Consider the following 57,671-nt stretch of genomic DNA (forward strand, 5'->3'; position numbering starts at 1 on the left):
ATCATAAGGTGCAGTCACGCTTTGCTCTCCTTCACTGAGTTCGCGAAAACCCAGGAAAGGTAAGCCAAACGGCGCAAAGCGTGACTGTCCTAAGATCATCTGCATCTCAGAGATCCGTTCTCTCCATGGACGTGGCCTCTTTCATGCCACCTCCTTTCTCAGGGTCTGCTTCAGATCATGCCGCCATTGGCACGGAGTACCTGGCCGTTCACCCAACCGCCTTGAGGGCTGGCGAGGAACGAAACGACCGAAGCGATGTCGTCCGGCTGACCCAGGCGCCCCAGCGGTATCGTCCCGACGATCCTCTGGACCAGTTCATCGGACTTGCCGGTCATGAACAATTCGGTCTCCACCGGGCCGGGCGCGACCGCGTTGACTGTGATGCCGCGGCGGCCGAGTTCCTTCGAGGCAACGTGCGTCATAGCCTCGACGGCGGCCTTGCTGGCCGCATAGACGCCGTAGGTGGGCCCGTACGCGCCGACGACGCTGGATGAGAAGTTGATGATACGTCCGCCGTCCCTGAGCCGGCCGGCCGCTTCGCGCATGGCACGGAACACGCCGGTCAGGTTGATCGCAATCTGTTGCTCGAAGCTCGCGTCGTCGGTATCGGCAAGCGGCGCCAGCTTCAGGATGCCCGCGTTGTTGACGAGGATGTCGACGCCGCCGAAAGCCCTTTCCGCGGCGTCGAACAGATTGGCCGCGGCCTGCCCGCCGGCCATATCGGCCTGCACGGCGACCGCCTTGCCGCCGCTCGTCTCGATCTCCGCAACCACGGCGGCCGCAGCGTCATGGCTGCTGGAATAATTCACCACGACCGCGATGCCGTCCTGTGCAAGTTGCAACGCGATGGCCCGGCCGATTCCCTTGGATGCTCCGGTGACGATCGCGGCGCGTTGTCCTTTGATGGTCATGTCATAGTCTCCTGGTTGACGAGCAGGAGATATTGCCGACACCAAAGAAGAACAATCGGGTGGAGATTGACATGAGAATTCGGCTGTGGTGAACAAAGCCATGGACCGGCTTGACCGCATGCAGCTCTTTATCCGGATTGTCGAGCGGCGCAGTTTCGCTGCTGCGGCCTCAGACCTCGGCCTTGCCCGGTCTACCGCCACAGAAGCAATCAAGCAGCTGGAAGACGACCTCGGCGTTCGGCTTCTCGAGCGAACGACCCGGCATGTCGCGCCGACGCTGGACGGCGCGGCCTTCTACCGGCGCTGCGTTGCGATCCTTGCGGAGCTGGACGAGGCGGAAAGCGCCTTCCGCGACATGCAGCCCCGAGGTCTGCTCCGGGTCGACGCGCATCCCCTGCTGACACGCACGTTCCTGCTGCCGCAGCTCAACGACTTCCTTGATCGCTACCCTCTGCTGGACCTGCAGATCGGTCAGGGCGACCGCCTGGTTGATCTTGTCAGGGAGGGTGTCGATTGCGTCATTCGCGCCGGAGAGATTGCCGACAGCGGCCTGATCATGCGACGGCTGGGGATGATCACCGAAATCACCTGCGCCAGTCCGGGATATGTGGAGAGGCACGGAATTCCCCGATCGCCCGATGCCATGGACGGGCATCGCGCCGTCGGGTTCATCTCTTCGCGTACGAGCCAGATCATGCCGCTCGAATTCACGGTGGGAAGCAATGTTCGCCACGTGACCCTGCCGTGCCGGCTGACCGTCAACAACTCGGACACCATGACCGATCTCGCCCGCCTCGGTTTCGGCCTGATCCAGGCCCCGCGCTACCGCCTGCAGCGGGACCTGGACGAAGGAACTCTCGTCGAGGTGCTTGCCGAGTTCCCTCCCCCGCCGACACCGCTTTCGGCGCTCTACCCCCAGAACCGCCAGCTTTCGCCACGGGTGCGGGTCTTTATCGACTGGGTCGTCAATCTGTTTTCCGAAGCCGATTTGTGACTGTTGTGGAATGCCTGTTCAACTGAAGCAGATGCTCCCGGTGTTAGCGCCGAAGATGCGAGTGTTTTTTTACGAGCGCATCGCCCTGGGCACAAACCGCGATCTGGTGGACGTGACCACCAGAATTTCGCGGCTTATGGCTAAAATGCCTTCAGATTTGTTCATCGGGTATTTCCCCGTGGTCCTTCAAGATAGCGACCACTGCAAAAGCTCGTTAATCCGATGACTCTCCAATTTCGTTTTGGCCTGGCCCCGATCGTCCCGCATATCAGGATGGCAGCGCTCCGCGCCCTTGTCTTCGCAACTGGAGCGACCGCGGTCGTTTGGCTATTGGGCGTACTTATTCCCGAAGGCCTATTTTGGCTGGAATTGACGGTCGTGGCGTTCATATCCGCGGCCGTTACATTTCCGTTCCAGTTGGCGTTTTGTCTTCGCAGCGAAGCGCTTCGTGATACCCAGAAAGAACTTCAACACGTGCTCCACCATGATCCCGTCACGGGCACAACGCGCGCCGACGAATTTGCGAATTCAGTCGCGCATGCGATAGACCGCAGGCGCGTAAGCACGGCGGAAAACTCGGATGGCGTCATGCTCGTTCTCAGGGTCGATAATTTCGATGAGATCGGCCGCCGCTATGGTCCGCAATGGGCCGATACGTTGCTTCAATCTATTGTTCGGATCGTATATTCTTCCGTGCGCTATGGGGACCTCGTCGCCCGCCTTGCCTCCGACGAACTCGGCATCTATCTGCCCGGCACGACAACGGAAAATGCCCGCAACATCTGCGAACGCATCCGCGCGCACCTGAAGGAGACAACGTTCACCGCCGGGCAAGAGCGCCACATATCGGTGACGGTGCGGCTTGGCGGTACCAGGGTCGGAGATCAAGCAGACTTTCAGGCGCTCCGCGAGGCTGCCAACCGCGCCGCCCTCGCGGAGGAGGAAGCCGGCTCGCCCCTATTCCGGGAGCAGTTCTCGTGAACGGGAGGTTTTCCGGTCCGCCGCGGTGGCCGTAACGCCGGCGGGGCTCAACGTGCCGCAACGCCAGACGCTATAGACCGGTTGCGTGTCCCAGTCGTAATAGAAGGCCGCTTTCAGCCTTCCCTTCTCCATCAACTCCGCGAAGCTGCGGCGCACAGCACGGACCGCCGCTTCCCGCTCGCGATCGTCGATCGGGCAGGTAGATGCGGTGTTGGCAATGCCCCATTCGGTCACCCAGCATGGCTTGCCTTCCCCTTCGGGCCGGCAGAAGCCAAGCAGCGTGGTGACGTAACGTGCAAGCGCAGCGTCATCCTTACGTCCCGGATAAACATGAATCCCGTAGGCGTCGACCAGCCTGTCGATTCCGCGTTTCTGCAGGAGTGAAATGAACTCGCTGGGGTCGAGCCGCTCCATCCCGCGGTGATCGGCCTCGCTGGTGCCGACATCGGAAAGACCGGCTGAAATGAGCAGTGCGTCGTGGTTATGCGCCGTCGCCTGCAACTCCTCCCGCGTGATGCGGACAGCGGCGACATAAGCCTCCAGCCCGCGCTCGAAGGCCGAACGGTCTGCGACTTCCGATGCGTTGCGCGGTGTCCGTCGCCCCGGCTTTTCGTAGACGATGAGGTCGCCATTGTAGGCGCTGTAGTTGATCTCGTTTCCGGGCTCGACGGCATCGATGCGAATACCCATGTCGTCAATCCGGCGAAGCGCCGAGCGCAGTTGCGCCCGGTAAAGACCCAGATCGAGATCCGAAAGCCGCTGAACATCCCAGATACGCCCGAACCCGGCTCGGGGAGCTGCCGCGGCAGGATAATAATCCTTGTTGCCGAGCTGGATTTCCAAAAGGATTTTCAGCCCAAGCCGCTCGGCGATCTCGATCGCATCGATGCTCTTGTCCACCGGCCGCGACAGCGAAAGCCGGACATGGGTGATGCCGCTTGCCGCGATGTCCTTCAGGACGCGCTCCTGATCGGCGCGGGAAAGCCAGGCAAGGTTGACCCGGTTGATGCCGATGCGATCCGACAGCGCATCGTCCGCTGCCGCCGGCGGCACCGGGCCAAAGGCCGAGAGCAGCGTGAGCAGGCAAAGGACAAACGCACGCACCTGCGCCCTCTCCCTCATCCGCTCAAAGTCCGATCTGCCCCAGGGCATTTCGGAAATTGGCCTCGCAGGCGGAATAGCGGTCGATAACCGCTTGCGTGTCGATCTTGCCGAGGAAATTGGCGAGATAGGCACGCTTGTCGGCCTCACGGTTCCAGGTCGCCGCTTCGATATAGGGGAAGCCGATGAATTCCAGCATTTCCCGCATGCGATCGTCAACCGCGATCATCAGGGCGGGCGTGCCGGCCTGCATGCCGATGATGCAGCCATGGAAGCGGCGACCGAAGCAGAGGTCGCGCGCCGACATCGCCCCGCGCCACTGGTTCGTATCGAAATAGACCAACAGTTCGTATTTCCGCTGCCATTTTTCCGAATGCTTGTATTCCGTGCCGCCGGTGATGCGCGCACTCGATCGATCATAGACGATGTCGTTGTCACTGCCGGTCAGGCCGAGATTGTAGGCAACCAGTTCGTCCTGTACCACATAGCTTGCGACGCTGTCGGGCTTGAGCAGCGCATGGGCGTCAACGATCGTATCGGCGACGCTGCCGAGATAACCACCGAAGGCGATCTTCTGGGCTTCCGCCAGCGCCGGGTTGGCGAGTGCGGTCAGCGAGCGCTTCATGTCGTTCGGCGAGAAGTAGAGCGACGGGCAACCCGTCGGCTTGACGAACTTCATCCCCTGTTCCCGCAGGAATTCGGCAGTGAAATAACCGCGCGTCAGGAAGAAACTTTCCTTGTTCCGCAACACCTCCAGGAACTTCTGCGTCCCGGCCGGTAGCTGATCCTTGAGGCCTTCCTTGCGCTGGATGCCGATGCCCATCACCACGACCGGCATGTTCAGCTTCGCGAAAATTTCGGCTTCGAGATCGGCAGAATAACCGGGGCGCAGAAGGTTTGCAGAGGCGAAGACGCACAGATCGAACTCGCGGTTCACCGCTTCGTAGACCTCGTTCGAATCGCGGTTGTTGGCAAGATGCCAGAACGGCAGATAGGTGACGTCGTGGCCACGCAGGCTCTCGGCCGCGCCTTCGCCGATCAGGTAGTTGCCGGTATTGGCGATCCTCCTGACCTGCGAGATCAGGTCCTTCCTGGTCCTGGTCTCGTCGAAATAGGGTCGATGGATGACCCTCGTGCCGGAGACGTCCGCAATCGTCCGCTGCAGATAGGAGGGGATGCCCGTGAGCAATATACGCATGACTGGTCCTCTGAACCGAAGGTGTGATGTTGCGGGTTGCTAGAGACCGATGCCGATTTCGCGAAGCGTGGTACGGAAGGCCCGTTCGCGATCCGAATACCGGTCGACGAGTTCGGTGGTGTTGAGCTTGGCCAGATGGTCGGCCACGAACTCGGCTCGGTTCTCCGCCTTTTCGACATCGGTGGTATCGACGGCCGGCAGACCGGTGAAGCCCAGCATTTCACGCATACGGTCGTCCACCGCCACCATAAGGCTCGGCACGGCCGCCTGCATGGCGATGATCGAGCCGTGGAAACGACGGCCGAAATTGAAGTCCATGGACGAGGCCCAGCCGCGCCACTGGTTGTTGTCGAAGAAGGTACGGACTTCGAACCGTTGCTTCTCCCGCTCGGTGCCCGGATAAGCGAGGTCGCCGATCATCCGGCCCGATGCGGAATCGTAGACACGGCCCTCTTCGTTCGGCTCCACCTTCATGTCGAAATGGAGGAATTCATCCTGCACCACGTAGGGCGGCACGGTGCCTTCAGGCGCAAGCGCATTCGCATCGAGAATTGCATCCTGGTTGCCGCCGAGGTAACCAGAAAAGATCGTCTTCGCCTTGCCGATTTGGACGCTCGACAATTTCTTCATCGATCGGCGCATGTTGTCTGGCATGAAGTAGACCGATGGGCAGCCTGTCGGACGCACGAAGGAGAAACCCTGGTCCTTCAGGAAGCCGGCGGACTCGTAGCCGCGTGTCAGGAAATAGTGCTCGCGCTCCTTCAGGACGGCCAAAAGCCGTTTCGTTCCCTCCGGAAGATTGTTCTCAAGATCTTTACGGTTTTGCAGACCGATGCCGAGCATGACAATCGGCATGTTGAGCCGGCTCAGGACATCCGCCTCGGCATCCGCGGAAAGCCCCTTGCGCAACAGGTTGGCGCAGGTGAAGACGCAGATGTCGAAATTGGCGTTGAATTCGTCGAAGCCGCCACCGTTTTTGGTCAGATTGTAGAGATGCCAGAAGGGAATCTGTTTGGCATGCGGCGCCAGCGCACGCAGGGCGCCCTCGCCGATGAGGTAGTTGCCGGTATTGCTGATATTGCGAAGCTCCTGCAGGAACTCCTCTTTTGTTTCCGGCTGCTTCTGCCGCTCCGCATAGGAGACCGACAGACCGTGGGCGCCATTGGCAAGACGCGTGTAGTGACCAGGAATACCCGTCACGAGAATTCGCGGACGCATTCGAATAGACCTTTCTATTTCAAAGGAGCGGCCCGGCCATCAGCCAGCTGCCGCAACCACGGGGTTTGCCGTCGCCTGCGCGCGAAAGACCGCGGCGCGGGACAGTGACGAATTTTTCACGGACCTGTCGCTCCAGGAGATGAAATCCGAGAAGGAGGTGGTCCACGACCGATGCGCGGCGGTCCTGATGCAGCCTTCCATGAGCGGCGCAAGCCTCTCGCGATTGCTTGCAACCTCCTTGATGATCCGCGCCAGGTCCCTCACCACCTGCGGATCGGAAGCCGCATTGATGAGGATACCGTCCTCACCGTCCGAAATGAGCTCCTCGACCGCGCCGACCGCGGTCGCGATCGGCACGCAGCCGAGCTGTTGCGCCTCGGTGATCATCAGCGGCGCGCCCTCCCAGCGTGATGGCATTAGAAGGACGTCAGCCCAGCCCAGCGCCTTGATCAGGTCCTTGCTCGCAAAGACCGGCGGGCGCACGTCGACGCCGAGGTCCTTTAGCCTCTCACTCCAGGAGGCCCTGGAATCGGCAAGGATTTCCCCCCCGATGGCCCGGGCGTCGAAGGCGATGTTCGAGGCCCGCAGTTCCGAAAGCGCTGCCGCCAACCGGTCGATACCCTTTTGCTGATCGAGCCGGCCCATATAGAGAAGTCGCAGGCGGTCATCCTTGCGCTCGATCCGTCTGACGGCCAGAACTTCCGCCAACGCCTTAGGCGGCACCGAGAAACTGGCTCCGTTCGCAACGGCGAAAATTTTCTCGTGCGGGATGCCGTAGCTGTGCAGATAGATCTTGAGCTGTTCGGAGCAAGTCAAGAAAGCATCATAGCAATGCTCGTGGGCGATCGCTGCAAAGGGCTGGCCGGCAGGCCGCTTGAAAGCCGTGTTGTCCACCACGTGCAGATAGCAGACCGTGCGGGTACCTTCGGCACGCAACCGCGCGATGAGGGGATGCACGGCCATCACGTGGTTGTTGATGACGAGGTCGAAGCCGGAAAGCTGTCCTTTGAGCGCTTCCCAATCGACCGAATGCTCCTCAGTGATGAAATCCTGTCCCAAAAAGGAACCGGACCCTCCCCAGGCTGGAATTCCCGCATCCCAGAAGTGGATGTAGTCGAAGCTGGAATCGAATTCGTCAATTACGTCCATCCGGGACGTGCCGAGCACGAAGAGATGGGTTTCGTAACCCACCGCCTTCAACTCGCGAGCGGCCGCATAGACGACCTTTTCAGCCCCTCCGAACGAGGCGTTCGGAACCAGCAGCGCCACGGTGCGCTTGCCGTCATTATGCCCGAGCGGCAGGACCGGCGATCCTCCGATCTCCTTGCGCAACGCCTTGTGGAGGTCGGTATAGGGCACGAGCCGCGCGGGGCGCCAGGTCCACCGCCTGCCCGCCGTCTCACGCAGAGTGCTCGAAGCAATTGCGTTGAGGCAATTGATCATCACCTGCTGCGGGGTAATGAGAGAGCGGCGCGGCAGGCTTCTCGGGAATGGGAAGCGTACTTTCAGAACGGCCGATGTCGGCCAGACCTGCTGGCTTGCGATCGAGGAGAACCAGTCCACGGCATTGTTCTGGACCACCTCCTGTACGAGACGGGTCGATATGAAAACGAGATCGGCGGAACCGATCTTTTGGGCGCCCGGCCCATGAACGACCGGTTCGATCTTGCGCTGGGCGGCATCGTTGGCGAGTTGTACGAAAACGACGTTGCTGACCTCGCTCATCCGTTCGAGATGGGCAAGCACGTTCGGCAGCATGCGCGAACGCCGCAGAACGTCAAGCGCCGCCCCGCTTCCAGCGACCATGAAGGGCGGGAAATGTTCATTGTCGGGTTCGCCGATATTACCCCAGAAAGCAGGGATGATGTCGTCGAGACGAAGCATCGTCGGCGGCTTGGTTGGATCGGTGAAGAAGGAGATTGCCGTGTCTTCCGTTCGCGCAAACAGATAGCGGGGGCACTCCTCATGCTCGAAATCCACCAGCATCGGGCGCTGGAACAACGGCCTGTGGCGCTTGCGCAGGAAGCTTACGGATGTGGCGCGGTCCCGGTTGGCCTCCTTGAAGCGGCTCTCCGCCCTCAGCCTGTATTCGAAGACGGTGTCGTGGCAGGGCGTGCCGACGAAACCGTGTTCGATGCAGGACAGCCAGAATTCCCAATCCTCGAAGCCGTTCTGCCTGTCGTCGTTGAAGCGGACGCCGTCCTGGAAAACCTCAATCGAGATCATCGATCCCGTATCGCAGATATTGTCGGTGATGCAGTGGACCAGCCTTGAGTAGCGGTTGCCGTAATGGGCGCGCCAGCTCACTGAAAACGTGTCGATATTCGTGTAGACCCATCCGCAGCCGCTGGAGACGAGCTGCCGGTAAAGCGTTGCGATGGTGCCGGGAAGCACGCGGTTGTCGGCATCAAGGAAATAGACGGCCTTCGCCTCGGGAAAGTGGTCAAGGACGAAGTCGATGGCGCGATTGCGTGCTCCGCCAGGGCCGGCGTTACGGCCGAATATGACATGGACAGACGGATGGGCCGCAGCATAGAGCAGCAGTTGATCGAACGTCTCATGCCGTGGATCACCGTCGACCGAAACGACGATGACAGTCCGGCAGCCGTTGAGATTCGAGGCAAGGACAGATTCGATCGCTTCAAGGGCAAGTGCCGCATGACCGTAGAGGGGCATGGCCACGGCGATCAGGTCCGTCGGCTCCCTGTTACCGGACATCGGTAGCCTCCGTAAACTGCTTGACCATCCTGAAGCCGGACACCTTGAGCCAGGAGAAATCGACGGAATCGGTGACGGCGCGGCTGAGGATCATCAGGTCCATCGGAGCACGTACCGGTTCGTCCAGTTGGATGTTGATGTTGACAACCTCAGTGGAACTGACTTCGCGCCATCCGCTGAAGAATGCCGACGGTCTGGCCGTGCCCTTTCGCGCAATTTCAGCCACCTCGGAACGCGCATTCGAATTTGCCGGCGCCAGCAGGAAGCTGACCGCCGCGGGCTTTCCGTCCGGATGATCGATGAAGGCGCTTGCCGAGAAGGATATCGTTCCAGGCTCGACGGCGCGACTGACAGCGCCGGCCGATATGCCGCTCGACAACGGATGGCAGACAACGGCATGCTCGTGCTCGAGGAAGCGCACTGTCTGGAAATCCGGAACGATGGGCGTGACCGAAACGTCTGCAATCTGGGCCAACGTACCGACCGCCAGGCGATAGTCGACCGTGTACTGGCCTTCGAGCATGTTGCTCGGCGCGATCATGTTGGGTGTCCTGGCGGGCTTGACCCCGGGCAAGCCCGAGAACACCTTGAACGCCAGCGGACGCAGGTCAAGATCCGGATGCGGAATTTCGGATCGCGCCGAGTAGCGCTCGCCGGCGATCGGATAGCCGAGCGAAAGTCCGATGGTCTCAGGTCCAGTCGCGGAGATCCGCAGCCGCAGCGTGCGCGCAGCCCCTCCGCAGGCCCGGGGCAGCGAGAAGAAATTCCAATTCGGCACGAGCTGCGCGTAGGGTACTGTCCACTCCGCGACCCCTTCGCCGCTTTCGAGATAGCTCAATGCGACGACAAGCTCGCCGCTGATCCGGGGCACCGAATGCAGGTGAAGGGCAAACCCTGCCACGCCAAGGCTGGATACCGGCAGCAATTGTTCGACAAAGGCGGCCGTGAGCAGCTGCTCGATCCCCTCGTCCTTGGGATCGGCATAGGGATCGTGGGAGAAGATTTCCGAAACCGGCTCCCAGTTTCTCGCCTGGAAGGCGTCCTCGAGCGACCGGTAGTTTTCCAGCAGCGTTTCGCGTTCCCGGCGCAGGATCGCGAGCTCCGAGGTGATCGAGGCGCTGTATCGGGCGAGCCGGCCGACGCTGCCTTCGCTCAGAGTTCTCAGAAGCGGGAAACTGTCCGAGGTATTGAGGGGATCAAGCCTATGTATGGGTAACGCGGGGACGGTCCCCAACTGCTCAAGCAGCGCCAGACGCTCCTGCAGATCCGTCTCGCCCTCTTCGGAAAAGGCGATGGCGATCAGCGGAAAGGCGTTCTGCAACGTCGCCGGAGGATGGCCATCAACATCGAGGTAGACGACCAGATGCTCAATGTCGCTCCCTTCGAAGCAGGACCGATCCCGGCCCGATGCCGCTACCAGCTTTCTCGTCGCCAATCGTTTCCCAATGCCGGAAGACGTCAATTCTTGCACGCGCGACCTCTGAAGGATTATCTCGGAACAGAAACCAAAGGCGCCGTATAATCCGACGTTTATTCCGACCGGTCGGCGCCATATAACCAAAGCCTAACAACTAACATTGCGGTGCACAATAATAAAAATAGACGAAATCAAATAAATGAACTTCATATATACTTCAAAAATCTAATTAATTATTATGATGTTGTTGTTGATCTGGTGCGAAGTGGTTTCCCGGTTAATTTCTCAAGAAGATCTTGTTGACGACCAAGGCAATCCGCCAATCGAAAACGCCCCTCGACTGTCCGGCGCGCGGCGGCACGCATCTCGAAATGCTGTTCTGGATTTTTCAGCGCGCCAAGAATGGCCTCGGCGAGCGCGTCCGTATCGAAGAACGGCACCAATAGGCCGTTCCGGCCGGAGCGTATGACTTCCCGGACGGGCGCCGTATCCGATCCGATAACAAGGGCGCCGCACGCCATCGCCTCCAACACCGACCAGGACAAAACGAATGGATAGGTCAGATAGAGGTGCGCGGCCGAAATCTGGTAAAGCTGTCGCAGAACCGAATGCGGCACGGCGCCGGGAAAGAGGATGTTTTCCTGTGGCATGTCCAGCGATTTGAGAAGGTGATCCTTCCATGCTCCGCCCCCTGGCGGCGGCACACCATAACTGACGCCATCTCCTCCGACGAAAACGAACAGAGCATCGGGGCGTTGGCGCACAACCTTGGCGGCAGCCTCCAAAACCTGTGGAAATCCGCGATACGGCTCAAGGTCCCGTGCGACAAAGGTGACAATGGGAGGACCACCGGCGCTCAGCACGCGCCCGTCCGGAAGCGTGGCCGAAGCCGTCGGGTCGGGTCGAAACCGCACCGTATCGATCCCCTCATGACACACCGAAATGCGCGCCCGGGCGTCGGCAGGATAGAGACTTCTCTGCCAGCGGGTGGGGCTGATGCCGGCTTCGACGGCCTCAAGTGACAAGAGCTGCGCGACGTTGCGCAGCCGCAGTCTCTTGCGCGTCTCCAGATCGGGCCGATCGCCGGGAGAGAACCCGATGTCCGCCCCTTCCGATCGGTAAAAGAACTCGCAATACGCCAATGCGGGCACCCGTGGCAGCACGTCCTTCAGGAACATCATGCTTCCCCAGCCGATATGACCGACGACGATATCGGGCACCAGCCCCTGCCGCACCATGGCGTCGAGCGTTTCGGCGACGCGATGGCCGATTCGCGCATGGTGATCCGGAACACCCATGTGTCGGGCCATATGCGGATCGGCGCGGGGACCCGATTCCGTTCGATGTCGAACGACGCGAACGGAAGGGATCTTCTGATCTATGGTCTCGGTGATGAGGCTGACCTCATTGCCCGCTTGTGCGAGTTGGGCGGCCAGCGCAGCGAACTGACCGAAACCCCGTCGATGAATAAACGCCACGTGCATCGCGTCTATTCTGCCATTGCCAGGCCCACGGCATTACTCACCGTTTAGACGCCGTACCGTGAAGCGCTGCCCCAGGCCAGTTCGAGCTGGTGCAATGTCTGGAATACAGTCTCCAGCATCCGTTGGTCCTGATCGCCTCGCTTTACCGCACGCTCGTAAGTCATCGCCGCATCTCGGAGATTTGCCCTGAGCTGGCGCCCCTTCTCTGTCAATTTGATGCGTGCCGACCGCTTGTCGCGCTGGGAAGCAACGCGATCAATGTAGTCACCGTCGCCTAGCTGCTTCAGATAATAGGAGACGTTGGAGCCGACATAATGCCCACGATCCAGAAGTTCGGCGACCGACAGCTCCGAATCGCCGATTGCCAACAGGATCATTGCCTGTGCCGGCCCGATATCGTCTACCCGAAGCCTGGTAAGCTCGGCCCGGATCAGGCCCGAGAACCGTCGGCTTGCCCGCTCCATGAGGCGAGCGAGCTCGAAATACGTAACCTGTTGGAGGTCCCCGAATTCGGCATCCTGCGGATGCCTGGGGTCTGTCTGTGCCACCTGACCCATCTGAACCGTTAGTTCGCCATTCAGCTCTACGGGTAATTTAGGCACAACTTCTTCTTTCATCCCACTCTCCGTTTCAGGAAAATACTTCAAAAATTGAAGTATTATTCAAATACCCCCAACCCTCCCAATCGCCATTAGCTTGCGCGGCGCCCCCGTTATGTGCCAGATTGGCAGAAGCAATACTATCCTTCGGTTTGGCTATAACGAATACGTCCTCCAACTGATTGATCTAACGTTAACTCGAGGCAAATTGCCATGCGCGATACTGTTCAAAATGAGACAAGAAGCAAGGGGCAAATGCGGAGAGGAACAAAGCAGGACAGCCCTGGATTGCTGATCGCGCAAGCCAAGCGTGTATTCCTATCAGGGTTGCTTTATGCAGTGGCATTGAGCGTGTGCCTCAACCTATTACAACTGACGATGCCACTGTTCATGCTGCAGGTTCATGACAGGGTGCTCAACAGCCAGAGCATGGACACGCTCACGATGCTGCTGATCCTAGCCATCGGCGCCCTTGTCGTGCTGGGTGTCCTGGAATTCATCCGAGCCCTCTCGTTCCAGGCCATCGGAGGCGCGCTCGTGCGCCGGCTGAACATGCCCGTGCTTGCCGCCGCCGTTCAGGCCTCGGTCGACCAGGGTCTCTCACGCGCGACCCAATCGCTTCGCGACATCGCGGAGCTTAGAAGCTTCCTCACCTCGTCGGCGGTCACGGCTCCCCTGGACGCCGTGTGGTCCCCGATTTTCCTTGGCGCCCTTTTCATTCTGCATCCGCTTTTCGGCCTCATCGGAGCCGTCGCGGCCGCATTGCTCCTGTGCGGCGGTCTGGTCACCTACATGTTGACGCACCAGCTCACCAAGGAAGCGAACCAAACGAATGTGGAGGCCGTATCGCGAATCGGCGCTTCGCTGCGGCATGCCGAAGCCATCGAGGCGATGGGCATGCTGCCCGCCCTGGCGAATCGCTGGCGCGGCCTTCAGCTGCAGGCCCTCGACGCCTTTGAAACGAGCGGAACCAGAAGCAAGGCGATGTCGTCCATCACCCGCAGCCTGCGGTATTGCATCCAGATCATCACCCTCGCGGCCGGGGCCTATCTTGTGCTTCAGCAGGAAATTACGCCCGGCGCCATGATGGCGTCGAGCATTCTCGTCGGGCGTCTCCTGATCCCCTTCGATTCGATCATCGAGAATTGGCGGCAATGGGTGTTGGCGATCGCCGGCTGGCGCCGCATCGAGGCCCTTCTGGGCGCGGACCTCGCGGTCCGTCAGTCGATGCCCACCCCGCACTCGTCGGGCGACCTCGTGGTCGATAAACTCCTCTATGCGGCTCCCGGGCTGGAAGTGCCGATCATCAAGGGCATTTCCTTCTCCCTCTCTCCGGGCGAAGTTCTGGGCGTGATCGGTCCCTCGGCAGCCGGCAAATCGACGCTGGCGCGCCTGCTGGTCGGTATCTTGCGCCCCACATCCGGCGGCGTCTTCCTCGACGGCAACAATACCTACCTTTGGGAGCGTGGCTCGTTCGGCGAGGTAGTGGGATATCTACCGCAGTCCGTTTCGCTTCTGGAAGGCACCATTCGGGAGAACATCGGCCGGATGGCCGACAGTGATCCCTACAAGGTGCTGGAGGCGGCGCGACTGGCCGACATCCACGAAATGATCGGGCGCCTGCCGCTCGGCTATGACACGCCCGTCGGCGACGGGCATCTTACCTTGTCTGGAGGACAGCGTCAGCGTATCGCCTTGGCCCGTTGCCTCTACAACCAGCCTCGCCTCATCGTGCTCGACGAGCCGAACGCAAATCTCGACGCGATCGGCGAGCGGGCCCTTATCCGCGCGATCGAGCGCGCCCGCGAAGGCGGCGCCATCGTCATCATCATCGCCCACAGGCCGGCCATCATGCAGGTCGCCGACAAGCTGCTCGTGCTCGAGAACGGCCGCATCACCCAATTCGGACCGCGCACATCCGTTGTCACCACCACGATTCCGGGCGAAATACACCGCGAGGTAGCCGCGATATGATTGAAAAGAACCCAGTTGCGGTCCGCCCCGATCTTTCCGAACGCCGCCTCCAGCGGTATCAGCCAATGTCGCCGGATGCCGGTTCGCCGGATCTGGAAGCCGATCCGTTTGACAACCGCTCGCCGCTCCGCCGCCTCGTCGTCGCGGGGCTCGCCACCGTCCTCGTGTCCTTCGGCGGATTTTTTGCCTGGGCCTTTTCGGTCGAGCTCAGCAGCGCCACAGTCGCCAACGGCACGGTCATCGTCGATTCGAAGCGGAAGACCATCAGCCATTTCGAGGGCGGCGTGATGAGCCGGCTGCTCGTTCAGGAAGGCGATAAGGTTTCCGCAGGCCAGCCTCTGATCGAATTGGAGGATACGAGAGCCCGCTCCAGCCTGCAGTCACTCCAGATCCGACGCATCGGCCTAATCGCGAAACTGGCGCGATTGAAAGCCGAGCAGACTGACGCGCCTCAAATCAGCTTTCCGCGCGAGTTCGGCGACGCTCGGGACGCTACGATCGATGATGCCGTCAGGGCGGAGACGATATTTTTCGAAAAGCGGCGCGACACCAAAGTCGGACGTGTCGAGGTCCAGCAAAAGACCATCGAGGAGCACCTCGAACATGCAACGTCACTGGATATCCAGATCCAGGCCGCCGACCAGCAAATCGGTTTCATCAAAGAACACCGGACGGCGACGGAAATGTTGGTGAAAAAAGGCGCGATACCGCGCACGCAACTCATCGAGATCGACTCCAAGCTAAGCGAGCTTGCGAGGGAACGGGGGGAACTCGTCGGCAACCGGGCACAGGCCGAAAAAGCCGCAGCAGGCGCACAGCTCGCACTGACCGGGATCGAAAGCGACTTTCAGTCGACGATTGCTGGCGAAATCACCACGGCACGCATCGATCTCGCCGACGTCGAGGAGCAGATCACTGCTTCGAAGGACGTGCTGCGGCGCCTTGAGATCCGCTCTCCGCAGGATGGCATCATCAGCGATATCCTGTTGCGCACCCCCGGCAGCGCGGTCACGCCCGGCCAGCCGTTGCTCGAGATCGTTCCGGAAAACGAGCCGCTGCTGGTCGAGATGCGAGTCAATCCCCGCGACATCGACAGCATTGGCGTAGGCTCCCATACCCAGGTCCGGCTCACGGCCTACAATCAGCGCTCCCGCCTGCCGATGGAAGGCACGATCACCTATGTCGCCGCCGACCAGTCTGTAGATGAAAAGTCTAACAGCGCGTTTTTCGTTGCGCGCGCGAAACTCGATCCGGCATCCCTTAAGGCGAACCCCGATGTCCGCCTTTACCCGGGCATGCCCGCCGAGGTGCTGATCCTCCACGCGTCGCGGCGTGCGATCGACTACATCACCTCTCCTGTCCTCGAAAGCTTCAACAGGGCCTTCAGGGAAGACTGACCTTCCGTGGCAGCAAAACAACCGCAGCGCAAAATGATTCAAAAATTGAAGTAATAAAGAAATAAAATACCGAAATTATACTTCGTAATAACCGATACTACCGAAACAATGTACCAATAGTACTCATATTAGGAAATTTATTTCCCGAGATATGACATTTTAGTTCCAGGAAATGCTTGCCTCGTTCTTTGTTGCAGTGCAGTGTTCAGGCGCGAAATCGTCGCACCCGCGCCGAGGACGCAGAACACAAATCCGAAGAGGAGAGGCAGATGGCCACATTGGAAGGCGGAGCATACGACGATGCCCTGTTCGGCTCGCGCTTCAACGATTTCATTCGCGCCCATGCGGGCGATGATTTCGTGAGCGGCGGCAACGGGCACGACATCGTGTTCGGTGGTGAAGGTGACGACCTGCTGTTCGGCGGAAAGGGACATGATTCCCTGTTCGGCGGCGAGGGCAGCGACTTGCTGAACGGTGAAGATGGAAACGACAACCTTGTCGGCGGCTGGGGGGATGACCTTCTGTACGGCGACAAGGGCAGCGATACCCTGCTTGGCGGACATGGCAACGACCTCCTGTCCGGCGGCAAGGGCGCCGACATCCTTTATGGCGGCGATGGTGCCGACATCATCGATGGCGGCGCTGGCAACGACCTCCTGGTGGGCGGTGCCGGCCATGACGTCTTCGTCTTCGACGGCGGCGGCGGAAATGACGTCATCCTCGACTTCAACGCCGGCGAGGATCTGCTGCAGATCTCGAAGGGCATCAATGGCCTCGACGTATCTTCGCCCGAAGACCTGGCCTCCCGTGTCACGCAGGTCGGCGGCAATGTCGTCGTGGACCTCGGCCATGGGGATACACTCACATTGGTCAATGTCGACGCCGACGACATCCATGCCAATCCTGAGAACTACTTCACCGTTCACTGAATATGATTTCTGCGCGCCCTGCCTCCTCCCGCGGGGCGCGCAACTCCGATCCAGAGGGGCAGCGTGTGACGTTCGACGACTCGATAGACGCCACTGACGTTTTCAAAAGCGCAAAGATTTTCCGGCTCGGCGCTGACCTGGCCGTCCTGATCTGGGATATTCCCCCAACCCTTCCCAACACAAAATTCCTGCTCTCGATGGAGCCGTCGCCGGTACCGCTCGTCAGCATGATGCTGCCGCTCGGCGACGGAAGGCAACGCATGTTCTGGGCGATGAGACCGGAAAAGCAACCGGTGAGCGTGGGCATTTGCACGGAACACGGCAGCACAGCCGAAACCTTGGTGATGCAGCCGGCGCGGATGCTCGCGCCCCTCGATGTGGAGGCGCTGTTCGACGATCTCGCGCCGGCTGCCCGCATCAAGTTTGTCAACAACCTGCTGACCGTGTGGCGAAGCGCCTTCCGCATCGCCGGCGACCATCTTTTCCACATGGTGGTCGAAGACGCCCTTCATGCGCTCGTGCCCGAACCGCAGCCGGCCATCATCGTCTGCCAGGTTGCCCAGGGGCGCCATCTGATCGAGACGGCCATCAACCCGGATCTCGGCGACATCACGGCGATCTATGCGGTCGGCGCAGCTTCGATCACCCGCATCGCCGTAAGGCTTGTCCTCGGACGGAACGGGAAAAACGGCCTGCAGCCATGCCATTTCATCGCGGAGGCGCCCTCTCCTTCCCCTCCGCTTCTGGTCGTGCTCCTGAGCAAGAACGGCACCGCCATCCGCCAGCTTGCGGACGGCAAGCCGCGCTATCCTAGTCTTCAGAGTTGGTGGGGCAAAAATCCTGAGGCGGTAGAGCTGCGCGAAATGATCGTCCGTCAGCTCGCCGCGTTGCCGGAAAGTGGTGCCGCCACCGCGATCGACCTTCAGGTGCGTTCGCCGCTGGCGTCAAGCCGGATCGCCAAGTCATCGATGCATCCCTCCGGCGAGGTCGATCTAGCTCTGACGCTCGACGGCGGTCTGCTGGCCGGCGGCTGGTTCCATGCGCCGTCATCGGCATTCGCCGGTATAGACTACGTCAGGGAGGACGGCACGGTCGTGCCGCTCGATGGCAACAGCTATGAATTTCCGGCATGGGCTCAGGGCAAGGATGAGAAGAGCAAGACCGATGTGACCGGTTTTGTTGCCTGGGTCCCGCTGTCGGAGTCGCCGGGGCCTCTCCTGCAGCCGCGGTTTCAGATGCGCCTTGCCTCGGGAGCAATCAGGCCGCTGATACCCACGCCGCAACCTTTCGAGCCTCCGGCACAACGGAACCATCTCCTGCGCGCCGTGCCGCCACAGCATGCGGTCGACGGTGCCTTCCGCACGATCCTCGCGCCTGCCCTGCAAGACATAGAGCGGCGGCTGGGCAGGACCATCGAGGTCGCCTGCACGAAGGACTACAGTCTGCCCAGGAGCGCGCCCCTCGTCTCCATCGTCGTGCCCCTCTACAAGGTTCTCGATTTCCTGCGTTTCCAGCTGTCGGGAATGGCCACGGATCCTTGGCTCGTGGCCAATGCGGAGGTCATCTATGTACTCGACTCGCCGGAGATCCAGGATGAGACGGAGCACCTGCTGGGCGGCCTGCACCTTCTGCACGGGTTGCCGATGAAGCTGGTGACCATGAATCACAACGGCGGTTATGCGCGTGCCTGCAATGCGGGCGCACGTTTCGCACGCGGCGACATACTGGTCATGCTCAATTCGGATGTCGTTCCGAGCGCACCCGGCTGGCTTCAGGTGTTGTCGCGGGGGCTGCTGGAAAGGTGCAAACTGGGCGCCGTCGGCCCGAAACTGATCTTCGAAGACGGCTCGCTGCAGCATGCCGGCCTGTATTTCGGCCGGGACCAGCGCGGGATCTGGCTGAACCACCATTTCCACAAGGGCATGCCCGGCGACTATGCGCCGGCGCAGCATGCCCGCGAGGTTCCGGGCGTCACCGGGGCTTGCCTCGTCGCCCGCAGGGAGACCTACGAACGCGTTGGCGGCTTCACCGAGGACTATGTGATTGGCGACTACGAGGACAGCGATCTGTGCCTCAAGATCCGCCGCCTCGGGCTGCGGATAGCCTATGAGCCGGCGGCCTGCCTGTATCATTTCGAGCGCCGTTCGATCCGCCGCAGCCAGGACTACATGCGTGGCGTTGCAAGCCAGTACAATTCATGGCTGCACACGCAGCGCTGGGAAGACGACATCACCGAGCTGATGGCTGGCCAATTCGGCAAGGACAATGACCGGCCCGTCGCCAAAGGTGTAAGAATCCGGGAAAGGAACGCAGCGTGACCCAGGCAGCACTCCTGCGTTCCACGAAACCGGCCCGGCTGATCGATGAAGACCGTGTTCGCTGGTTGATCGAATCAGTTCGGGAAAATCGTTTCCTGCCGCAACCGGAATCCACCAACGTCTTCGTCGGGGACGGAGATTTCCGTGCGATAGGAGCAGAATTTCTCGGCTACTTCATCCGCATCGGCGGCCTGCGCGAAGACAGCCGCGTGCTCGACATCGGATGCGGTATCGGCCGGATGGCCGTGCCGCTCACCCAATATCTCGATCCGCAGACGAGCCGCTACGATGGCATCGACCCGGTCGAAGGCGGTATCGGCTGGTGCCAGCGGACGATCACGCCCGCCTACCCCAATTTCGCGTTCCAGCGCCTGGACATCGCGCACGAACTCTACAATCCGAACGGCAAGATCAGCGGGAAGGCCTTGAGGCTTCCGTTTCCGGATCGTCATTTCGACTTCGTCATCATGACGTCCGTGGTCACTCATCTGCCGCCCGCGGAAATCCTTGTCTACCTCGCCGAAGTCCGCAGGGTCCTGTCGCCCGGCGGCCGCCTGTTCATGACTGCCTTCGTGGTCGACCGGATCGCGGCGGCAAACGAACACGGGCGGCGCGATCCCCGCCTCGCTTTCCGCCGCTACGGCGAAAGCCCATGCTGGTTCGTGCCCAACCAGCCGCCGCTTGCCGCGGTCGGCTTCGAAGACGGCTTTCTGGACAGGGCACTCGAACGGGCGGGGTTCTCCGTCGCTCTGAAATCGCTCGGCCACTGGCGTGGCACCACCGCGGGCCACCATCAGGACTTCATCGTGGCAAAGCGCCGGGGAAATGGCCGATGAGCAAGCGTATCCTGGTGGCCGCCCACAACCATCCGTCCCTTCATCCCGGCGGGACGGAGATATTCGCTCACGACTTGTTTCGGGCCTACCAGCGCGAGGGGCACGAAGCCCTATTTCTCGGCGCCACGAACCAGATCCATCGCGAGGCCAGACCGGGCACAAGCTTTCAGAGCATCGGTTCGGCGGGAGACGAGATCCTGCTGTGGTCGGGACACTTCGATCGCTTCTTCATGAGCCAGATTGATCTCTACGGTGTCGTACCGGACGTGACGGAACTGCTGCGCGATTTCCAGCCGGACGTGGTTCACCTCCATCACCTGCTGCTGCTCGGCGCTGAGTTCCCTCATATCGTCCGCCGCACCCTGACCGACTGCCGGATCGTCATGACGCTGCATGACTACTACCCGATCTGCCACCATGACGGCCTTATGGTGCGCACCGGCAGTAAGGAGCTTTGTTACCAGGCCAGCCCCGACCGCTGCCACGCCTGTTTCAAGGACATCCCGCTCGACCGCTTCGCGTTGCGCGAGCGCCATCTGAAGGCCCTCTTGAGCACCGTTGACCACTTCGTCTCGCCGAGCGCCTTCCTGAGGGACCGTTTCGTGCGGTGGGGACTGGAGGAAGACAGGATCAGCGTCATTCCCAACGGCATCCCCGGTAGAAATGCCGGCGCGCACAGAGAACTGCTCCAGGGCGGAAAGCCGGTCTTCGGATATTTCGGAAATCTCAATCCCTGGAAGGGGGTCACCGTTTTGCTCGACGCTGCGCGCCAGCTTCTGGCAGACGGCCTGGATTTCGAACTCCGCGTCCATGGCGGTGCGCCATTCCAGAGCGAAGCCTTCGTCGATGAGATCAACCGGCGCTTTGCCGAAACGTCAGACTCCGTGCAGTCCCGAGGACCCTACCGACGAGAGGATATCGGTGATCTCGTAGCCGCGGTCGACTGCACTATCGTTCCTTCCGTCTGGTGGGAGAACGCGCCACTCGTCATTCAGGAAGCCCAGGCTCAGGGCCGGCCGGTGATCGCCAGCAACATCGGGGGAATGGCTGAGATGGTCGAGCATGGCGTCAATGGCCTGACGGTCCCGCCCAACGATGCCCGGGCGCTCGCCGCGGCGATGCGGAGCATCGTGGAAGAGCCGGACCTGCTGCGCCGGTTCTCCGAAAATGCGCGCAGGCCCGACGACATCGACACGACCGCGCGCCGCTATCTCAAGTGGATGGAGACGGCACAGGTTCAGGCATGGGAGAGCGTATGACCAGTCCCGCAGAACGGCCGGATGTCGCATCCGAGCAGGACAACGCCAAGCCGATGAACGGTAGGGTGGATGCCGTCGACATGGGCAAGATCTTCGGCTGGGCCTTTGACCCGATGGCGCCGGATCAACGGTTGACCATTCGCGTCCTCCTCGACGGCAAGGTGATTGCCGAGGCCATCGCTGACCGCAATCGCCCCGACTTGCGGCGCAACGGTATCGGCGACGGCAAACACGCGTTCGAAATCGCCCTGCCGGATCCCGTTCAGTCCCGGGCGAGCGACATCGTCGTCGTGGCGCGAAATGGAAGCGGTTCCGAACAGGCCCTGCGCGTTCCCCAGCCAAACGAGCAGGCGGCTGAGGCTCTGATAGCCGCACCGCTGGCGAAAGTGCTCGACAAACTCGATCTCCTGATGGCGGCACAGCGGCAGTTGCAGGTCTCGCAGCGCTCACTGCAGCGCGCACCCGAAATCGATGCCGAGAAGACCGAGACCGCCGGCCTGACCGATGTCAACAACGCCATCGAAAGCCTCAAGGTGGATATCGGCCAAAGACTGAACGATCTCGATGTCCACCTGATGCGGCTGGATGGGGTCGTCGCGGGGATGGAAAAGAACCTGACGGCATTGCGCAAGCGCGCCAATGGCGAACTGAAGCCCCTGCTGCTGCTGCTGTTCGTTCTCGTGGGATTTGCCGCTGGCGCCAGCCTTGTGCTGGCCGCCAGAATCTGACCGAGGGAGGATAACGGCGTGCTCGATACGGAACAATCGCCCGCGGCGACCACCAACTCTCCGGTCGCGAGTCCCCCAACCGTCAATCCCCAAACCCCCAATCCCACGCCCGCCAGATATGGAGCCGGCAGGGCAATGCGCTCCGGAAGGGTTATCGGTTGCCGCGTCGACGAAACGACCTTGCTGATCATTGGCCTCGGCCACGTCACGGCTCGTGATGTGGTGCTGGGTATCGGTGAAGATCAGGCCGTCACGCGAAGCTCTTTCGTCACGGAATGGCGGCTGGCCGCGTCCTCGCCGCGAGTCAGGCACGGGTTTGCGGCGCTCCTGACGGCTGGCGACATGGACTTGGCCATGACCACGATCCGGTTCGGAGAAGAGGAGACGGCGACACGCTACATCTTCTCGCCGCGCCTCGCCCCTGCCGAGGAAGCGGCCGCGCTTGTCGTGGAGTCCGCAGGCTCTCAGTCCGTCGCCGTCCTCAACCGGCTCCTGGACGCGCTGATGGCTGGAGATGTCGATCGCCGCAGACTTCAAACAGTGACGGCGCTTTTGCGAGCCGCCCACGCCAGCGACGGTTTCATCGAGCTGATCGGCGAGAGCCATGATGGTGCGACGTTCCTGCAGGGCTGGAGCCGCGGCATGGCTCCAGGACATTGCCGGATGTCCGTGGTCGGCAACGTCACGCCGGTGGTCGCGGAATGCGGCATCGCCACCTTTCCCCGCCCGGACGCTCCCGATGGCGGGACCGGCTTCGTCTGCCTTGTCCGTGCCGACCAGGCGGGCCCCTCACCCGAGATCGAAGGCCTCGTCTTTCGAGGACGCGCCGGCTGGAGGTATGCCGCCGTCCATTCCCGCAAGCGCATTGCAGGACCGCTGGAAACACCCGAACACATCCGCTCCATTCTGCTGCGGACTCACGGCGCGCCAGACCTGCTCCTGTCCCTGCGGGCAGCCGCCAACAGCTTCGAGGGCAAGGAGACCGTTTCCGGCCTGCCCTATCCCGTCCGAATGGGAATAGACAGCGCATTCGAAGCCGATGGAGGAAATCTCCTCGTCACCGGCTGGCTTTACGACCCCGACAGTCATATCGCAACGGTCAGACTGCGCCGCCACAATGCCGCGGTCCGCCTCGACGAACGCTGGACGCGTTTCGACCGCCCCGACGTTACCGACAGCTTCAAGGACCAGCAGGACTTCGCGCCGGGCCTGCTGAGCGAACAACTCCCCCATGGATTCATAACCCATGCGCAACTGCCGAGTGAAGATGCGGGTGCGCCGCTCTATTTCGAACTGACGCTGCACGATACGCGCCCCGCGTTTCTGCCGGTGAAGCTCACGCGAGCTTCGGCGCGCCAGGCGGCATTGCGCCAGATCGGCTCCATCGACCCCGCAACCCCCGCGCTGCCGGCGATCGTCGATACGCAGATCGTCCCGTTCCTCAGACAATCCAGAGGATCGACACCGGTCATCGAGACGGTCCTGGATGCCGGCTCCTTCGACGAGGAGGCGAGCCCGCCGATCGTCATCGGGGCCGGGGAAAGCGATGAGGAGATCTTCCCGCTGCTCGCCCTGCTCGCGCTCGATCCGGAAACCCGGCGTGCGCCGATCGTCATCGCCATGCCGGCGGAGCGCTTTCGCAGGCAGAGTGCCCGCCTCAGGGAACTTGCGCGCTTCTATGGTCTCTCGGCCAGGCTGGTGTCGGCAAAGGGAACAGGCGACGTCTACGAAATGCTGGAAGCCGGCACGCAGGCCCTTTCCTGTGAAACCGTCGTCTCGCTTTCCGCCTCACTGATCCCACGCGAGGCGGGATGGTATGGCAAGCTGCTGGCCACCGCCGCGACGCTCAGGGGAAGCATCCTCTCGCCCGTCCTGGCCTACGAGGATTATTCCATCCGCTGGGCGGGATACTGGATCGATGACGGCAACAGCGATGAGCCGGTCGTGGGCCGCTATGCCGGCTACCCGCTCAAGGCCGTTACCGACATGAAGCCGACCCGGATTGCGGCCGCTTCGCTCGAGTGCTGCGCCATGCCGCGCGAAGCCCTGTCGCACGCGGGCGGCCTATCCGGCGGCTATCTGGGCGCGCAGGAAAAGGGACTCGATCTCGGCCTCCGCCTCAGCCGCTCCGGGTTTGACGCCTACCTGCTGCCATCTGTGCAGATGTGGGGCAGCGACGACGCGCGCCATGGTATCAGCGCAACTATGTCGGCGTGTGTGGAAGAGATCGATCGAAAGATCTTCAGGAGCCAGTGGTCGCCCATCCTCACCGCCGAAAAGAGGTCGGCATGAACGAACAGCTTCGCGTCCTTGTTGTTTCGCATGGGCACCCGACTGTCTCGCTCGGCGGGGCGGAAATCGCCTCCCATAACCTGCATCGCGGCCTGAATGCATTACCGAACGTGCAATCGGTTTATCTCGCCCGCGTTGGCCATCCGGTGCCGCGTCATGCGGCATCGGCGCTGATGAGCCTGCGCCTTGCCGAGGATGAGCTCCTGTTCCACGCGGACGACTACGACCACTTCTTCCTGTCCAACGGCGATACCCAGTCGATCACCCGCGACCTCCTGCGTTTCGCGCGCGATCTCAGGCCTCATGTCGTGCATTTTCATCACGTGCTGGGCATCGGTCTCGAAGCCCTCTATGCCCTGAGAGAGGCGTTTCCGCACGCAGCCATCGTGGTGACGTTCCACGAATACCTGTCCATCTGCCACAATCACGGACAGATGGTGAAACGGCCCTCCGGCCAGCTCTGCGAAACGGCGTCCCCCGTCGCCTGCCACGGTTGCTTTCCCGACATTCCCGTCTCTCGCTTCCTGAAACGGGAAGTGTTTGCGCGCGGGATGCTCGGCCTTGCCGACGCTTTCATCTCACCCAGCCGGTTCCTGGTGGAGCGCTATGCCACATGGGGCATCGAAAAGGACAAGTTCACCGTCATCGAAAACGGCATCGCCGCGGAAACATCCGCACCCGCGCGGGAGATGCAGGGTCCGAACCCGCGCCGCAACCGCTTCGCCTATTTCGGCCAGATGACCCCCTTCAAGGGCGCCGACGTCCTGGTCGATGCCGTTACCCGCATTCCCAAGGAAATATGGGGGGAGGATTCCTGCCTGATGATCTTCGGCGCCAATCTCGAACGGCAGCCGATCGAATTCCAGGAGCGGATGAAAAAGCTGATCGCGGATGCCGGTCACCGCGTCCGCTTCTACGGCGCCTATCAGAACGCGGACGTGCCGCGGCTCATGCGTTCGGTCGACTGGGTGGTCCTGCCGTCGATCTGGTGGGAGAATTCGCCCGTCGTGATCCAGGAGGCCCTACTTCATCGTCGGCCGATGATCTGCTCCGACATCGGCGGGATGGCCGAGAAGGTGCGGGACGGAAAGGATGGCCTCCACTTCCGCGCCGGCAGCAGCCAGGACCTTGCGGACCGTATCGTCGAGGTCCTGGGCGACAACCGGACCTGGGAGCGGCTGCGAGGCTCTATGCGGCGGCCCTCCGACCACCTTGCCTGCGCGAGCGACCACGTCAAGCTCTATCGCGCGCTGCTGCGGCGGAAGCTCGATGCTGCAATGACCGAGAGCCCCGCGCTTCTCTCGCACGCGCTTTGACGGCTCTCGTCTCGGGACCGTTGGAAAGGCTTTGGTCGCCGGAAGAGCGATCGACCGAACCCTTAAGCATTCGTTCGCAAGCTCATATGAAATGGAGGCTTCCTACATGCACATGAAAGTCCGCAAGGCCATCATTCCCGCCGCCGGTTTTGGAACGAGGATGCTGCCTGCAACCAAGAGCGTTCCCAAGGAACTGCTGCCCGTCGTCGACCGGCCAATCCTCGATTACATCGTCGCGGAAGCCTTCGCGTCGGGGATAGAGCATATCGTCATCGTCACCGGTCGCATGAAAGGTGCGATCGAGGACTATTTCGACCACGCCTTCGAAATCGACGCCTGCCTGCGCAGCGCCGGCAAGCACGGTCTGGCCGACCGGATGACCCAGGGCACGCCGGACACCGGGAGCATTTCCTTCGTCCGTCAGCAGCAGGCGCGCGGCCTGGGACACGCTGTATGGACGGCCCGCCAGATCGTCGGCGACGAACCCTTTGCCGTCCTGCTCCCCGACATGCTGATGGTCAACGACGAATCGTGCCTCAAGTCCATGATGCATCTCCATGACCGTCACGGCGGCAACATCGTCGCCGTGGAAAGATGCGCGCCCGAGGAGACCCACAAATTCGGGATCGTGTCACTTAAGTCCACGGCTGAAGGCCCGCTTGTGACCGGTCTCGTGGAAAAGCCGGCGCCCGGTAAGGCGCCGAGCAACCTCTTCATCTCAGGACGTTACATCCTGCAGCCGGAAATCTTCGATCTGCTGGAGAACCAGACGCCGGGCGCCGGTGGCGAGATCCAGCTGACCGACGCCATGATCGCCCTGATGGGAACACAGACGATCAGACCGTTCGAGTTCTGCGGCCGCACCTTCGATTGCGGTTCGCCCGCCGGCTTCGTCAGCGCCAACCTGCATATGGCCATTGCCCGCGCTGATCTCGCCGATCATGTCAGTATGGAAATCGAGGCCCTGACCTCGGCGCGCAGGGCTGTCGCCTGAAAAACGCATTCGGAGAGGCCGCGGGTTTCAACCCGTGGCCCGCTCGGCTATTCCGTTTCGCTCGCCTTCTCGGACCGGCCCCTTGTAGGAAGTTGCGTCAGCTGGCAGACTAGGCGCCCAACGGACCTGGCTGATCTTACGACTGTACCGCGCTCCGCGACCCGAGGCCGCGTGCGATACGGCCGTCCAGCTCCTCGATCCGCCGGGCAAAGCCGGCATTTCCCGGCTGGTATGTCATCGCGTCCACAAGCATGGTCCGCGCCGTCGCGAGCTCCCCGTCACGAATGTGGCGATTGGCCCGATGATAAAGGAAATTCGCTCGCTCGACCGGAGAGAAGGCCGCGCCGAAATGTTCATGAAACCGGTCGGCCCAGGCGCCATGCCGAGCGATCGCGGCCACGGCGATCTGATAGGGTCGCATCGGCGCCGTAACCCGGGCGGCACGGGCGAGCGCGCGGAGACTTTGAACATCGTCTTTCCTGCAGGCTTCGATCAGTGCCAGGGCGCGTGCCGTTCCGGCGAACGCCCGGACTGTTCCATGGCCGGTCATATGCACTGGCACGAGACGCACGGCGTCCTGCGCCCTGCTGATCCGGACCGCATGCTGGTGATCCACCGCATGGAACGGATCGAAGAAAAGATAGGCCCGGCCAGCCGCGTGATCGGGCGCGATCCTCATGTTGGCGTGAAGTTCGGGTGAGAAATGTCGCGCAAACCTGCCGTCGAAAGGCACGGCTTTCGGGTCGATCGAGATCTGGGGACAGAAGGCGATCGCAACGTCGGCGTTGAAGCGCCTCCTATACCGCAAGGCCGCGTAACCGCCCTGGGAATGCCCGTAGAGGATCCGCTCCGGTGCGGCGCGAAGGATGGGCGCGACCGCCTCGACAGCCTTGACGACACTCGCCGCCGGGAACCAGTTTGGTCGTCGACTGATGAAGCCGAGGGCCGAGATATCAACCTTCTCGCAGAACCGCTGCCCCCAGAAGCGGCTGCCGTTCGCCTTCATTTCCATCTCGTTAAAGGTGACGAGAAGATAGGGAGATGATCCCGGACGATGTATCACTTCTAAATTTTCATCTGAAAATACCAGCATCCGGCTGCCCAGCAGTAATTATCGTAAAATATACTTCAATATTTGAAATATACTATCCATCATCAAAATATGCGTAAAAACATGCTCGAAATCAACTACGGATTTATACTCCCCTCGGCTTGCTGCGGCAGGACATGAAGTCCGCGATGTGCCACGCACGGGCAAGTTTCTGCATATTTTTGGGCAAGAGGAATGCGCATCGAGTGGATAAGTACGCGACAGCTCGTTCATAAGAGGCTTGCGGCAGCATTTCGTTCCTGAGATCAATCCTTCCGTCGGCGGCTTCCATAACAGCTGCAAATTTTTGCTGCCCTTCCAAAAAGGGCTAGGATTGTCTGGTGAATCGAGAGACAAAGACGGCCTTGTCTTATGCCACTGCTTCAGGATGTCCGCATGCGCGCTACCGTAATCCCCGCCCCCCAACCCGTGCTTCTCGACGTCGATGGGATGATGGAACAGTTTCCGGTGCGCCGGGTGTATTGCGTCGGCCGCAACTATGCCGACCATGCGATCGAAATGGGTCACGATCCGTCCCGCGAGCCGCCCTTCTTCTTTCAGAAGAACGCCGACAACCTCTACAACGGTGACACCTTCCCCTATCCATCGGCGTCGTCCAATGTCCATTACGAGGTCGAACTGGTGATGGCCCTCGCCGAAGGCGGCGCGGGGATAGCGGTCGAGGATGCCCTCTCCAAGGTCTACGGTTACGCCGTCGGCGTGGATTTTACCCGCCGCGACCTGCAGGACAAGGCAAAGAAGATGAGCCGCCCCTGGGAGGCCGCCAAGGCCTTCGAGAAGTCTGGGCCCGTATCCGCCATCGTGCCGGCCGCCCGTATCGGCCATCCCAAGACAGGCGCCGTATGGCTCGACGTCAACGGCACCCGCCGCCAATCGGGGGACCTCAACCAGATGATCTGGTCGCCCGCGGAAATCATCGCCGAACTCTCAAGTTATTTCACTTTGGCGCCCGGCGACGTGATCATGACGGGAACGCCGGCGGGGGTTGGCGCGGTGGTCAAGGGTGATCAGGTAACTTGCGGCATAGATGGCGTCGGTCAGCTGTCGTTGACGGTCGCCTGAGATCGGCAAGGGAGGAAAACTATGCCGCTTTACGCACTTGGAGAATTTCAGCCGAAGCTCCCTGCCCCGGATCGCTTTTGGATCGCCCCGGATGCGAGCGTGATCGGCAAGGTGGAGCTTGGCGAGGACGTCGGCATCTGGTTCGGCTCGGTCCTGCGCGGCGACAACGAGCCGATCATCATCGGCGCAGGATCGAACATCCAGGAAGGCGTGATGATCCATACCGACCCGCGTTATCCGGTGAAGATCGACGAAGGCTGTACCATCGGCCACCACGCCATCATCCACGGCTGTGTCATCGGCGACAACTCGCTGGTCGGCATGGGGGCGACGATCCTGAACGGTGCGAAGATCGGCAGGAACTGCCTGATCGGCGCCAACGCCCTCATCACCGAAGGCAAGGAATTTCCCGACAACTCCCTCATCGTCGGCTCACCGGCAAAAGTCATCCGCACCCTGGACGACGAGGCAGTCGAGAAGTTGAGGCAGTCCGCCCTGCGCTATATCGAGAACTGGAAGCGCTTCGCCCGCGACCTGCGGCAGCTCTAGGCAGCGCAGGCGCTGCACAGCCCGCGGATCTCGATCGTCGTCTTGGCAGGCTTAAAGCCCTTGCGTTTCGCCCAATCGCTCAGGCGATGGTCCACCTCGTGGTCGTGGAACTCCGAGACATGGCCGCAGCTTTCGCAGATCGCGAAGGCGACCGAGCCGTGGCCATGACCATGCCCGCAGCATTCGCTTTCCGGATGGGCGCAGGCGACGAAGGCATTGAGGCTTTCCAGCCGATGCACCATGCCGAATTCCAGAAGCTTGTCGAGCGCTCGATAGACCTGCAGCGGCGCCCGAAAACCGTGGTCACGCAGCTTGTCGAGGATCGTGTAGGCGCTCATCGGCGCGTCGGTGCGGTTGAGTACGTCGAAGACGAGCGACTGGTTCTTGGTCAATACCGGGGCGGATACTGGTGCGTTCATCATCGCACTCCTTGGTTGCCGGCCTTCTCGGCCGTATTTTTCCCCAGGGCCGGGAAAAGGCTTAGAACGAAAAGTAGGAGCGCTGCGACCACGATTGAAGGCCCCGATGGCGTGTCGTAGTGCAGCGAGCCGAACAATCCGCCGATCACGGCGAAGGCGCCGATCAGCGAAGCCAGCACCGCCATCACCTCCGGACTGGACGAAAACCGTCGTGCGGTCGCCGCTGGAATGATCAGGAGCGAGGTGATCAGCATGATGCCGACGATCTTCATGGCGATCGCGATGACCAGCGCCATCAGCAGCATGAAGAAAAGCCGCGCCCGCGCCGGTTTCATGCCTTCGGCCTCCGCCACGTCCTCGCTGACCGTCGACGCGATCAGCGGACGCCATAGAAAGGCAAGCGCTGTGAGCACCACCGCGCCGCCGCCCCAGATGAGCCCGATGTCGCCTGGTGTGACCGCCAGGATATCGCCGAACAGGAAGGCGATGAGATCGATCCGCACCCAGGTCATGAAGGCGACGAGCACCAGACCGATCGCGAGGGCGGAATGGGAAAGGATGCCGAGCAGCGCATCGGCCGAAAGCGATTGGCGCCGCTGCAGCATCAGAAGGAGCAGGGAAACCGCGACCGCAACCCCGAAAACCGTGACCAGCAGGTTGATCCCGAAGAAAAGCGACAGCGCGACACCCAGCAATGCCGAATGCGCCATGGTGTCGCCGAAATAGGCCATCCGCCGCCAGACGACGAAACAGCCGAGCGGTCCGGCGGTCAATGCCACACCGACGCCTGCCAGCAGTGCGCGGGTGAAGAAATCGTCAAGCACGATCGCTCCTCCCGTCTGCGGTGGGCGCATGGTGGGCGTGATCATGTCCGACATGGCCATGTTGATGGTGATCATGGCTATGATCGTGATGGTGGTCGTGAGCGTCGTGGTGGTGTCCGTCGTCCGGATGGCAGTGATCGGTGATCGAGCCGTCCCCGTGCATGACGCGACCATCCGGCAGGTGGGTGTGGTCGTGATGATGGCTGTAGACCGCCAGCGAGCGGGAGTGACCACCGAAGAGCTTCAGATAGTCGGCGCTCTGGCTGACGACCTCCGGCGTCCCGCGGCAGCAGACATGGCCGTTCAGGCAGATCACTGTATCCGTACCGGCCATGACCATGTGCAGGTCGTGCGAGATCATCAGGATACCGCAGCCGGTCGAATTGCGGATCTCGCGGATCAGTTCGTAAAGGGCGCTCTCACCCGCGAAATCGACGCCCTGCACAGGCTCGTCCAATACCATGAGATCCGGCTTCCGGGCGATCGCACGGGCAAGCAAAGCCCGCTGGAATTCGCCTCCCGAGAGATGACGGACCTCGGCATCGACCAGATGCGGAATGCCGGTCGCCTTCAGCGCGGCAGCCAATTCGATATCGGGAAGCGGCCCGGTCAGCCGCATCAGGCGGCGGACCGAAAGCGGCATGGTCCAGTCGATCGCCAGTTTCTGCGGCACATAACCGATCCGCAGGCCCTGCATCCGGTCGACGGCACCTTCGTCCGGCCTCAGCACGCCGATCGCCAGCTTCGCCGTCGTCGACTTTCCGGCGCCATTTGGCCCTATCAGCGTCACGACCTCGCCGCGACGGATCGAAAAATCGACGCCGCGGACAAGCCAGCGGCCGTCGCGCCGAATCCCGGCATTGGCCAGCGACACGAGCCGGTTCTCGGATTGGGCCCCCAGAGCCCGATCGGTCATCAGCATGTTTTTTCCAAAAATCCTGTTGTCAGCCCTCATGGCACACGTTATAGCATAACGCAATTGATGTAATAACATTACATATCAAAACAAGGAAGCCATGCCATGAAATTTGCCGCCGCCCTTCTTTTGTCTTCCGCCGCCCTGGTGAATGCACCGAGCGCCTTCGCCGCGCCGGATGTCGTGGTTTCCATCAAGCCGATCCACTCTCTCGTGGCGTCCATCATGAAGGGTGTCGGCGAACCGAAGCTCATCGTGGAGGGTGCGACCTCCCCGCATACCTTTACCATGAAGCCGTCCAATGCGCGGACGCTGGAGAATGCCGACCTGGTGTTCTGGGTTGGTCACGGCATGGAGGCATTCATGGAAAAGCCCCTCGAGGCTCTCGCTTCGAAGGCCAAGGTCGTCACCCTCGAAGATGCGCCGGGGCTTGAAAAGCTGCCATTTCGGGAAGGGGGCGCCTTCGAACCCCATGACGACGGAGACGAAGCCGAAGACCACGGTCATGCGGCCGGAGAGCATGCCGATCACGCCGATGACGACCACGAGGCGGATCATGGGCATCACGATCATGAAGGATTCGACACCCACCTGTGGCTCGATCCGATGAACGCCAAGGCGATTGCAGCCGAGATCGCCAAGGCACTGGTTTCCGCCGACCCGGCCAATGCCGCAACCTATCAGGCAAACGGCGCGGCCTTGATGAAGGAACTTGATACACTGGACGCGGAACTGAAAACGACGCTCTCACCCGTCAAGGACAAGCCATTTGTCGTCTTCCATGATGCCTACCAGTATTTCGAACATCGTTACGGCGTGACCGTCGCAGGTTCGATCACCGTCAGCCCCGAAACTGTGCCGGGCGCGGAGCGTATTGGGGAGATCCACCAAAAGGTCACCGAACTCGGCGCGACCTGCGTCTTCGCCGAACCGCAGTTTGAACCGAAACTCGTGGCAGTGGTGACGGAAGGAACACCTGCCCGCTCCGGCACGCTGGATCCGGAAGCCGCGACACTGAAGGAAGGGCCGAACCTCTATTTCGAGCTGATGCGTGGGCTCGCGAGTTCTATGAAGAACTGCTTGTCACAGGGAACGTGACGGCTGTAACCACGAGGATCGCCGGACAACTTCGGCGATCCCTATCTTCGTGTCCGCACCGGTGACTTCATGGCTGCCGTAACGTAAATCTCGTTTTCCGCTAGGAGGAACCGATCCTAAAGCACCTGGTAGACGACATAATCGAAATCGGCACTCTTTGCCCGCCCGGACGTGTCGAAGGCGAAAACGCCGGCGAATGCGCCGGTAAAAGAGCCGTGTTCGCCCCGGCCGCCTTCGTCCGAAATAACCCCCGCATCCAGCACGGGACCGAGCGCCCGCCATTCTGCCGAGCCGGCGCTGTGCCAGAAGAACTGCAGGTCGTTGTCGCGGACTTCCATGGCGAGGTGGATTGGGGCCTCTGGCACGGAAACACCGCTTTCCACCGGAAAGGTCATCCGGCTGTTCGGATAGTCGCCGGGGCAGGAGAAGATCGTTACGACACGGCCAAGCTTCTCGTGGAGCGTCACGACGATCGCATGAAACTTGTGGCGATTGTAATAATGGGTCAGGCCCGCAACCTGCTGATAGGTCTCGGGTGCGAAATCCACCGCCGTCTCCGCTCGGAACGAATGATGCTCCTGTCGGCGCGCGACGAGCGACTGTTCGAACCAGGAACCGATGCTTTCGCGACCGAAAAGCCGCAGATGGCCCGGCCGCTCGGTCAGGCTGAAAAGCCGTTCCGGGTAAGGCGTTCGCAGCCACTGGAATTCGGGCGGCAGCTTGGGGTCGTCGAAGTCCCGTCTGATCCTGACTGGCCTCTCCTCGGTCACGGCCTCTGCCGGAGCCGGCACCTCGACGTCCGGGACCACGCCCCCTTGGGCCAGATAAAGCCAGTCATCCTTCCAGATGCACTTCTGCAGCGCAGTTTCCCGCCCCAAGGTGCAGCGTCGCTGCGGCGGAAGCGGGCGGCCGCAGAGATGGGTGTGATAGGCCTCACCATCCGGCGTTTCCACATACTGCCCGTGCCCTGCCCGCTGAAGAGCAGCTTTCGGATGATCCTTGGACGTGATCAGATGGATCTGCGGATGCATCTCATAGGGACCGTCGATCGTGCGCGAGCGGGCCATGGTTACGGCGTGGCTATAGCCCGTGCCACCCTCGGCGGTCGTCAGGTAATACCAGCCGTTTCGCTTGAACAGGTGCGGCCCCTCGACCAGGCCAAGCGGACTGCCGGCGAAGATGTTCCTGATCGGCCCCTTTAGCGCCTTCGTCCCCGGATCCCATTCCTGCAGCAGGATGCCGTCGAAGGCCGGATGTTTCGGCGCGCCGCCATAGCTTTCGGTGCGGTGGTTCCACTGCATGTTGAGGAACCACTTGCGCCCGTCGTCGTCATGGAAGAGCGACGGATCGAAACCCGACGAATTGACATAGACCGGATCGGACCATTCACCCTCGATGGTCGGCGAGCTCACGATGTAATTGTGTGCATCCTTGAAGTTGCCGTCGAGCCGCTTGACGTCCGTGTAGACCAGCCAGAACAAACCGTCGGCATAGGAAAGACATGGCGCCCAGATGCCGCAACTGTCCGGATTGCCGCGCATGTCGAGCTGGCTCGCGCGCTCAAGCGGCCGGCGTACCAGCGTCCAGTTCGCCAGATCCCGCGAGTGATGGATCTGCACGCCCGGATACCACTCGAATGTCGAGGTTGCGACGTAATAATCCTCCCCGACACGGCAGATGGACGGATCGGGATTAAAACCCGGCAGGATCGGATTGCGGATCATGTCTTTTTCCAACGACACAGGGGGATAAGCCCGGCGGGCGGGCCGCCGGGCGCTGTTTCATTCACTTGTTGCGGGATGGCCCCTGGCGCTCCGCCGAAGCCGCCCAGAGATTGATATCCGCGTCCTTTGCAAAAGTATCGATTTCGGCCAGCTCCTGTGGCGTGAAATCGGGCTTTTCCAGCGCCTTGACGCAATCTTCGACCTGCTCGGGACGGCTGGCGCCGATCAGCGCGGTGGTAACCCGTCCGCCGCGCAGGACCCAGGCAAGCGCCATCTGGGCAAGCGTCTGGCCACGTTTTTCGGCGATGGCGTTCAAGCCGCGAAGATTCCCGATATTTCTTTCGTTCAGAAATTCCGACCGTAGCGATTTGCCCTGGGCCGCTCGGCTGCCCTCCGGAATGCCGCCGAGATATTTCGACGTCAACATGCCCTGCGCCAGGGGCGAGAAGACGATCGAGCCGATGCCGAGATCTTCGATCGCATCGAGAAGGCCGTCTTCCTCGATCCAACGGTTGATCATGGAATAGCTGGGCTGATGGATGAGAATGGGCGTGCCGAGCTGCTCGAGGATTGCCGCAGCCTCGCGGGTGCGCCTGGAGTTGTAGGAGGAAATCCCGACGTAGAGCGCCCTGCCCGACCGGACGATATGGTCCAGCGCGCCGCAGGTTTCTTCGAGCGGCGTATCGGGATCGAAGCGGTGCGAATAGAAGATGTCGACATAATCGAGACCCATCCGCTTCAGGCTCTGGTCGCAGGAGGCGATCAGATATTTGCGGCTACCCCATTCTCCATAGGGACCGGGCCACATGTTGTAGCCGGCTTTGGACGAAATGATCAGCTCGTCGCGATAGCCCCTGAAGTCCTCCCGCAGGATCTGGCCGAAGGCTGTCTCGGCACTGCCCGCTTTCGGGCCGTAGTTGTTGGCGAGATCGAAATGAGTAATGCCGAGATCGAAGGCCCTTCGGCAGATCGCGACCTTCCGCTCATGCGGGGTATCGTCGCCAAAATTGTGCCAGAGGCCGAGCGAGATCGCCGGTAACTGCAGGCCGGAACGGCCGCAGCGGTTGTATTTCATCTTGGAATAGCGGTCTTCCGCCGGTTGCCAGGCCATGACGCCCTCCTCATGTCTTGGTTGGACGCGGGCGCGAACGGCCCGCGTCAAACACATAGCGGATCAGCGCAGAAGCGCCAGTGCCTCGTTGATGCCGAGAGCCGCAGGCTGCGTGCAGGTGGTGGACAGTTCGATGAAGCGGCCCTCCTCGCCCGACTTGAGGATCGAGGTCATCACATCCACGCCATGCAGTGTCCGCTCAAGCGAGCAACGGGCATCGCGACCCTCGATGATGGCGATCGCCATATCCGCAAGGCCTGCCGTGCGGTAATTGGCACGCGGCCCCTGGGGGCTTTCCTGGTTCAGGACGCCGAAGGGATGGTCCCAGTCCTCCAGGGGCTGGATATCCTTGTTGCGCCCGCTTGCCTCGACCACGCCGCCGAAGAAATTCGGATCGGGGACGAAAAGCGAACCTTCAGTACCGTAGAGCTCCATATTCGCATGGCGATGCGACCAGACATCCCAGCTGGCCGAGAGCGTGATCGTAGCGCCGCTGACAAATTCGAGGAGTGCGTGGATGGTGGTCGGTGTTTCGACCGGGATCACCTGGCCTTTCAGCGGCTCGCTGGTGATCGTCCGCGTGGGGCTTGCCATGGAGGTCAGCGCCCCGACGCGCTTCACCGGACCAATCAGATTGATCAGGTTGGCAATGTAATAGGGTCCGAGGTCGAGGATCGGCCCGCCGCCTTCCAGAAAGAAGAAGCCCGGATTGGGATGCCACATCTCCATGCCGGGGCTCATGACATGGCAGGTCCCGGACGTGATGCGGCCGATGCCGCCTTCGTCAATATATTTACGGGCAAGCTGATGCGAGCCGCCGAGGAATGTGTCCGGGGCGCAGCCGACCGAAAGGCCCTTTTCCTTGGCAAGCGCCTGAAGAGCCTTGCCCTCCTCAAGCGTCACCGTCAACGGCTTTTCGGAATAGACGTGCTTGCCAGCTTCCAGGATCGCCTTGGAAACGGAAAAATGCGCAGCCGGGATCGTCAGGTTGACGATCACGTCCAACTCGTCATTGGCCAGCAGATCTGAGATCGACTGCGCCTTGGCGCCGTATTCTTCCGCTCGAGCCTCCGCCGTCTCGTCGTTGAGATCAGCGCAGGCCAGCACTTTCAGGCCTTTGAAAAGCGGCGCCAACTTGAAATAGGTCGTGGAAATATTGCCGCATCCCATGATGCCGACGCCAAGTTCCTTGGGCATGAAAAACTCCGAAATCTCAGTGATCAATAGGTCTTGAAGGAGGCGATGGACCGCGTCAGCAGCCGGTCGATATCCTTCGGATTGTCGTGTTCGAGGACGTAGTGCTTGGCCGGTGTCTTCCTCAGCGCTGCCGCCAGATCCTTCCACGGCACGGTGCCGTGACCGACATCGGCCCAACCGTCCTCATCCGTATTCTCGCCGGCCGGAGCGATATCCTTGACATGCACCGCGGTAATGCGCTCGCCGTGGCGCTCGATCCAGGCGAAGGGGTCGGCGCCGCCGCGGATGACCCAGGCGATATCAGCTTCCCAGGCGAGGTCAGGACCGCCGGCGAAGATTTCCTCCTGCGGCGTCGAGCCATCGGGAAGCGCCTTGAATTCGAAGTCGTGGTTATGCCAGCCGAAGACGTAGCCGGCATCCTGATAACGCTTGCCGGCCTCCTGAAGACGCTTGCCGAAGGCGAACCAGCCCGCGGCGTCCGCCGGCCGCTGATCGGGCAGAAGATAGGGGCAGTAGATCGCTTCCATGCCAAGCGTCTTGGCGATCAGCAGCGCTTGCTGCGGCTCCTTTTCGAGAAGATCGAGGCCGAAGTGGCCGGTGGGCATGGTGAGCCCGTTGGCATCGAGATCGGCCCGCAAGGCCTTGAGCGACAGCTCGTCCATGGTGGCGTAAATGCCGCCGTAACCCTCGACTTCCGCATACCCCGCTGCGGCGACCTTTTTCAAAGTCTCGGACAGTGGCGGAAAGTTGCGGGCGCAATAAAGCTGGAAACCAAGTTTCGTCATGGTGATCCTCCTTGAGAAGAGCGTCAGCCTGCCGTCTGGCAGGAATGGAGATCGTAGATACGGAAATTCGGGATCGCGTCCGTCCGTGCGGCGGGCGTGAAGGTGATCCGGCGGCTTTCGCCGGCAGCAAGGTCGAAGGCATTGTCGGAATAGCGGCCGGCCGTATCGCTTTCGATCAATACGAAAAGCGCAAGCCCCTTCGCCTGTACGAGAAGATCGATCGCGCCGTCACCGGCAGGAGACATGGAGAACTCAAGGCCCGCCGGCTCCAGGTCGAGGGCTTTGTAGGTGCCGTGGACATAGTGCCCCTCTCCGCCCATCCCGTTGGATGCGGTAAAGGTCCAGGCCATGATTGAGTTCTCCGGCAGATCTGAAACCGGCAGCCTCAAAGCCGTTACCGCAGAGTCCGGCGTACAGACGGCTTCGATGCTCTTGAGCAGCTTGCGCTCGCCCGAAAGCGTCAGCAGGGAAAGATTGATGGTGACCGTGATATCGGCAGGCGTGTCGTTGACCAGCGAAATCTGGATATCCTTGCCATCTTGGGATGGAATTGCAGCCACCGCAACCGGCTGGAAGAAGCGCCGGGCCATGTAGTGCAGCACTTTCCAGCTGCCGCCATAGTCAAGGCTCGACCAGGAGGCGACCGGCCAGGTGTCATTGAGCTGCCAATAGAGCGTGCCCATGCAATGGGGCTTCAAGGACCGCCAGTAATCGACTGCCGTCTTGATCGCCACGCCCTGTTGCACCTGGCTCAGATAGACGAAGTTCGGAAAATCCTTCGGGAAGCGGAAATTGCGGAACATCGTGCCGGCGATGCGCTCGTTGCCGCCGACATTCTTCTGGTGGTGCTCCATCACCGGCGACGCGATGTTCATGTCCTTGCTCGCCGCATAGGTCTCGATGACTGGCAACGAGGTATAGGACTGGAAACCAAATTCGGAGCAGAAACGGGGACGGACCGAACGGTAATTGTCGAACGGCTTGTTCTCGTGCCAGACCGACCAGTAATGCATGTCTCCCGACCCGTCCGCATGCCATGCATCGCCATAATCGAGGTAGCCGGAGGCCGGGCTCGAGGGCCACCAGATGGCTTCCGGAGCCGCCTTCTTCAGTGCCTGCTCGATCACCCGGTTCAAACGGTCATAAGAAACCAGATAACGATCCCGGTTTTCGAGAGACTCCTTGAACCAGTTGAGCGCGCCGACCAGTTCGTTATCGCCGCACCAGACGACGATCGATGGATGCGAGATCAGGCGCCGCACCTGGTAATCCACCTCCGCCTCGGCATTTTCGAGGAAATCGGGCGTGGATGGATAAAGATTGCAGGCGAACTGAAAGTCCTGCCAGACCATCAAGCCGAGCCGGTCGCAGAGATCGTAGAACCAGTCGGCTTCATAGAACCCGCCGCCCCAGACGCGAAGCATGTTCATGTTCGCGTCGACCGCCGATTGCAACAGATCCTCGGTCTTTTGGGGACTGGTCAACGAAAACAGCGCATCAGCCGGAATCCAGTTCGCACCGCGGCAGAAGATCTCGCGGCCGTTGATGCGAAAGGCGAAGCGACTGCCGGCCTCGTCGGGATCGGTGAGGAGTTCGACGGTCCGTAGGCCGATTTGGCGGGTAACAGCCTCGCCAGGAATATCCACCGTCAGCGTGTAACGATGCTGATCGCCGCTGCCCGCCGGCCACCAGAGTTTCGGGCTTTCGATCTCGAAGACATGGTGGACAATCGTCTCGCCAGCCTCGATACCGCAATCGAGCCGCACCCGGTCCCCCTCGAGCTCGAAATGCACCGGTACGATGCCAGGATCTTTTGCGTAAAGCGTCAGAGCGACGTGAAGCTCGACCTTGCCTTCACCGTGTCTCTGCCTGGTGACGATATGTTCGATGCGAGCCGTATCGAGCTTGTTCAGCGAGATTTCGCCATAGAGGCCGAGCGGCGCGAGTGCGATATTCCAATCCCAGCCGAAATGGCATTGCGGCTTGCGCAGCATATTGCCGTTCGGGATCGGGCAGTTTCCCGTGGAATACGGAATATAGAAGGGTTGGCGCGCCTGGCGCTCTGCCGCTGCTTTTATGTTCGAATGGAAGTGGATGCGGATCGTATTTTCGCCGGGCTGAAGGGCCGACGAAACATCCGGCCGGTAGCGCCGGAAGCAATTGTCTGCCGAAAGTACCGGGACATCGTTTACAAAGACGATGGCGACCGTATCGAGATCGGTGATGTCGAGATACCAGTTGCCGTCCGGATCATCGACGATGAACTGCCGCTCAATCACCCAGTCCTGATGCGCCACCGACTGTACGTCGTTCTCGTTGCGGCCAAAATAGGGGTCGGGAATGATGCCGGCCGCCTTCAGCCCGCTGTGAACGTCGCCCGGGATCTGCATCTCGGTGCGGTGCGTTCCGTCGGCGGACGCAAGCTGCCAGGAGCCGGAAAGGTCTAGGGAAGATTCCATTGGCTCTGCTCAGATGCGGTCTTCTGTCTCGGCGTCGAAAAGGGAGGCCATCGTCATATCGAAAGCAAGCCGGACCCTGGTGCCGACGGCATAACGGCGAGCGCCGCCGATGCGCACCGACATGGTATGGCCCGCATGTTTGAGCCAGAGAAGGTTGTCGGCGCCCATCGGCTCCTCGATGTCGACTACCGCCTCGTGGACCTCGCCGCCCTGAATGTCGCCATCCACCTTGATATGCTCGGGCCGGACGCCCAGAATTACCTTGCGCCCTGCCCTCAGCGGCTCCGACGCATCGTAACCGTCGAGCGAGAAGCTGACGTCGTTCGTTCTGAAAACGATGCGGCCGCCCTCGCCCACCAGTTCTCCGGTCAGGAAGTTCATCGACGGCGAGCCGATGAATCCGGCCACGAACCGGTTTCTGGGCCGGTTGTAGATGATCACCGGGTCATCAAGCTGTTGAATCACGCCGCTCTTCATGATCGCAATCCGGTCGGCGAGCGTCAGCGCCTCGATCTGGTCGTGCGTCACATAGATCATCGTGTTCTTAAGCGACTGGTGCAGGCGCTTGATTTCGACACGCAGTTCCGAGCGCAGCTTGGCGTCCAGATTCGACAGCGGTTCATCGAACAGGAACACGTCGACGTCGCGCACCAGCGCTCGCCCGATCGCCACACGCTGGCGCTGTCCGCCGGAAAGCTCGGCCGGCTTGCGCTTCAGGAGCGGCTCGATCTGCAGGATGCCGGCGGCGCGCGCCACGCGACGATCGATCTCATCCTTGGGGACCTTCGCCACTTGAAGACCGAAGGAAAGGTTCTTTTCCACCGTCATCTGCGGATAGAGCGCATAGGACTGGAAAACCATGCCGATGCCTCGATCCTTGGGCTCCTCCCAGGTGACGTTCCTGTCCTTGATGAAGATCTGGCCCTCGGTGGGTTCGAGAAGTCCCGCGATACAGTTGAGCAGCGTTGACTTGCCGCAGCCGGAAGACCCGAGCAACACCAGGAACTCGCCATCGCGGATGTCGAGATTGAGGTTCTCGAGAACCTTCACCGAGCCGAAAGAAAGCGACAGATCGCGAATGGAGACGCTGCTCTGCTTGCCGATGGAAACCATATTGTGCATCAGGCTTACCCTTTGACTGCGCCGGCGGCGATACCGCGAACGAAAAGCCGGCCGGACAGGAAATAGACGATGAGCGGAACGGCGCCCGTCAAAAGCGTCGCCGCCATGTTGACGTTGTATTCCTTCACGCCCTGAACCGAATTGACGATGTTGTTGAGCTGAACGGTCATCGGATAGGTATCCGGTCGGGTGAAGACGACGCCGAACAGGAAGTCGTTCCAGATGCCGGTGACCTGCAGGATCATCGCAACCACGAAGATCGGCAGCGACATCGGGAGCATGATCCGGAAATAGATCTGCCAGAACCCGGCCCCGTCGATACGCGCCGCCTTGAACAATTCCACCGGAAGCGAGGCGAAATAGTTCCGGAAAAGCAGCGTCAGGATCGGCATGCCGAAGATCGTGTGGACGATGACCAGCCCCGTAAGTGTGCCGTAGATCCCCAACTCCCTGAGAACGATGACGATCGGATAGATCATCACCTGATAGGGAATGAAGGCGCCGATGATGAGGATGGAGAAGAACAGCTCCGCTCCCTTGAACCGCCAGTTGGCAAGCGCATAGCCGCTGACCGAGGCAACCGCGATCGAAACGACCACGGAAGGCACGAGGATGCGTACGGAATTCCAGAATCCTCGGGACAGACCGTCGCAGTTGAGCCCGGTGCAGGCCTGCGCCCAGGCCTTCACCCAAGGCTCGAAGGTAATCTCCATCGGCGGCGAGAAGATGTTGCCGAGACGGACCTCGGGCATGCCCTTGAGCGAGGTGACGACCATCACGTAAAGCGGCAGCAGGTAATAGAGCGCTGCGACGGTGAGGGTCCCGTAAAGCACGATATTGCGGGTCGACAGCATGCGGCGCGGCTTGCGGCCGCTCGGGCCGGAGGCAAGGCGGGAAGAAACCGCGTCAAAACCCGCGGCGGTCGTGTTGAGGGTGCTGATATTAGCCACGCTTGCGTCCTCCGAACTCGAGATAGGCCCACGGGACCACGATGATAGCGACGGTCAGCAGCATCATCGTCGAGGCGGCAAAGCCCTGACCGAGGTTCTGGGCCTGGAACATGTAGTCGTAGACGTATTTTGCCGGGACTTCGGAAGCGTTGCCGGGACCGCCGCTGGTCTGTGCCACCACGAGGTCGTAAACCTTGACGATGCCGCTCGCGATGATCACGAGCGTGGTGATGAATACCGGGCGCATCATAGGAATGATGATAAGAAGATAGGTCTTCCACATCGGAATGCCGTCGACGCGCGCCGCCTTCCAGATGTCCTCGTCGATGCCGCGCAGACCGGCCAGCATCAGGCACATGACGAGCCCCGTGCCCTGCCAGAGAGCGGCGATCAGGATGCCATAGATGACGATGTCGGGATCATAGAGCGGATCGAAGGCGAACGAGGTCCAGCCAAGCGAGCGGATGACGGATTGAATACCGAATTCAGGGTTGAGTACCCACTGCCAAACCAGCCCTGTAACGATGAAGGAAAGAGCGAAGGGGTAGAGAAAGATCGTCCGGAAAGCGTTCTCGAACCGGATCTTCTGATCCATCAGCGCCGCCAGCATGAAGCCTATGACCAGACTGAAGATCAGCGAAAGGATGCCGTAGATGGCAAGGTTCTGGATTGAGATGATCCAGCGGGACGATGCCCAAAGACGTTCGTATTGATCGAGGCCCACGAAGTTGAGCCGTGGCAGAAGCCTGGAATTCGTAAAGGAATAAAACACCGTCCAGAGTGTGCCGCCGAGGAAGATCACCAGGGCGACAAGCATCATCGGGATGGAAGCGATCTTCGCATTGAGGTTGCGGAAGAGCTGGTTGGGTCGGCCGGTCGGAGCATGTGCCGCCATGGTCTCTCCTCTCCAGGGAATGAACCGTTTCCTGAAAACAAATCCTCGTTCCGGCCCCGTATGCTACGGGGCCGGTTTCCGGGGCATCCGGGAGGAAATCAATCCGCCGAGCCGATGATATCCGCGAAGCGCTTCTGCGCAGCTTCCGGAGTGATCGAGGCATTGGCGAAGAATTCGGACATCAGGTCTTCCTTCTGCTTCTGCGTATCGGCCGAAACGAGCTGATCGACGCTCTTGATGATATTGCCCTTGCCGAGGATCTCGAGACCCTTTTTCATGCAGTCATTGGCAGCGGCGAGATCGACGTCGCTGCGAATAGGAAGAGAGCCCTTTTTAAGGTTGAACGCGACCTGCGTTTTTGGATCCACGATTGCCGCAGCGAGGATATCCTGAGCCTTGGACTTCTCTTCATCCTTCAGCAGCGGGAAATAGAATGCATCGCCGCCGGTCGTCAGATACTCGTTGAGACCGAGACCCGGAAGGCAGGTATAGTCCGTTCCGGCCTTCTTGCCGGCAATCTGGAACTCGCCCTGTGCCCAGTCCCCCATGATCTGACCACCAGCCTTGCCGGTCAGGACCATGTTGGTTGCCTGGTTCCAATCCTGGACATTGCTGCCCTTCGCCATGTCGCGGGCCTGGGCTGCAGCTGCGAAGATCTTTGCCATCTCCGGACCACCGGCTGTCTCGGCGTCCTTCTTGACGTAGACCGTCTCGTAAAGTTCCTTGCCGCCAAGCGAGATGGTCAAGGTGTCGAACAAGCCGTTCGCCTGCCAGGCCTGACCGCCCAGCGCCAGCGGCTGGATCCCGGCCTTCTTCAAAGCAGGCGCCGCCGCAACCAGATCGTTCCAGTTCTTCGGAACATCGACGCCGGCCTTCTTGAAGGCTTCGTTAGAAAGCCACAGCCACTGCCACGAATGGATATTGATCGGCGCGCAATAGATCTTGCCGTCGATGGTGCAGGAATCAAGCAGGCTCGCCGGCTTGATGACATCCTTCCACTTGCCCTTCTCCGCAACCGCCGTGAGGTCGCGCATCAGGCCTTCCTGGACCAGTTCCTCGGCCTGACGGCCGTGGTTGAACTGAGTGGCGCCCATGGGATCGCCGCCGGTGATGCGGCTGATCATGATCGGCCGCGCGGTGCTGCCGGAACCGGCGATGGCGCCATCCACCCACTTGTTGCCTGTTGCGTTGAATGCTTTTGCGAGTTCGCCAACAGCGGCAGCTTCGCCACCGGAAGTCCACCAATGGGTGACTTCCAGATCGGTGGCATGAGCAGCGCTGAACGGCAGCGTTACGGTTGCGGCAAAAGCGGCCGCCATCGCACGAATATTCATGAGTGTCCTCCCTCACTGAAACGTTGCCGTGAAAACCTAGGACAATCGCCGGGATCGCGCAACCGCTTTTGCCGGAAAAAATTTCGGCCGCGGGATAATACATCTTAAACGTGCAGATTCGGACATCTAGCTGTGAAGCGAGCAATGTATAAATGCCCGAAGAATAGAAGATTCTCGGAAATTTCTCCAAGCGTCTGCGGCTTTTCCCTTAGCGTCTGCAAAAAATGACTTCGCACCTGCGTTGTGCAATCTGTGGCAGCAGGAAACGGAATGGCATCAAAATTTTTCTCGACATTTTACCTGTATCGTTTCAGTTATTGAATTCTGATGAGGAGACAGGAAAGGGTCGCCGCCGTTTTCAGGCAAGCTTGAGCCCACTATAGTGGCCACCTGACTCGGGCAGCGACGGCAAATAATGGACGATAGCGGAAGATCAAGGACGGGCGGATCGCAGGTGGTCCGTGAACGTCCCACCTTGAAGACAATCGCCTATATGACAGGTTTAGGGATCACCACCGTGTCGCGGGCGCTCAAGGACGCGCCTGACATCGGTGCAGAGACCAAGGAACGCGTTCGTCTCGTTGCCAACCAGCTCGGTTACCAGCCGAACCGCGCCGGCGTGAGGCTGCGCACAGGTAAAACAAACGTTATCGCCCTCGTCCTGAGCATCGACGAGGAATTGATGGGCTTTACGAGCCAGCTCGTGCACGGGATTTCCGAGGTGCTCGGCGGCACCCAGTATCACCTGGTGGTGACGCCGCATTCCTTCCAGAAGGACCCGATGGTGCCCGTGCGCTACATCCTCGACACCGGCTCCGCCGACGGAGTGATCATATCCCGCATAGAGCCCGAAGATGCACGCGTGCGGCTGATGACGGAGCGGAACCTTCCTTTCGTCACCCATGGCCGCACCGATATGGGCATCGCCCACCCCTATCACGACTATGATAACGAGGCCTATGTCTATCAGGCCGTCCGGAAGCTCATCGAAAAGGGGCGCCGGCGCATTGCCCTTCTCGCGCCGCAGAGCCGCTTTTCCTTCTACAACCATAGCCGCAACGGTTTCGAACGTGGCCTGGCGGATTTCGGCGGAACGGAAGTTCCCATGGGACGCGTGACGACCGAGACACCGCTCGACGAGATCCGCGCCCATGCCGAGAGGCTGATGCGTTCTGCCGAGCCGCCGGACGGCATTATCTCGATCAGCGGATCTTCGACGATCGCTTTGGTTGCCGGTTTGGAAGCCGCAGGCAAGAAGCTTGGCGTCGATCTCGATATGGTGTCGAAACAGTCCGCCGAGTTCCTGAACTGGATCCGTCCGGAAATCTACACGGTCAACGAGGATGTGCGGCAGTCCGGGCGCGAACTGGCCAAGGCACTGATGGCACGCATCGACGGTGTGGCGCCGGAGCTCCTCCAGAGCGTGGCGCAGCCGGTCTGGTCGAAAAGAGCGCCGAGGGACTGAGGGTTTCACCGCAGCGGCGGTCGTCCCCATCACCCCATTTGACGGCGGGGACCACGGTTTCGTGCCATCGACCCGGTCGGCTATCCGGCACGAAATATCTGTGCATATATATATATATATCGGCATGAGCGCCGCTACCGACACTCCCGTTCCTCGCAGCCTGCCCGCCGCTTTCTGCGGCGGAACACTTATCGGGGGCCTCGGCGGTTTGATAGGGCTTGGAGGCGCTGAATTTCGCCTGCCTCTTCTGATCGGCCTGTTCAGGTTTCCGGCACTGGAAGCCGTCATACTCAACAAGGCGATGAGCTTGGTGGTGGTCGTCACCGCGATCCCGTTCCGCAGCGGAACCGTTCCCTTCGGCGCGGTCGCCGGTCACTGGCCGATCATTCTCAACCTTCTTGCCGGAAGCCTGCTCGGCGCCTGGCTCGGTGCGGGATGGACGACGCGCCTACGGTCGGAAACGCTGCACAAGGTCATTGCCGCCATGCTGGTCGCCATCGCGGTGGTCCTTGTCCTGGGACATCAGCTGACATCCAGCCAGGCTCTGGTCACCGGGCCGGCTCCGCTCGTCGCGGGTGTGATTGCGGGCTTCATCATCGGCATCGTCGCTGCATTGCTCGGCGTAGCAGGCGGTGAACTGCTGATCCCGACGCTCGTGCTACTCTTCGGCGTGGACATCAAACTGGCGGGCAGCCTGTCCCTTGCGGTGAGCCTTCCGACCATGCTCGTCGGCTTCACCCGGTACAGCCTTGACGACAGCTTCTTCGCCATCACCAGAAACAGACTGTTCCTGGTGATAATGGCGATCGGGTCGATTGCCGGCACATTTCTGGGAGGCATGCTTCTGGGTCTCGTGCCGGACGCCCTTCTGCTTCCGGCGCTGGCCTTGATCCTGCTGATTTCCGCAGTGAATGTGTGGCGGCACGCCTGACTTCTCGAGTCACCGTCGCCATGCGTCGATTGCGAATGCAAAAAGCCCGCCTTACCGGCGGGCTTCGATCTGCAGGAATTGCTTTCCCGATCAGGCAAATTCAGCGAGGCCGCTACCCCATGGGCCGTGGTGCTTGTCGACGCCATCGACGCGGTCGAATCCATGCGCGCCGAAGAAGTCGCGCTGCGCCTGGATTAGATTGGCCGTGCCGCGCCCGCGGCGATAGGCATCGAAATAGGAAAGCGCCGAAGCGAGTGCCGGGGCCGGCAGGCCGGAAAGCGTCGCAAACGATACGACCCGGCGAAGAGCGCCATCGGTATCCTTCACCATCTGCGAGAAGGCCGGGGTGACGATGAGGTTCGCCACATGCGGATCCTTGGTGAAGGCCGAGGTGATTTCATCCAGGAACTGCGAGCGGATGATGCAGCCGGCGCGCCATATCTTGGCGATCGTCGGCATCGGCAGGTTCCAGCCGTACTCGGCGGAAGCGGCGGCCATCACCGCGAAGCCCTGAGCATAGGCGCCGATCTTGGCCGCGAGCAGCGCATTTTCAAGATCGGCGATAAAGGCTGCCTTGTCCTTTGGCGTGTCTGAAATCTTCGGCAGGCCGAAAATCTTTTCCGCCGCCTCGCGTTCCGTCTTCTGCGAGGACAGAATACGTCCGGCAACGGCGGCTTCGATGGCGGTCGCCGCGACGCCCATGTTCTGGGCTTCGATGACGGACCACTTGCCGGTGCCCTTCTGCCCGGCAGCATCAACGATCAGATCGACCATCGGCTTGCCGGAGATCGGGTCCGCGGCCTTCAGAACCTTCTCGGAGATTTCGATGAGATAGGAATTGAGGCGGCCGGTATTCCATTTGCCGAACACTTCGCCGATCTCTGTCGCGCTCATGCCGAGGCCGTCGCGCAGGATGCCGTAGATTTCGGCGATCATCTGCATGTCGGCATATTCGATGCCGTTGTGTATCGTCTTGACGAAATGGCCGGCGCCATTCTGCCCGAGCCAGGCAACACAGGGTTCGTCGTTGAATTTGGCGGAGATCGAGGTCAGGACCTTTTCGACACGCTTCCAGCTTTCCTCGGTGCCGCCGACCATGATCGACGGACCGTGCCGGGCACCCTCTTCGCCACCCGAAACACCCATGCCGATGAAGGTCAGGCCGCTATCCTTCAGATTGTCGAAGCGGCGCATCGTGTCGCGGAAATTGGCATTGCCCGCGTCGATCATGATATCGCCTGAAGACAGATAGGGTTTCAGAAGCTCCATTTGCTGGTCGACCGGATCGCCGGCCTTGATCATGATGATGATCGGCCGCGGCGGGCGGATGGAGGCGACGAAATCTTCCGAAGTCTCGCAAGGGACGATTTGCCCCTGCAGGCCACCTGCCTCGGCGTAAAACTTGCGTGTGGCCTCTGGAGAGCGGTTGAAGACGGCGATCTTGTTGCCCTTCTCGGCGATATTGAGAGAGAGGTTAGAGCCCATGACGCCGAGCCCGATAAGGCCGATTTCTGCCTGTTCCACGGATGTGCCTCCATTTGAAGATTCGCGGCTGTTGTCGCATTCAAACCTTCAAACGGCAAGGCAGGCACGACGCTAAACGATTAAATTTCCATGACACTCAACCCCGTCGTCAGTCCATAACGTAACGATCATAGAGAGAAATGATCTTGTTTTGTTCCATCTTTCCGGGTTAATCTGGGGGACGACGGCAAGAGACGGAGAAAGTCATGTCGATATTGCCCGCACGGATCATCCATATCAGCATCGCAAAGCCCTGGCAGGAGGTCTACGCCTTTGCCAAGAGGCCTGAAAACATGCCGCTCTGGGCATCCGGCCTCGCATCCGGTCTCACCCGGGAGGGTGAGGAATGGGTGGGAGACGGTGGTCCGATCGGAGATGTGCGCGTTCGCTTCACGCCGGACAACCCGTTCGGCATCCTCGATCATCAAGTGACGATGGAAAGCGGCCTCGTGGTGGAAAACCCCTTGCGTGTCGTGCCGAACGGAGATGGCGCCGAGGTCATGTTCACGCTCCTGAAGCGCCCCGACCTTGACGACGCTGCTTTCGAGACGGACGCCGCAACCGTTTCGAAGGACCTCGGGACGCTGAAAAGCATTTTGGAAAATAAGCAATAGGAAGGGCGTAGCCATGGGTAGCAAGGGAGCAGACCGGAAGATCGACTATGTCGAGTTTAATGTGCGCGACATAGGAAGGGCAAAGGCATTTTACGGCTCGGCATTCGGCTGGACCTTCACGGACTACGGTCCGGATTATTGCGAGTTTCAGGACGGCCGGCTGACGGGAGGTTTTGCAAATTCTGCGGACGTGAGCGCCAAGGGCGGGCCGCTTGTCATCCTCTTTGCCGACGACATAGAGGACGCGCAGGCGCGGATCGAAAAAGCCGGCGGCGTGATCCTCAAGCCGATCTTCTCTTTTCCCGGCGGACGGCGCTTTCACTTCGCCGATCCGGAAGGATACGAACTGGCCGTCTGGTCGGACAAATAGCCAGGTTAAGCGGCAGGGCGGCGGCGACGATCAGCCGTCTCCTGCATCACCACGAGCGCGCCGAGCTTCGCTGCGCCCGAAAGACATGGCGACATTCGGCAGCGAATGACGACCGTTTGGCCGTCGATCTGGTCGGCATAGGTCAGCGAGAGATTTTCGCCCGCAAAGCACCGGTCGATACTCGCCCTGAATTCCTTCTGGAAATGATGAACGCCGACGAACTCGGCAAAATGCCGCCCTATCAGTTCTTCACGCGGCACATCCAGGCGACGGGCATTGGTCTCGTTCGAATAAAGGATCCGGTAGCCGGAGCCGACTACCACTATACGATCGGATATCCGGTTTAAAAGCGCGTCGTTAAGAAAACCGTCAGCCAAGGCGTCCGCCAACACCGTGGCGCCGTCTGCCTCCGGATCAGTATGCGGATCCACAGACACGGGAGGATCCGTCAGCAAATAACGCTCGACCAGCATCTGTAACAGGTGGCCGGTGCGCCGTACGCAGCCCCTGTCGTCGGCCTCCTCGTTCAGGAGGTTGATTGCAAACCGGAATTGGGCCTGGATATTGGCCGGTTCTTTCTCCTGATTGGAGAAGATTGCGAGCAGAAGTGGGTCGAGTTCCCGGTCGAGAGCCGCAGTGGTGTGCGTATCGTCCCGTTCGATTGCCTGCCGCAGATCAGCATACTTGGACCAGAAAAGATCGATCAAAGCTTCCAAAAATGCACCCTCTCCCGTCTCGGAGACATGCCGGTCCTTCCCCCGAAGCTCGGCGTCTCTGCCATTCAAAGCGAATCACATTAATTCTTTTCTCAAAATCGGACCCAATTTGTGGCCGATGACTTAATACAGGAAAATCGCAGATACGGACATTGGTCTGGAAAGTAATGCGGTCATAGGGACCACTTAATCTTCCAGCGGTCGTGGTACCAGAGCCATTGCTCGGGATACTCCCGGACCCAGCTTTCCACCTTATCATTGAGAATCTGGGCGGTGGCCTGAACATCGAGATTGCCCTTTTCGTCGCGCGGCAGTTCGATCTTTGGCTCTATCTCGAGCCGGTAGCGGTTGTCCGGCAGACGGATGCAGCGGGCGGGATAAACCTCGGCGTTGAATTGCCGGACGAGCTTGCCGAGCAGCGGGTTGGTCCTTACAGGTCTCCCGAAAAAGGTCGTTTTCAGCCCTTTGCGGAACTTTTGATCAACGAGTACCCCCACGCCGCCGCCGTGTTCGAGCCTGCGCGCCAGCGCAAAAGATGAGCCCGCATGCGAGGGCACGAGTTGGCCCATACGGCTTGCCCTAAAATCGAAGATTTTCTTTGCAATGTACGGGTTGTTCGGCGGACGGAAGAGAACCATGACTTCCAGGCCGAACGCCTTACCCGCAACCGGCAGCAACTCGAAATTGCCGGTGTGCCCGGTAAAGACGATGAAGGGACGCGGATTGTCGCGCAGGTCGACGAAGATCGGAATGCCCGACACTTCCACCCTGCCCGGCTTCGGCCGCTCCGGGTCAAAATCGAACAACCGGTCGAGGAATACGTATTCCGCCGCAAGGCGGCCCATATGTCCCCAGCTGGCGACCGCGATCTCCTGCAACTCCTCCTCGGCCTTTTCGGGGTAGGCATTGCGCAGATTGGTCAGCATCAGCTTATGCCGGCTGAGCTTCGGACCGACGCGACGCGCCATGCGGTCGGCAAAGCGGATCGCGGGATCGGCAGGGAAAACTTTGAGGAGATTGAGAGCCCCGAAGGCGATCTGCGCCACCAGCCATTGCTGGAAGTTTCTCAGTGCGATCACGATACGGGTGAGGAACATCTTCACGGGGCGGCAACCTCAATCCATGCGCAGCACGATCTTGCCGAAGATCTGCCGGCTTTCCATCCGTGCCAGCGCCGTGTCGATGTCACCGAAAGTGACTTCCGTATCGATGACGGGATGTACAATGCCTTGCGCCATCTTCTGCATAGCGTCGGCCATGTTTTCCATCCGGCAGCCGAAGGAGCCAAGCAGTTTCAGCTGCTGCTGGAAGAGCATCATCAGGTTCATCTCAGTCGAGACACCAGACGTCGAGCCGCAGGTAACGAGGCGGCCGCCCCGCTTCATGCACAGCATCGAGCCGGCCCAGGTATCCTTGCCGACATGCTCGAAAACGACGTCGACGCCCTTCTTCTTGGTGAGCTTGCGAACCACACCTTCGAAGCGGTCCGTCCTGTAGTTGATGACGTGATCCGCGCCGAGCGCCTTGGCGCGCTCGATCTTGTCGTCCGAGCCGACGGTCGTGATGACGGTGCACCCCATCTTCTTGGCGAGCTGGATTGCTGCCGTGCCGATGCCCGAGCCGCCGGCATGAATAAGGATCGTCTCGCCCGGCTGCAGTTTGGCATTGTCGAACAGCATGTGCTCGACGGTGCCGAATGTGACGGGAGCGAGTGCGGCAGCCACCGCATCGACACCCGGAGGCGCCGGGACCAGCAGCCGGGCCGGTAGGTTCGTCTTCTCCTGCGCAAAGCCATCGAGATGGAAGCCGTGCACGCCGGATACGTTTTCGCAAAGATTGTCACGCTTTTCGCGGCAGGGCTTGCAGAGGCCGCAGGTGCGAGCACCGTAGATCGACACAAGCTGTCCCGGCAGGACGCTTGAGACCCCCGGACCGATCGCCTCGACGACGCCGGAGGCTTCCGCGCCGATCGTCAACGGCATCTTGCGTTTGGCAAATGCCATACCGCGCCAGCCCCAGACGTCGATGTGGTTCAGCGCCACCGCCTTTATGCGGAGCGTCACTTCGCCCGGGCCGGGCGCGTCAGGCTCCGGAATATCGACGGCTTCAAGCTTGCGGTCATCGATCAGTTGCAGAGCGCGCATAATAGGTCTTCCTTCGCCCGGAGGCGTTCAATTCGTCAAACGTGGTTGGCGACGGTCTCTACAGCATCGGCCCCAAAATCGAAATGATTTTTGGAAGGCACGATGCGTAGATTCGAGAATTTAGAGGGTCCTTTGCGCGTCCGAGGGACGCATGGCGCTCTAGGCCGGTTCCAGCGCCATGACAAGGCTGGCGTTCTGGCCGCCGAAACCGAAGGAATTGGAAAGAACCGCCATCGGCCGAGCATTGCGCTTCGTATTCGGCACCACATCGAGCACGATCGTCGGATCGGGATTGGTGTAGTTGATGGTGGGCGGCAGCGTGCCGGTCAGCATCGTCTGGAACGAAAAGACGGCTTCGACGGCGCCGGCAGCCGTCAGGGTATGGCCGATCATCGATTTGTTCGAGGAAACCGGGATGTCCTTCAACCTGTCGCCGAAAACGGCGAGCATGGCGCCATATTCCATCTTGTCGTTTTCCGGCGTCGACGTGCCATGCGCATTGATATAGCCGATCCCGCCCTCGTCCATGCCGGCGTCGGCGAGCGCAGCGCGGATGGTGGCGATCGCCGGGCCGCCGTCCGGCGAGGATCGGGTGCGATGAAAATGATCCGCCTTCTCGCCGCAGCCCTTCATGATGCCAAGCACCTTTGCACCGCGGGCAACCGCCGACTCGAGCGATTCCAGCACCAGCGTCGCGGCACCTTCCGCGATGACGAAGCCGTCCCGGTCCTTGCTGAACGGTTTCGATGCCTTCTCCGGCGGATCGTTCTGCGTCGACAGCGCCGACAGCAACGAGAACCGGATCAGCGCTTCGGCACTGACCGATCCGTCTGTAGCAACAGTGAGTGCGCGATCTGTGCGCCCCTGGCGGATTGCTTCGACGCCGAGCTGGATCGCAGTCGCTCCCGACGCACAGGCCGTCGATAGCGTCACCGGCAGGCCGCGCGTGCCGAATGTGTCGGCAAGGCGTTCCGAGATGGAGCCGAACTGTACCGCTTCGAGAAAGACCGGATCGGGGCGCTCCCGCATCGCCGCCAGGAAGCGATCATAAGCATCGCCTTCCGCCTTTGATGGCGGTGCGCGATCCGCAAGCGCGAAACGGTCGCTCCATTCGGGTTCGACCGGCGGCGCAGCCAGGAAAAGCGGGCCTTCGAAATCGCCCGAAAGCCCAGCCTGCGCGAGCGCTTCGGCGGTGGTTTCGCGGGCAAAGGCGAAAGAGCGCTCGACGGAATTTTCAGCCGGCACCGCGATGAAATCAACCGTGCCGCTGATCCTCGTCGAGAGCTTCTCAGTCGGGAAGCGGGTGATCTTATGGATGCCGGACGTCCCCGAGGTGAGCGCTGCCCAATTGTCCTGCAGCCCGTGGCCGAGCGAGGTAATGACGCCCATGCCGGTGACCGCGACGATCGGGCGGCCGAGATGATCCTTGAAGCGATTGTCGCTCATAAAGCTCTCCTTCACCCTTCGGCAGAAAGGACCGCCAGGCCCTCGCCGCGCGTGTAACCGACCGTCGTCACCACCGCATGTTTAACGGCCGCCGTCATCGGTTTTTCGTTCTGCGCATCGAATGTAGGAACGCACGCGGCGCCATCCAAGCTGAGTGCGGCGAGTGCCAGGCCAAGGGGGAACTGCGCTTCCATCCCATGGCCGGTGACGCCGCCGAACGCTCGAACCGGAGCGCCCGGAAATTGCTTGTCCAGCACAGCTCTTTCGCGAGCCGCAAGATCAACGACACCGCTCGTGCCCGAGAAGACGACCGTATCTTGTGCGGAAAGACCGGATGCGTGGCCGGCCAGACGGGCAAGACGCTTTTCGAGCCTGCCCTCGTCGCGCTGGCCGCGATCGCCCTCGATCGCGTCGATCACCGCATAGATATGGGCGCCCCGCGCCTTGGCATGCGCACGCGATTCCAGCACCAGGAAAGCGCCGACTGACCCCATGATCATGCCGCCGCCGTTATCGGCCGAGCGTGACCAGATGGGATGCCAATCGCCTGTCGCATGCGCCCGGATACCCTCGACGAGAAGGATGATGTCAGCGCGCTCGGCAACAAAGGCGCCACCGACGAGGCTGTGGCTCGACTGGCCGGATCTGATTCGGTGAAAGGCCGTCTCGACGGCTGAAATACCTGCCGACTCTTCACCCATGAAGGTCCGCGACGAACCGGTAACCTTGTGGACAATCGAGATATTGCCGGCAACCAGATTGGAAAGCTGGGCAAGAAACAGCGTCGGGCGCAGCTCCGTGGTAAGCTTCTCGTTCAAAAGCATTTCTCGGTCGTTGCGCTTCAACGCCTCGTCGACGATCAGCGAATCGACCTTGATGTCACGCTCGCCGCCGCCCGCCGCGACGATCATGTCCATCGAGGCACAGGCGTCGGCATCCGTCTTCAGGCCCGCATCGTCGAGAGCGAGGCCCGCGGAAAATACGCCGAGCCGCTGCCAGTTCTCCATCTGCCGCTGATCACCTCGCTTCGGGATCTGCGTCGACCAGTCGATTTCGGGCATCGGATGGATCGGATAAGGAGAAAACCGCTCGGTCTCGACTTTCGGGATTCCAGCTTCCGCCGCCGAAAGCAGGGCGACATGCGGCTCCTTGCCGACGCCCTGGCAGGTGACAATCCCGATCCCGGTAATCACGACATCATTGTCAGACTTCATCATGTCCTCTTTGCCCGCCGTCTCGACGGCCGGGCCTTAAGCGCTGGCGGCGATCGCAGCCATCAAGCCGACTTCTTCCGCACGTTTGCGGATGATCGGCGCCAGCGGAATCTCGCTGAAGGGCATGGTGCGCAGTTTCAGCTGCGCGTCACAGACCTTTTTTCCGCCGCTGGAAATCTTTGCTTTCGTAACGGCGTAGCCGGAGCCCTCATGCTCCAGAAGCGCCTCGATGTCGAGCACCGCATCCGGCTCAACAAAGGTGCGCATCTTGGCGCCATCGACCGACATCAGGAACGGCATCGCCGCAAAATCGGAGGCAGCAAGAACGAGGAATCCGGAGGCCTGCGCCATGGTTTCGATCAGCAGAACGCCGGGCACCAACGGCATGCCGGGAAAATGGCCCTCGAAGACGGGGCTCTTTGCCGGCACGACCGATTGCGCCTTCAACACCTTGGTCCCGAGATCGACCGCTTCGATGCGGTCGATCATCTGGAAATATTCGAGCAACATAAGATTGCCGGCGGCCTATCAGGCCTTTGCCGCCCTCAGCTCGTCGATCTTTGCGCAGAGGTTCTTGAGGACGAAGTATTCTTCCGTCGAAACCTTGCCCTCGTTGACTTCCTGGGTCCACTGTTCCAGCGGAATCTTGATGCCGAATTCCTTGTCAATCGCGAAGACGATATCCAGAAAGTCGAGGCTGTCGATGCCGAGGTCATCGATGGTATGGCTTTCCGGCGTGATCGTTTCACGATCGATTTCGCTGGTTTCAGCGATGATGTCGGCAACTTTGTCGAATGTAGCAGTCACGCCCATGTCCTCTGAAGAATATCAAAATCAAGGTTCCACATAGGGAAATCGATACCAAATGCCAATGGCTTCGTTTTTCAAGCACGAATTTGCATGGGAACTGTTGCCTAAACAGCAATTGCCGGGCGGCCCTCGACCAGTGCGGTGCGGATGACCTCGAGCACCGCGTCGGACTGAACGAAAGTACAGACCGATTGACTGGGATGCCCGTCCCATGGCGTTCCGACGAACCTGCGGCCGCTGTCCGGTGCCTGGATCGTAGCGCCATCGGCAATGCCGCCCGAAACCACCCGGACCGGTCCGGTGCGGACGGTGAAGAGGTCCGGCCGGACCAGATAAACGCAGGCTGTGCTGTCATGAACCGCCATCCCGGAGACCCCGGCACGGCTTCGATAAAAATCGATGTAATATTGCGAAAGATCGGAGAGAAGCTGCAGCGATCTCTCCCCCGATTTCACCATATGGGCGAGATAATCCGCCGACATGATCGTCTTCATGGTCACGTCGAGCCCGACGATGGTGACTTTCCAGGGCGCGGTGAAGAGAATATCCGCCGCTTCCGGATCGCCGTGGATATTCGCTTCCGCTGCCGGGGTGACATTGCCGCCGACGTCGAAGGCGCCGCCCATGACGACGACTTCCTTGACCAGCTGAGCGATCTCCGGATCCGCCCGCAGAGCCAATGCCAGGTTGGTCATGCGTCCCACCGCGATCAGCGTGATTTCCCCCGGATTGGCACGAACCGTCTCAATGATAAACCGATGCGCCGGACGCAAATCGAGCGGCCAGTCGATCACCTGCGGCACGCCGATATTGCCGAGGCCATCGGCACCATGGACAATCGATGCTGCGCGATCGTCGGTACGGGACGGATCGATCGTCTTGTCGGCACCTTTCGAAATAGGGGCGGAGATCCCCCACTCCCGATGCAGAAACTGCGCGTTGCGGGTAGTGAGGTCGAGCGGCACGTTGCCGAAGACCGTCGTTACGCCTAAAAGATCGATCTCCGGATGCCGATGCAGAAAGAGCAATGCCATCGCGTCGTCGACGCCGGGATCCGTGTCGAAAATGACCTTGTGCATGTGCTTCATCCCTATCTTCGGCAGCTTTCAAGGCCGCGCACAATAGCGCCAAACGCTCGAAGAGCAATCCCGCTTTGGGCATGGCTGTTCTCCGGAAGCCCTCCTTGAACCGATCCTCATCAGGGGCGATAAGCGCCTCGTCATTCACATCTCCCTCCGCCGATCGAGTCCACTCTTGAACGACCTCGCCACGCATCTTGTTCTTCTGCTCTTTCTCGCATCCTTCTTCGCCGGTTTTGTCGATTCCATCGCCGGTGGCGGCGGGCTGATCACCATCCCGACGATGCTGATCGCAGGGATCCCGCCGTTGGAATCCCTAGCCACGAACAAGTTGCAATCGCAATTCGGCTCCGCCTCGGCAACCATCGCCTACGCACGACGCGGCCATGTCAATCTGAAAAGCCAGATGCCGATGGCGATTATGTCGATGATCGGCGGCGCCGTGGGCGCCGGCCTGGCCTCGCTGGTGCCTGCGGAATGGCTGGCGGCAGCCATTCCCCTCCTGCTCGTTGCGATCGCCATCTTCTTCTCCGTCAAGCCGAACCTCAATGATGCCGACCGTCACCAACGGGTGACACCGTTCATTTTCGGCCTTAGCGTGGTTCCACTCGTCGGTCTCTACGACGGGATATTCGGGCCAGGCGCCGGCTCCTTCTACATGCTTGGATTCGTGCTCCTCGCGGGCTTCGGCATGCTGAAGGCGACCGCCCATACCAAACTCATCAATCTCGGCTCGAATTTCGGCTCGTTCCTGGTCTTTGCGGCCACCGGTTCGGTGCTGTGGAAGATCGGACTGCTGATGGGTGTCGGTCAATTCCTCGGCGCCCAGGTCGGCTCAAGGCTCGCGATGAAAAATGGCGCGAAGCTGATCAAGCCGCTGCTGGTCTTCTCTTGCCTGGCGCTTGCCATCAAGCTGATCGCCGATCCCGCCCACCCCATCAGGATCTGGTTTGGCTTTTAAAAGAGAGCCCGAAAATCCGATACTGCGTCATCTCAACCCTTCATCCGGAGCGGTAAGCCGGCCGCTACGAAATAGACGTCATCGGCCACGGCTGCAATTCTCTGATGCAACCGGCCGGCATGGTCGCGAAACTCCCGCGCCATCTTGTTTTCCGGAACGATGCCGAGACCGACTTCG

General features: G+C 60.8%; 51 protein-coding genes (1 of these 51 running past the window's edge). 20 read left to right on the forward strand and 31 right to left on the reverse strand.

Annotated elements, in window-relative coordinates; translation table 11 throughout:
• Positions 1–170: 170 nt before the first annotated feature.
• Positions 171–911, reverse strand: coding sequence for an SDR family oxidoreductase (locus C5L12_RS17960; RefSeq protein WP_105373427.1), 741 nt, complete (start codon positions 909–911; stop codon positions 171–173).
• Between the two features lie 100 nt (positions 912–1,011).
• On the opposite strand from C5L12_RS17960, the gene C5L12_RS17965 reads away from it, so the two are divergent.
• Positions 1,012–1,905 (forward strand): LysR family transcriptional regulator, encoded by an 894-nt coding sequence (locus tag C5L12_RS17965; protein WP_105373525.1) that lies wholly within the window; start codon positions 1,012–1,014, stop codon positions 1,903–1,905.
• Between the two features lie 273 nt (positions 1,906–2,178).
• Complete coding sequence (locus C5L12_RS17975) at positions 2,179–2,886, forward strand: GGDEF domain-containing protein (RefSeq protein ID WP_245422964.1); 708 nt, start codon at positions 2,179–2,181, stop codon at positions 2,884–2,886.
• Here C5L12_RS17975 and C5L12_RS17980 read toward each other — a convergent pair.
• The 7 genes from C5L12_RS17980 to C5L12_RS18010 all read right to left on the reverse strand — a co-directional run bounded on the left by C5L12_RS17980 (position 2,863) and on the right by C5L12_RS18010 (position 12,579).
• Complete coding sequence (locus tag C5L12_RS17980; RefSeq protein WP_105373430.1) at positions 2,863–4,038, reverse strand: glycoside hydrolase; 1,176 nt, start codon at positions 4,036–4,038, stop codon at positions 2,863–2,865. The genes C5L12_RS17975 and C5L12_RS17980 overlap by 24 nt on opposite strands.
• The gene (locus C5L12_RS17985; protein ID WP_105373431.1) at positions 4,013–5,185 is read right to left on the reverse strand and encodes a polysaccharide pyruvyl transferase family protein; all 1,173 of its coding nucleotides are present in this window, start codon (positions 5,183–5,185) and stop codon (positions 4,013–4,015) included. Before C5L12_RS17985 ends, C5L12_RS17980 begins: the two co-directional genes overlap by 26 nt.
• A 39-nt stretch (positions 5,186–5,224) precedes the next feature.
• On the reverse strand, positions 5,225–6,403 hold the full coding sequence (locus C5L12_RS17990) for a polysaccharide pyruvyl transferase family protein (protein ID WP_105373432.1): 1,179 nt from the start codon (positions 6,401–6,403) through the stop codon (positions 5,225–5,227).
• Between the two features lie 39 nt (positions 6,404–6,442).
• Entirely contained in the window at positions 6,443–9,121 is a 2,679-nt protein-coding gene (locus C5L12_RS17995; RefSeq protein WP_105373433.1) for a glycosyltransferase, read from the reverse strand.
• Positions 9,111–10,592 carry a DUF6212 domain-containing protein gene (locus C5L12_RS18000; protein WP_105373434.1) on the reverse strand — a complete coding sequence of 494 codons (1,482 nt, stop codon included), beginning with the start codon at positions 10,590–10,592 and terminating at the stop codon, positions 9,111–9,113. The genes C5L12_RS17995 and C5L12_RS18000 overlap by 11 nt, the downstream gene beginning before the upstream one ends.
• A 182-nt stretch (positions 10,593–10,774) precedes the next feature.
• Positions 10,775–12,022, reverse strand: a complete 1,248-nt coding sequence (locus C5L12_RS18005; RefSeq protein ID WP_105373435.1) for a glycosyltransferase family 4 protein — start codon at positions 12,020–12,022, stop codon at positions 10,775–10,777.
• 44 nt (positions 12,023–12,066) lie between these two features.
• Positions 12,067–12,579 carry a MarR family transcriptional regulator gene (locus tag C5L12_RS18010; protein WP_425350811.1) on the reverse strand — a complete coding sequence of 171 codons (513 nt, stop codon included), beginning with the start codon at positions 12,577–12,579 and terminating at the stop codon, positions 12,067–12,069.
• Positions 12,580–12,834: 255 nt separating this feature from the next.
• Between C5L12_RS18010 and C5L12_RS18015 the strand changes: the two genes are divergently transcribed.
• The 10 genes from C5L12_RS18015 (at position 12,835) to C5L12_RS18060 (ending at position 26,664) form a co-directional block, all read left to right on the forward strand.
• Complete coding sequence (locus C5L12_RS18015) at positions 12,835–14,595, forward strand: type I secretion system permease/ATPase (protein WP_105373437.1); 1,761 nt, start codon at positions 12,835–12,837, stop codon at positions 14,593–14,595.
• Entirely contained in the window at positions 14,592–15,992 is a 1,401-nt protein-coding gene (locus tag C5L12_RS18020) for an HlyD family type I secretion periplasmic adaptor subunit (RefSeq protein ID WP_105373438.1), read from the forward strand. Before C5L12_RS18015 ends, C5L12_RS18020 begins: the two co-directional genes overlap by 4 nt.
• Positions 15,993–16,261: 269 nt before the next feature.
• Positions 16,262–16,921 carry a calcium-binding protein gene (locus C5L12_RS18025; RefSeq protein ID WP_105373439.1) on the forward strand — a complete coding sequence of 220 codons (660 nt, stop codon included), beginning with the start codon at positions 16,262–16,264 and terminating at the stop codon, positions 16,919–16,921.
• A 65-nt stretch (positions 16,922–16,986) separates the two neighbouring features.
• Positions 16,987–19,239 (forward strand): glycosyltransferase family 2 protein, encoded by a 2,253-nt coding sequence (locus C5L12_RS18030; RefSeq protein WP_105373526.1) that lies wholly within the window; start codon positions 16,987–16,989, stop codon positions 19,237–19,239.
• Positions 19,236–20,075 (forward strand): class I SAM-dependent methyltransferase, encoded by an 840-nt coding sequence (locus C5L12_RS18035; protein WP_105373440.1) that lies wholly within the window; start codon positions 19,236–19,238, stop codon positions 20,073–20,075. Before C5L12_RS18030 ends, C5L12_RS18035 begins: the two co-directional genes overlap by 4 nt.
• Positions 20,072–21,334: a glycosyltransferase family 4 protein gene (locus C5L12_RS18040; RefSeq protein ID WP_105373441.1), complete on the forward strand. Its 1,263-nt coding sequence runs from the start codon at positions 20,072–20,074 to the stop codon at positions 21,332–21,334. The genes C5L12_RS18035 and C5L12_RS18040 overlap by 4 nt, the downstream gene beginning before the upstream one ends.
• Positions 21,331–22,062 (forward strand): hypothetical protein, encoded by a 732-nt coding sequence (locus tag C5L12_RS18045; RefSeq protein ID WP_105373442.1) that lies wholly within the window; start codon positions 21,331–21,333, stop codon positions 22,060–22,062. The genes C5L12_RS18040 and C5L12_RS18045 overlap by 4 nt, the downstream gene beginning before the upstream one ends.
• Positions 22,063–22,080: 18 nt before the next feature.
• Entirely contained in the window at positions 22,081–24,354 is a 2,274-nt protein-coding gene (locus tag C5L12_RS18050; protein ID WP_425350807.1) for a hypothetical protein, read from the forward strand.
• On the forward strand, positions 24,351–25,670 hold the full coding sequence (locus tag C5L12_RS18055) for a glycosyltransferase family 4 protein (RefSeq protein ID WP_105373444.1): 1,320 nt from the start codon (positions 24,351–24,353) through the stop codon (positions 25,668–25,670). Before C5L12_RS18050 ends, C5L12_RS18055 begins: the two co-directional genes overlap by 4 nt.
• A 106-nt stretch (positions 25,671–25,776) precedes the next feature.
• Positions 25,777–26,664 (forward strand): UTP--glucose-1-phosphate uridylyltransferase, encoded by an 888-nt coding sequence (locus C5L12_RS18060; protein WP_105373527.1) that lies wholly within the window; start codon positions 25,777–25,779, stop codon positions 26,662–26,664.
• A 136-nt stretch (positions 26,665–26,800) separates the two neighbouring features.
• Here C5L12_RS18060 and C5L12_RS18065 read toward each other — a convergent pair whose 3' ends face one another.
• Positions 26,801–27,757 carry an alpha/beta fold hydrolase domain-containing protein gene (locus C5L12_RS18065; RefSeq protein WP_105373445.1) on the reverse strand — a complete coding sequence of 319 codons (957 nt, stop codon included), beginning with the start codon at positions 27,755–27,757 and terminating at the stop codon, positions 26,801–26,803.
• A 393-nt stretch (positions 27,758–28,150) separates the two neighbouring features.
• Here C5L12_RS18065 and C5L12_RS18075 point away from each other — a divergent pair, with 393 nt between their 5' ends.
• Both C5L12_RS18075 and C5L12_RS18080 read left to right on the forward strand, forming a co-directional pair.
• Entirely contained in the window at positions 28,151–28,837 is a 687-nt protein-coding gene (locus C5L12_RS18075; RefSeq protein WP_105373528.1) for a fumarylacetoacetate hydrolase family protein, read from the forward strand.
• Positions 28,838–28,858: 21 nt separating this feature from the next.
• On the forward strand, positions 28,859–29,386 hold the full coding sequence (locus tag C5L12_RS18080; protein WP_105373447.1) for a gamma carbonic anhydrase family protein: 528 nt from the start codon (positions 28,859–28,861) through the stop codon (positions 29,384–29,386).
• Here the strand turns inward: C5L12_RS18080 and C5L12_RS18085 are convergent.
• The 3 genes from C5L12_RS18085 to C5L12_RS18095 are packed head-to-tail and all read right to left on the reverse strand — an operon-like array spanning position 29,383 to position 31,551.
• Complete coding sequence (locus C5L12_RS18085; RefSeq protein ID WP_105373529.1) at positions 29,383–29,805, reverse strand: Fur family transcriptional regulator; 423 nt, start codon at positions 29,803–29,805, stop codon at positions 29,383–29,385. The two genes, C5L12_RS18080 and C5L12_RS18085, sit on opposite strands and share 4 nt — an antisense overlap.
• A complete protein-coding gene (locus C5L12_RS18090; RefSeq protein ID WP_205839358.1) occupies positions 29,805–30,659 on the reverse strand; it encodes a metal ABC transporter permease in 855 nt (284 codons plus the stop codon). Before C5L12_RS18090 ends, C5L12_RS18085 begins: the two co-directional genes overlap by 1 nt.
• Positions 30,622–31,551 carry an ATP-binding cassette domain-containing protein gene (locus tag C5L12_RS18095; RefSeq protein WP_205839357.1) on the reverse strand — a complete coding sequence of 310 codons (930 nt, stop codon included), beginning with the start codon at positions 31,549–31,551 and terminating at the stop codon, positions 30,622–30,624. Before C5L12_RS18095 ends, C5L12_RS18090 begins: the two co-directional genes overlap by 38 nt.
• Before the next feature lie 99 nt (positions 31,552–31,650).
• Between C5L12_RS18095 and znuA the strand changes: the two genes are divergently transcribed.
• On the forward strand, positions 31,651–32,643 hold the full coding sequence (znuA, locus tag C5L12_RS18100; RefSeq protein ID WP_105373450.1) for a zinc ABC transporter substrate-binding protein ZnuA: 993 nt from the start codon (positions 31,651–31,653) through the stop codon (positions 32,641–32,643).
• Positions 32,644–32,759: 116 nt separating this feature from the next.
• On the opposite strand, the gene C5L12_RS18105 is transcribed toward znuA, so the two are convergent.
• From C5L12_RS18105 to C5L12_RS18145, 9 genes are all read right to left on the reverse strand, one after another.
• Positions 32,760–34,367 carry a glycoside hydrolase family 43 protein gene (locus tag C5L12_RS18105; protein ID WP_105373451.1) on the reverse strand — a complete coding sequence of 536 codons (1,608 nt, stop codon included), beginning with the start codon at positions 34,365–34,367 and terminating at the stop codon, positions 32,760–32,762.
• 61 nt (positions 34,368–34,428) lie between these two features.
• Positions 34,429–35,478: an L-glyceraldehyde 3-phosphate reductase gene (gene mgrA / locus C5L12_RS18110; protein WP_105373452.1), complete on the reverse strand. Its 1,050-nt coding sequence runs from the start codon at positions 35,476–35,478 to the stop codon at positions 34,429–34,431.
• Positions 35,479–35,541: 63 nt separating this feature from the next.
• Positions 35,542–36,675: a Gfo/Idh/MocA family protein gene (locus C5L12_RS18115; protein ID WP_105373530.1), complete on the reverse strand. Its 1,134-nt coding sequence runs from the start codon at positions 36,673–36,675 to the stop codon at positions 35,542–35,544.
• Between the two features lie 23 nt (positions 36,676–36,698).
• Entirely contained in the window at positions 36,699–37,460 is a 762-nt protein-coding gene (locus tag C5L12_RS18120; protein WP_105373453.1) for a sugar phosphate isomerase/epimerase family protein, read from the reverse strand.
• A gap of 23 nt (positions 37,461–37,483) precedes the next feature.
• Complete coding sequence (locus tag C5L12_RS18125) at positions 37,484–39,919, reverse strand: beta-mannosidase (protein ID WP_105373454.1); 2,436 nt, start codon at positions 39,917–39,919, stop codon at positions 37,484–37,486.
• Between the two features lie 9 nt (positions 39,920–39,928).
• A complete protein-coding gene (locus C5L12_RS18130; protein ID WP_425350808.1) occupies positions 39,929–41,041 on the reverse strand; it encodes an ABC transporter ATP-binding protein in 1,113 nt (370 codons plus the stop codon).
• 5 nt (positions 41,042–41,046) lie between these two features.
• Positions 41,047–41,991 carry a carbohydrate ABC transporter permease gene (locus C5L12_RS18135; protein ID WP_105373455.1) on the reverse strand — a complete coding sequence of 315 codons (945 nt, stop codon included), beginning with the start codon at positions 41,989–41,991 and terminating at the stop codon, positions 41,047–41,049.
• On the reverse strand, positions 41,984–42,886 hold the full coding sequence (locus C5L12_RS18140) for a carbohydrate ABC transporter permease (protein WP_105373456.1): 903 nt from the start codon (positions 42,884–42,886) through the stop codon (positions 41,984–41,986). Before C5L12_RS18140 ends, C5L12_RS18135 begins: the two co-directional genes overlap by 8 nt.
• A gap of 98 nt (positions 42,887–42,984) precedes the next feature.
• Entirely contained in the window at positions 42,985–44,220 is a 1,236-nt protein-coding gene (locus tag C5L12_RS18145; protein WP_105373457.1) for an ABC transporter substrate-binding protein, read from the reverse strand.
• A gap of 415 nt (positions 44,221–44,635) precedes the next feature.
• Here C5L12_RS18145 and C5L12_RS18150 point away from each other — a divergent pair, with 415 nt between their 5' ends.
• Both C5L12_RS18150 and C5L12_RS18155 read left to right on the forward strand, forming a co-directional pair.
• Complete coding sequence (locus tag C5L12_RS18150) at positions 44,636–45,685, forward strand: LacI family transcriptional regulator (RefSeq protein ID WP_105373458.1); 1,050 nt, start codon at positions 44,636–44,638, stop codon at positions 45,683–45,685.
• A gap of 124 nt (positions 45,686–45,809) precedes the next feature.
• Positions 45,810–46,616: a sulfite exporter TauE/SafE family protein gene (locus C5L12_RS18155; protein WP_105373532.1), complete on the forward strand. Its 807-nt coding sequence runs from the start codon at positions 45,810–45,812 to the stop codon at positions 46,614–46,616.
• A 90-nt stretch (positions 46,617–46,706) separates the two neighbouring features.
• Here C5L12_RS18155 and gndA read toward each other — a convergent pair whose 3' ends face one another.
• Positions 46,707–48,140, reverse strand: a complete 1,434-nt coding sequence (gndA, locus tag C5L12_RS18160; RefSeq protein ID WP_105373459.1) for an NADP-dependent phosphogluconate dehydrogenase — start codon at positions 48,138–48,140, stop codon at positions 46,707–46,709.
• Positions 48,141–48,346: 206 nt separating this feature from the next.
• Here gndA and C5L12_RS18165 point away from each other — a divergent pair, with 206 nt between their 5' ends.
• Both C5L12_RS18165 and C5L12_RS18170 read left to right on the forward strand, forming a co-directional pair.
• Entirely contained in the window at positions 48,347–48,754 is a 408-nt protein-coding gene (locus C5L12_RS18165) for a polyketide cyclase (RefSeq protein ID WP_105373460.1), read from the forward strand.
• 13 nt (positions 48,755–48,767) lie between these two features.
• Positions 48,768–49,124, forward strand: a complete 357-nt coding sequence (locus C5L12_RS18170; RefSeq protein ID WP_105373461.1) for a VOC family protein — start codon at positions 48,768–48,770, stop codon at positions 49,122–49,124.
• A 5-nt stretch (positions 49,125–49,129) separates the two neighbouring features.
• On the opposite strand, the gene C5L12_RS18175 is transcribed toward C5L12_RS18170, so the two are convergent.
• From C5L12_RS18175 to C5L12_RS18210, 8 genes are all read right to left on the reverse strand, one after another.
• On the reverse strand, positions 49,130–49,840 hold the full coding sequence (locus C5L12_RS18175; RefSeq protein ID WP_157949082.1) for a PAS domain-containing protein: 711 nt from the start codon (positions 49,838–49,840) through the stop codon (positions 49,130–49,132).
• A 173-nt stretch (positions 49,841–50,013) separates the two neighbouring features.
• A complete protein-coding gene (locus C5L12_RS18180) occupies positions 50,014–50,943 on the reverse strand; it encodes a lipid A biosynthesis lauroyl acyltransferase (protein ID WP_105373463.1) in 930 nt (309 codons plus the stop codon).
• 12 nt (positions 50,944–50,955) lie between these two features.
• Complete coding sequence (locus tag C5L12_RS18185) at positions 50,956–51,984, reverse strand: zinc-binding dehydrogenase (protein ID WP_105373464.1); 1,029 nt, start codon at positions 51,982–51,984, stop codon at positions 50,956–50,958.
• A 159-nt stretch (positions 51,985–52,143) separates the two neighbouring features.
• Positions 52,144–53,430, reverse strand: coding sequence for a beta-ketoacyl-ACP synthase (locus tag C5L12_RS18190; RefSeq protein WP_105373465.1), 1,287 nt, complete (start codon positions 53,428–53,430; stop codon positions 52,144–52,146).
• A gap of 11 nt (positions 53,431–53,441) precedes the next feature.
• On the reverse strand, positions 53,442–54,647 hold the full coding sequence (locus tag C5L12_RS18195; protein WP_105373466.1) for a beta-ketoacyl-ACP synthase: 1,206 nt from the start codon (positions 54,645–54,647) through the stop codon (positions 53,442–53,444).
• Positions 54,648–54,680: 33 nt separating this feature from the next.
• Positions 54,681–55,154 carry a 3-hydroxyacyl-ACP dehydratase FabZ family protein gene (locus tag C5L12_RS18200; protein ID WP_105373467.1) on the reverse strand — a complete coding sequence of 158 codons (474 nt, stop codon included), beginning with the start codon at positions 55,152–55,154 and terminating at the stop codon, positions 54,681–54,683.
• A gap of 18 nt (positions 55,155–55,172) precedes the next feature.
• Entirely contained in the window at positions 55,173–55,457 is a 285-nt protein-coding gene (locus tag C5L12_RS18205) for an acyl carrier protein (RefSeq protein ID WP_105373468.1), read from the reverse strand.
• Positions 55,458–55,558: 101 nt separating this feature from the next.
• Positions 55,559–56,533, reverse strand: a complete 975-nt coding sequence (locus tag C5L12_RS18210; RefSeq protein ID WP_105373533.1) for a nucleoside hydrolase — start codon at positions 56,531–56,533, stop codon at positions 55,559–55,561.
• A 175-nt stretch (positions 56,534–56,708) separates the two neighbouring features.
• Between C5L12_RS18210 and C5L12_RS18215 the strand changes: the two genes are divergently transcribed.
• Entirely contained in the window at positions 56,709–57,494 is a 786-nt protein-coding gene (locus C5L12_RS18215; protein ID WP_105373469.1) for a TSUP family transporter, read from the forward strand.
• Positions 57,495–57,526: 32 nt separating this feature from the next.
• On the opposite strand, the gene cobU is transcribed toward C5L12_RS18215, so the two are convergent.
• Positions 57,527–57,671: the end of a bifunctional adenosylcobinamide kinase/adenosylcobinamide-phosphate guanylyltransferase gene (gene cobU, locus C5L12_RS18220; protein WP_105373470.1), read on the reverse strand. It continues 377 nt past the right edge of the window; the window shows 145 of its 522 coding nt (coding positions 378–522); its start codon lies beyond the right edge, outside the window; its stop codon occupies positions 57,527–57,529.

Source organism: Neorhizobium huautlense (assembly GCF_002968575.1).
GTDB lineage: Bacteria > Pseudomonadota > Alphaproteobacteria > Rhizobiales > Rhizobiaceae > Neorhizobium > Neorhizobium huautlense.

Coding starts and splice junctions, on each gene's coding strand:
- C5L12_RS17960 (WP_105373427.1), bottom strand. CDS start 911: ATGACCATCAAAGGACAACGCGCCGCGATCGTCACCGGAGCATCCAAG.
- C5L12_RS17965 (WP_105373525.1), top strand. CDS start 1,012: ATGGACCGGCTTGACCGCATGCAGCTCTTTATCCGGATTGTCGAGCGG.
- C5L12_RS17975 (WP_245422964.1), top strand. CDS start 2,179: ATGGCAGCGCTCCGCGCCCTTGTCTTCGCAACTGGAGCGACCGCGGTC.
- C5L12_RS17980 (WP_105373430.1), bottom strand. CDS start 4,038: ATGCCCTGGGGCAGATCGGACTTTGAGCGGATGAGGGAGAGGGCGCAG.
- C5L12_RS17985 (WP_105373431.1), bottom strand. CDS start 5,185: ATGCGTATATTGCTCACGGGCATCCCCTCCTATCTGCAGCGGACGATT.
- C5L12_RS17990 (WP_105373432.1), bottom strand. CDS start 6,403: ATGCGTCCGCGAATTCTCGTGACGGGTATTCCTGGTCACTACACGCGT.
- C5L12_RS17995 (WP_105373433.1), bottom strand. CDS start 9,121: ATGTCCGGTAACAGGGAGCCGACGGACCTGATCGCCGTGGCCATGCCC.
- C5L12_RS18005 (WP_105373435.1), bottom strand. CDS start 12,022: ATGCACGTGGCGTTTATTCATCGACGGGGTTTCGGTCAGTTCGCTGCG.
- C5L12_RS18010 (WP_425350811.1), bottom strand. CDS start 12,579: ATGGGTCAGGTGGCACAGACAGACCCCAGGCATCCGCAGGATGCCGAA.
- C5L12_RS18015 (WP_105373437.1), top strand. CDS start 12,835: ATGCGCGATACTGTTCAAAATGAGACAAGAAGCAAGGGGCAAATGCGG.
- C5L12_RS18020 (WP_105373438.1), top strand. CDS start 14,592: ATGATTGAAAAGAACCCAGTTGCGGTCCGCCCCGATCTTTCCGAACGC.
- C5L12_RS18025 (WP_105373439.1), top strand. CDS start 16,262: ATGGCCACATTGGAAGGCGGAGCATACGACGATGCCCTGTTCGGCTCG.
- C5L12_RS18040 (WP_105373441.1), top strand. CDS start 20,072: ATGAGCAAGCGTATCCTGGTGGCCGCCCACAACCATCCGTCCCTTCAT.
- C5L12_RS18045 (WP_105373442.1), top strand. CDS start 21,331: ATGACCAGTCCCGCAGAACGGCCGGATGTCGCATCCGAGCAGGACAAC.
- C5L12_RS18055 (WP_105373444.1), top strand. CDS start 24,351: ATGAACGAACAGCTTCGCGTCCTTGTTGTTTCGCATGGGCACCCGACT.
- C5L12_RS18060 (WP_105373527.1), top strand. CDS start 25,777: ATGCACATGAAAGTCCGCAAGGCCATCATTCCCGCCGCCGGTTTTGGA.
- C5L12_RS18065 (WP_105373445.1), bottom strand. CDS start 27,757: ATGCTGGTATTTTCAGATGAAAATTTAGAAGTGATACATCGTCCGGGA.
- C5L12_RS18075 (WP_105373528.1), top strand. CDS start 28,151: ATGCGCGCTACCGTAATCCCCGCCCCCCAACCCGTGCTTCTCGACGTC.
- C5L12_RS18080 (WP_105373447.1), top strand. CDS start 28,859: ATGCCGCTTTACGCACTTGGAGAATTTCAGCCGAAGCTCCCTGCCCCG.
- C5L12_RS18085 (WP_105373529.1), bottom strand. CDS start 29,805: ATGAACGCACCAGTATCCGCCCCGGTATTGACCAAGAACCAGTCGCTC.
- C5L12_RS18090 (WP_205839358.1), bottom strand. CDS start 30,659: ATGCGCCCACCGCAGACGGGAGGAGCGATCGTGCTTGACGATTTCTTC.
- C5L12_RS18095 (WP_205839357.1), bottom strand. CDS start 31,551: ATGCTGATGACCGATCGGGCTCTGGGGGCCCAATCCGAGAACCGGCTC.
- znuA (WP_105373450.1), top strand. CDS start 31,651: ATGAAATTTGCCGCCGCCCTTCTTTTGTCTTCCGCCGCCCTGGTGAAT.
- C5L12_RS18105 (WP_105373451.1), bottom strand. CDS start 34,367: ATGATCCGCAATCCGATCCTGCCGGGTTTTAATCCCGATCCGTCCATC.
- mgrA (WP_105373452.1), bottom strand. CDS start 35,478: ATGGCCTGGCAACCGGCGGAAGACCGCTATTCCAAGATGAAATACAAC.
- C5L12_RS18115 (WP_105373530.1), bottom strand. CDS start 36,675: ATGCCCAAGGAACTTGGCGTCGGCATCATGGGATGCGGCAATATTTCC.
- C5L12_RS18120 (WP_105373453.1), bottom strand. CDS start 37,460: ATGACGAAACTTGGTTTCCAGCTTTATTGCGCCCGCAACTTTCCGCCA.
- C5L12_RS18125 (WP_105373454.1), bottom strand. CDS start 39,919: ATGGAATCTTCCCTAGACCTTTCCGGCTCCTGGCAGCTTGCGTCCGCC.
- C5L12_RS18130 (WP_425350808.1), bottom strand. CDS start 41,041: ATGCACAATATGGTTTCCATCGGCAAGCAGAGCAGCGTCTCCATTCGC.
- C5L12_RS18140 (WP_105373456.1), bottom strand. CDS start 42,886: ATGGCGGCACATGCTCCGACCGGCCGACCCAACCAGCTCTTCCGCAAC.
- C5L12_RS18145 (WP_105373457.1), bottom strand. CDS start 44,220: ATGAATATTCGTGCGATGGCGGCCGCTTTTGCCGCAACCGTAACGCTG.
- C5L12_RS18150 (WP_105373458.1), top strand. CDS start 44,636: ATGGACGATAGCGGAAGATCAAGGACGGGCGGATCGCAGGTGGTCCGT.
- C5L12_RS18155 (WP_105373532.1), top strand. CDS start 45,810: ATGAGCGCCGCTACCGACACTCCCGTTCCTCGCAGCCTGCCCGCCGCT.
- C5L12_RS18165 (WP_105373460.1), top strand. CDS start 48,347: ATGTCGATATTGCCCGCACGGATCATCCATATCAGCATCGCAAAGCCC.
- C5L12_RS18170 (WP_105373461.1), top strand. CDS start 48,768: ATGGGTAGCAAGGGAGCAGACCGGAAGATCGACTATGTCGAGTTTAAT.
- C5L12_RS18185 (WP_105373464.1), bottom strand. CDS start 51,984: ATGCGCGCTCTGCAACTGATCGATGACCGCAAGCTTGAAGCCGTCGAT.
- C5L12_RS18190 (WP_105373465.1), bottom strand. CDS start 53,430: ATGAGCGACAATCGCTTCAAGGATCATCTCGGCCGCCCGATCGTCGCG.
- C5L12_RS18195 (WP_105373466.1), bottom strand. CDS start 54,647: ATGATGAAGTCTGACAATGATGTCGTGATTACCGGGATCGGGATTGTC.
- C5L12_RS18200 (WP_105373467.1), bottom strand. CDS start 55,154: ATGTTGCTCGAATATTTCCAGATGATCGACCGCATCGAAGCGGTCGAT.
- C5L12_RS18205 (WP_105373468.1), bottom strand. CDS start 55,457: ATGGGCGTGACTGCTACATTCGACAAAGTTGCCGACATCATCGCTGAA.
- C5L12_RS18210 (WP_105373533.1), bottom strand. CDS start 56,533: ATGCACAAGGTCATTTTCGACACGGATCCCGGCGTCGACGACGCGATG.